Origin of the sequence: Robertmurraya korlensis NBRC 107688 (genome assembly GCF_001591645.1) — a bacterium.
GTDB lineage: Bacteria > Bacillota > Bacilli > Bacillales > Cytobacillaceae > Robertmurraya_A.
On the sequence record NZ_BCVH01000001.1, the window covers coordinates 172,246 to 229,916 of the forward strand.

Annotated in this window: 65 protein-coding genes and 1 riboswitch (2 of these 66 only partly in view); of the genes, 60 read left to right on the top strand and 5 right to left on the bottom strand. The window is 37.5% G+C overall.

Features of this window, described 5'->3' with window-relative positions; all coding sequences use genetic code 11:
• From BKO01S_RS00825 to BKO01S_RS00850, 6 genes are all read left to right on the top strand, one after another.
• On the top strand, window positions 1-652 hold the 3' portion of the coding sequence (locus BKO01S_RS00825; protein WP_066047472.1) for a response regulator transcription factor. It extends 65 nt beyond the left edge of the window; the window shows 652 of its 717 coding nt (coding positions 66-717); its start codon lies off the left edge, out of view; it ends in the stop codon at window positions 650-652.
• Window positions 649-2,418: an ATP-binding protein gene (locus tag BKO01S_RS00830; RefSeq protein WP_066047475.1), complete on the top strand. Its 1,770-nt coding sequence runs from the start codon at window positions 649-651 to the stop codon at window positions 2,416-2,418. The genes BKO01S_RS00825 and BKO01S_RS00830 overlap by 4 nt, the downstream gene beginning before the upstream one ends.
• A 181-nt stretch (window positions 2,419-2,599) precedes the next feature.
• Window positions 2,600-3,127: an RNA polymerase sigma factor SigX gene (gene sigX, locus BKO01S_RS00835; RefSeq protein ID WP_066047478.1), complete on the top strand. Its 528-nt coding sequence runs from the start codon at window positions 2,600-2,602 to the stop codon at window positions 3,125-3,127.
• Entirely contained in the window at window positions 3,124-4,317 is a 1,194-nt protein-coding gene (locus BKO01S_RS00840) for an RsiX family anti-sigma factor (protein ID WP_066047481.1), read from the top strand. The genes sigX and BKO01S_RS00840 overlap by 4 nt, the downstream gene beginning before the upstream one ends.
• Before the next feature lie 233 nt (window positions 4,318-4,550).
• Complete coding sequence (locus BKO01S_RS00845; protein ID WP_066047484.1) at window positions 4,551-5,495, top strand: peptidoglycan DD-metalloendopeptidase family protein; 945 nt, start codon at window positions 4,551-4,553, stop codon at window positions 5,493-5,495.
• Window positions 5,496-5,567: 72 nt separating this feature from the next.
• On the top strand, window positions 5,568-6,380 hold the full coding sequence (locus tag BKO01S_RS00850) for a histidinol-phosphatase HisJ family protein (protein WP_066047487.1): 813 nt from the start codon (window positions 5,568-5,570) through the stop codon (window positions 6,378-6,380).
• 32 nt (window positions 6,381-6,412) lie between these two features.
• Here the strand turns inward: BKO01S_RS00850 and serA are convergent, their stop codons facing one another.
• A complete protein-coding gene (gene serA, locus BKO01S_RS00855; protein ID WP_066047490.1) occupies window positions 6,413-7,987 on the bottom strand; it encodes a phosphoglycerate dehydrogenase in 1,575 nt (524 codons plus the stop codon).
• 173 nt (window positions 7,988-8,160) lie between these two features.
• Window positions 8,161-9,096, bottom strand: a complete 936-nt coding sequence (locus tag BKO01S_RS00860) for a manganese-dependent inorganic pyrophosphatase (protein WP_066047493.1) — start codon at window positions 9,094-9,096, stop codon at window positions 8,161-8,163.
• A gap of 156 nt (window positions 9,097-9,252) precedes the next feature.
• Window positions 9,253-9,387: riboswitch (FMN riboswitch) on the top strand.
• A 163-nt stretch (window positions 9,388-9,550) separates the two neighbouring features.
• On the opposite strand from BKO01S_RS00860, the gene BKO01S_RS00865 reads away from it, so the two are divergent.
• A complete protein-coding gene (locus BKO01S_RS00865; protein WP_066047496.1) occupies window positions 9,551-10,135 on the top strand; it encodes an ECF transporter S component in 585 nt (194 codons plus the stop codon).
• 48 nt (window positions 10,136-10,183) lie between these two features.
• Here BKO01S_RS00865 and BKO01S_RS00870 read toward each other — a convergent pair whose 3' ends face one another.
• A complete protein-coding gene (locus BKO01S_RS00870; protein ID WP_066047499.1) occupies window positions 10,184-10,432 on the bottom strand; it encodes a ferredoxin in 249 nt (82 codons plus the stop codon).
• A 246-nt stretch (window positions 10,433-10,678) separates the two neighbouring features.
• Between BKO01S_RS00870 and BKO01S_RS00875 the strand changes: the two genes are divergently transcribed.
• The 12 genes from BKO01S_RS00875 (at window position 10,679) to BKO01S_RS00930 (ending at window position 21,285) form a co-directional block, all read left to right on the top strand.
• Window positions 10,679-11,728: a YpbB family protein gene (locus BKO01S_RS00875; protein WP_066047503.1), complete on the top strand. Its 1,050-nt coding sequence runs from the start codon at window positions 10,679-10,681 to the stop codon at window positions 11,726-11,728.
• Window positions 11,725-13,227, top strand: coding sequence for a RecQ family ATP-dependent DNA helicase (locus BKO01S_RS00880; RefSeq protein ID WP_066047506.1), 1,503 nt, complete (start codon window positions 11,725-11,727; stop codon window positions 13,225-13,227). The genes BKO01S_RS00875 and BKO01S_RS00880 overlap by 4 nt, the downstream gene beginning before the upstream one ends.
• Entirely contained in the window at window positions 13,217-13,798 is a 582-nt protein-coding gene (locus BKO01S_RS00885) for a CPBP family intramembrane glutamic endopeptidase (RefSeq protein WP_066047509.1), read from the top strand. The genes BKO01S_RS00880 and BKO01S_RS00885 overlap by 11 nt, the downstream gene beginning before the upstream one ends.
• A 5-nt stretch (window positions 13,799-13,803) precedes the next feature.
• The gene (locus BKO01S_RS00890) at window positions 13,804-14,499 is read left to right on the top strand and encodes a LysM peptidoglycan-binding domain-containing protein (RefSeq protein ID WP_084361948.1); all 696 of its coding nucleotides are present in this window, start codon (window positions 13,804-13,806) and stop codon (window positions 14,497-14,499) included.
• A 94-nt stretch (window positions 14,500-14,593) separates the two neighbouring features.
• Window positions 14,594-15,052 carry a YpbF family protein gene (locus BKO01S_RS00895; protein ID WP_066047514.1) on the top strand — a complete coding sequence of 153 codons (459 nt, stop codon included), beginning with the start codon at window positions 14,594-14,596 and terminating at the stop codon, window positions 15,050-15,052.
• 87 nt (window positions 15,053-15,139) lie between these two features.
• The gene (locus BKO01S_RS00900) at window positions 15,140-15,772 is read left to right on the top strand and encodes a CBS domain-containing protein (protein ID WP_066047517.1); all 633 of its coding nucleotides are present in this window, start codon (window positions 15,140-15,142) and stop codon (window positions 15,770-15,772) included.
• Window positions 15,773-15,834: 62 nt separating this feature from the next.
• Window positions 15,835-16,227: a hypothetical protein gene (locus BKO01S_RS00905; protein ID WP_066047520.1), complete on the top strand. Its 393-nt coding sequence runs from the start codon at window positions 15,835-15,837 to the stop codon at window positions 16,225-16,227.
• 17 nt (window positions 16,228-16,244) lie between these two features.
• The gene (locus BKO01S_RS00910) at window positions 16,245-17,027 is read left to right on the top strand and encodes a metallophosphoesterase (protein WP_066047523.1); all 783 of its coding nucleotides are present in this window, start codon (window positions 16,245-16,247) and stop codon (window positions 17,025-17,027) included.
• An 85-nt stretch (window positions 17,028-17,112) separates the two neighbouring features.
• On the top strand, window positions 17,113-18,021 hold the full coding sequence (locus BKO01S_RS00915; protein WP_157077291.1) for a MerR family transcriptional regulator: 909 nt from the start codon (window positions 17,113-17,115) through the stop codon (window positions 18,019-18,021).
• A gap of 84 nt (window positions 18,022-18,105) precedes the next feature.
• The gene (locus tag BKO01S_RS00920) at window positions 18,106-18,687 is read left to right on the top strand and encodes a genetic competence negative regulator (RefSeq protein WP_066047528.1); all 582 of its coding nucleotides are present in this window, start codon (window positions 18,106-18,108) and stop codon (window positions 18,685-18,687) included.
• A gap of 275 nt (window positions 18,688-18,962) precedes the next feature.
• Window positions 18,963-20,240 carry a Glu/Leu/Phe/Val family dehydrogenase gene (locus tag BKO01S_RS00925; RefSeq protein WP_066047531.1) on the top strand — a complete coding sequence of 426 codons (1,278 nt, stop codon included), beginning with the start codon at window positions 18,963-18,965 and terminating at the stop codon, window positions 20,238-20,240.
• Between the two features lie 76 nt (window positions 20,241-20,316).
• Complete coding sequence (locus BKO01S_RS00930) at window positions 20,317-21,285, top strand: YpdA family putative bacillithiol disulfide reductase (RefSeq protein ID WP_066047534.1); 969 nt, start codon at window positions 20,317-20,319, stop codon at window positions 21,283-21,285.
• Window positions 21,286-21,315: 30 nt separating this feature from the next.
• On the opposite strand, the gene BKO01S_RS00935 is transcribed toward BKO01S_RS00930, so the two are convergent.
• A complete protein-coding gene (locus BKO01S_RS00935; protein ID WP_066047538.1) occupies window positions 21,316-22,284 on the bottom strand; it encodes an asparaginase in 969 nt (322 codons plus the stop codon).
• A gap of 141 nt (window positions 22,285-22,425) precedes the next feature.
• On the opposite strand from BKO01S_RS00935, the gene prsW reads away from it, so the two are divergent.
• The 9 genes from prsW to fni all read left to right on the top strand — a co-directional run bounded on the left by prsW (window position 22,426) and on the right by fni (window position 30,395).
• The gene (prsW, locus tag BKO01S_RS00940) at window positions 22,426-23,118 is read left to right on the top strand and encodes a glutamic-type intramembrane protease PrsW (RefSeq protein ID WP_066047541.1); all 693 of its coding nucleotides are present in this window, start codon (window positions 22,426-22,428) and stop codon (window positions 23,116-23,118) included.
• Between the two features lie 130 nt (window positions 23,119-23,248).
• A complete protein-coding gene (gene sleB, locus BKO01S_RS00945; protein ID WP_066047543.1) occupies window positions 23,249-24,259 on the top strand; it encodes a spore cortex-lytic enzyme in 1,011 nt (336 codons plus the stop codon).
• A gap of 13 nt (window positions 24,260-24,272) precedes the next feature.
• A complete protein-coding gene (ypeB, locus tag BKO01S_RS00950; protein WP_066047545.1) occupies window positions 24,273-25,625 on the top strand; it encodes a germination protein YpeB in 1,353 nt (450 codons plus the stop codon).
• A gap of 103 nt (window positions 25,626-25,728) precedes the next feature.
• Window positions 25,729-26,391, top strand: a complete 663-nt coding sequence (locus BKO01S_RS00955; RefSeq protein WP_066047548.1) for a flagellar brake protein — start codon at window positions 25,729-25,731, stop codon at window positions 26,389-26,391.
• A 55-nt stretch (window positions 26,392-26,446) separates the two neighbouring features.
• The gene (locus tag BKO01S_RS00960; RefSeq protein WP_232311134.1) at window positions 26,447-26,629 is read left to right on the top strand and encodes a YpfB family protein; all 183 of its coding nucleotides are present in this window, start codon (window positions 26,447-26,449) and stop codon (window positions 26,627-26,629) included.
• 149 nt (window positions 26,630-26,778) lie between these two features.
• Complete coding sequence (gene cmk / locus BKO01S_RS00965; protein WP_066047550.1) at window positions 26,779-27,456, top strand: (d)CMP kinase; 678 nt, start codon at window positions 26,779-26,781, stop codon at window positions 27,454-27,456.
• Window positions 27,453-28,034 carry a lysophospholipid acyltransferase family protein gene (locus BKO01S_RS00970; protein ID WP_066047552.1) on the top strand — a complete coding sequence of 194 codons (582 nt, stop codon included), beginning with the start codon at window positions 27,453-27,455 and terminating at the stop codon, window positions 28,032-28,034. The genes cmk and BKO01S_RS00970 overlap by 4 nt, the downstream gene beginning before the upstream one ends.
• A gap of 162 nt (window positions 28,035-28,196) precedes the next feature.
• A complete protein-coding gene (gene rpsA / locus BKO01S_RS00975; RefSeq protein ID WP_066047554.1) occupies window positions 28,197-29,333 on the top strand; it encodes a 30S ribosomal protein S1 in 1,137 nt (378 codons plus the stop codon).
• A gap of 12 nt (window positions 29,334-29,345) precedes the next feature.
• The gene (fni, locus tag BKO01S_RS00980; protein WP_066047556.1) at window positions 29,346-30,395 is read left to right on the top strand and encodes a type 2 isopentenyl-diphosphate Delta-isomerase; all 1,050 of its coding nucleotides are present in this window, start codon (window positions 29,346-29,348) and stop codon (window positions 30,393-30,395) included.
• A 29-nt stretch (window positions 30,396-30,424) separates the two neighbouring features.
• Here the strand turns inward: fni and BKO01S_RS23745 are convergent, their stop codons facing one another.
• Window positions 30,425-30,568 carry a YpzI family protein gene (locus BKO01S_RS23745; RefSeq protein ID WP_084361897.1) on the bottom strand — a complete coding sequence of 48 codons (144 nt, stop codon included), beginning with the start codon at window positions 30,566-30,568 and terminating at the stop codon, window positions 30,425-30,427.
• A gap of 105 nt (window positions 30,569-30,673) precedes the next feature.
• Here BKO01S_RS23745 and BKO01S_RS00985 point away from each other — a divergent pair, with 105 nt between their 5' ends.
• From BKO01S_RS00985 to BKO01S_RS01140, 32 genes are all read left to right on the top strand, one after another.
• Window positions 30,674-31,282 carry a YphA family membrane protein gene (locus BKO01S_RS00985; protein ID WP_066047557.1) on the top strand — a complete coding sequence of 203 codons (609 nt, stop codon included), beginning with the start codon at window positions 30,674-30,676 and terminating at the stop codon, window positions 31,280-31,282.
• The gene (locus BKO01S_RS00990) at window positions 31,279-32,166 is read left to right on the top strand and encodes a YIEGIA family protein (RefSeq protein WP_066047559.1); all 888 of its coding nucleotides are present in this window, start codon (window positions 31,279-31,281) and stop codon (window positions 32,164-32,166) included. Before BKO01S_RS00985 ends, BKO01S_RS00990 begins: the two co-directional genes overlap by 4 nt.
• 2 nt (window positions 32,167-32,168) lie before the next feature.
• A complete protein-coding gene (locus BKO01S_RS00995; protein ID WP_066047561.1) occupies window positions 32,169-32,354 on the top strand; it encodes a capping complex subunit for YIEGIA in 186 nt (61 codons plus the stop codon).
• A 224-nt stretch (window positions 32,355-32,578) separates the two neighbouring features.
• Window positions 32,579-33,889 (top strand): ribosome biogenesis GTPase Der, encoded by a 1,311-nt coding sequence (der, locus tag BKO01S_RS01000; protein WP_066047563.1) that lies wholly within the window; start codon window positions 32,579-32,581, stop codon window positions 33,887-33,889.
• A gap of 18 nt (window positions 33,890-33,907) precedes the next feature.
• Window positions 33,908-34,960 (top strand): NAD(P)H-dependent glycerol-3-phosphate dehydrogenase, encoded by a 1,053-nt coding sequence (locus tag BKO01S_RS01005; protein ID WP_066047565.1) that lies wholly within the window; start codon window positions 33,908-33,910, stop codon window positions 34,958-34,960.
• A 228-nt stretch (window positions 34,961-35,188) separates the two neighbouring features.
• Window positions 35,189-35,389 (top strand): DUF2768 domain-containing protein, encoded by a 201-nt coding sequence (locus BKO01S_RS01010; RefSeq protein WP_066047567.1) that lies wholly within the window; start codon window positions 35,189-35,191, stop codon window positions 35,387-35,389.
• A gap of 38 nt (window positions 35,390-35,427) precedes the next feature.
• Window positions 35,428-36,135, top strand: coding sequence for a YphF family lipoprotein (locus tag BKO01S_RS01015; protein WP_066047570.1), 708 nt, complete (start codon window positions 35,428-35,430; stop codon window positions 36,133-36,135).
• 191 nt (window positions 36,136-36,326) lie between these two features.
• A complete protein-coding gene (spoIVA, locus tag BKO01S_RS01020) occupies window positions 36,327-37,805 on the top strand; it encodes a stage IV sporulation protein A (RefSeq protein WP_066047573.1) in 1,479 nt (492 codons plus the stop codon).
• Window positions 37,806-38,397: 592 nt separating this feature from the next.
• Window positions 38,398-38,670: a non-specific DNA-binding protein Hbs gene (hbs, locus tag BKO01S_RS01025; protein WP_066047575.1), complete on the top strand. Its 273-nt coding sequence runs from the start codon at window positions 38,398-38,400 to the stop codon at window positions 38,668-38,670.
• A 204-nt stretch (window positions 38,671-38,874) separates the two neighbouring features.
• Entirely contained in the window at window positions 38,875-39,441 is a 567-nt protein-coding gene (gene folE / locus BKO01S_RS01030) for a GTP cyclohydrolase I FolE (protein WP_066047577.1), read from the top strand.
• Between the two features lie 62 nt (window positions 39,442-39,503).
• Window positions 39,504-39,743 (top strand): trp RNA-binding attenuation protein MtrB, encoded by a 240-nt coding sequence (mtrB, locus tag BKO01S_RS01035; protein ID WP_066047579.1) that lies wholly within the window; start codon window positions 39,504-39,506, stop codon window positions 39,741-39,743.
• A 142-nt stretch (window positions 39,744-39,885) separates the two neighbouring features.
• Window positions 39,886-40,713, top strand: a complete 828-nt coding sequence (locus BKO01S_RS01040) for a heptaprenyl diphosphate synthase component 1 (RefSeq protein ID WP_232311135.1) — start codon at window positions 39,886-39,888, stop codon at window positions 40,711-40,713.
• A gap of 5 nt (window positions 40,714-40,718) precedes the next feature.
• Entirely contained in the window at window positions 40,719-41,420 is a 702-nt protein-coding gene (locus BKO01S_RS01045; protein ID WP_066047581.1) for a demethylmenaquinone methyltransferase, read from the top strand.
• A 39-nt stretch (window positions 41,421-41,459) separates the two neighbouring features.
• Complete coding sequence (hepT, locus tag BKO01S_RS01050; RefSeq protein ID WP_066047584.1) at window positions 41,460-42,422, top strand: heptaprenyl diphosphate synthase component II; 963 nt, start codon at window positions 41,460-41,462, stop codon at window positions 42,420-42,422.
• A gap of 92 nt (window positions 42,423-42,514) precedes the next feature.
• Window positions 42,515-42,961: a nucleoside-diphosphate kinase gene (ndk, locus tag BKO01S_RS01055; protein ID WP_066047587.1), complete on the top strand. Its 447-nt coding sequence runs from the start codon at window positions 42,515-42,517 to the stop codon at window positions 42,959-42,961.
• Between the two features lie 169 nt (window positions 42,962-43,130).
• A complete protein-coding gene (locus tag BKO01S_RS01060) occupies window positions 43,131-43,904 on the top strand; it encodes a CheR family methyltransferase (RefSeq protein ID WP_066047588.1) in 774 nt (257 codons plus the stop codon).
• A gap of 114 nt (window positions 43,905-44,018) precedes the next feature.
• Window positions 44,019-45,182: a chorismate synthase gene (aroC, locus tag BKO01S_RS01065; protein WP_066047590.1), complete on the top strand. Its 1,164-nt coding sequence runs from the start codon at window positions 44,019-44,021 to the stop codon at window positions 45,180-45,182.
• Complete coding sequence (aroB, locus tag BKO01S_RS01070; RefSeq protein ID WP_066047592.1) at window positions 45,182-46,267, top strand: 3-dehydroquinate synthase; 1,086 nt, start codon at window positions 45,182-45,184, stop codon at window positions 46,265-46,267. The genes aroC and aroB overlap by 1 nt, the downstream gene beginning before the upstream one ends.
• Window positions 46,267-46,629 (top strand): chorismate mutase, encoded by a 363-nt coding sequence (gene aroH / locus BKO01S_RS01075; protein WP_066047595.1) that lies wholly within the window; start codon window positions 46,267-46,269, stop codon window positions 46,627-46,629. The genes aroB and aroH overlap by 1 nt, the downstream gene beginning before the upstream one ends.
• 30 nt (window positions 46,630-46,659) lie before the next feature.
• Complete coding sequence (gene hisC / locus BKO01S_RS01080; protein ID WP_066049458.1) at window positions 46,660-47,754, top strand: histidinol-phosphate transaminase; 1,095 nt, start codon at window positions 46,660-46,662, stop codon at window positions 47,752-47,754.
• Window positions 47,755-47,775: 21 nt separating this feature from the next.
• Window positions 47,776-48,882 (top strand): prephenate dehydrogenase, encoded by a 1,107-nt coding sequence (locus BKO01S_RS01085; protein ID WP_066047598.1) that lies wholly within the window; start codon window positions 47,776-47,778, stop codon window positions 48,880-48,882.
• Window positions 48,883-48,985: 103 nt separating this feature from the next.
• Window positions 48,986-50,272, top strand: coding sequence for a 3-phosphoshikimate 1-carboxyvinyltransferase (gene aroA / locus BKO01S_RS01090; protein WP_066047599.1), 1,287 nt, complete (start codon window positions 48,986-48,988; stop codon window positions 50,270-50,272).
• Window positions 50,273-50,384: 112 nt separating this feature from the next.
• Window positions 50,385-51,287, top strand: coding sequence for a hypothetical protein (locus BKO01S_RS01095; protein WP_066047600.1), 903 nt, complete (start codon window positions 50,385-50,387; stop codon window positions 51,285-51,287).
• A gap of 23 nt (window positions 51,288-51,310) precedes the next feature.
• The gene (locus tag BKO01S_RS01100; RefSeq protein WP_066047602.1) at window positions 51,311-52,573 is read left to right on the top strand and encodes a tetratricopeptide repeat protein; all 1,263 of its coding nucleotides are present in this window, start codon (window positions 51,311-51,313) and stop codon (window positions 52,571-52,573) included.
• A 56-nt stretch (window positions 52,574-52,629) separates the two neighbouring features.
• A complete protein-coding gene (locus BKO01S_RS01105) occupies window positions 52,630-53,178 on the top strand; it encodes a ReoY family proteolytic degradation factor (RefSeq protein WP_066047603.1) in 549 nt (182 codons plus the stop codon).
• Between the two features lie 92 nt (window positions 53,179-53,270).
• A complete protein-coding gene (locus tag BKO01S_RS01110; RefSeq protein ID WP_066047604.1) occupies window positions 53,271-53,735 on the top strand; it encodes a YpiF family protein in 465 nt (154 codons plus the stop codon).
• 150 nt (window positions 53,736-53,885) lie between these two features.
• The gene (locus BKO01S_RS01115; protein WP_066047606.1) at window positions 53,886-54,392 is read left to right on the top strand and encodes a QcrA and Rieske domain-containing protein; all 507 of its coding nucleotides are present in this window, start codon (window positions 53,886-53,888) and stop codon (window positions 54,390-54,392) included.
• Window positions 54,393-54,395: 3 nt separating this feature from the next.
• Entirely contained in the window at window positions 54,396-55,070 is a 675-nt protein-coding gene (gene qcrB, locus BKO01S_RS01120; protein ID WP_066047607.1) for a menaquinol-cytochrome c reductase cytochrome b subunit, read from the top strand.
• Window positions 55,071-55,127: 57 nt separating this feature from the next.
• The gene (locus BKO01S_RS01125; RefSeq protein ID WP_066047609.1) at window positions 55,128-55,895 is read left to right on the top strand and encodes a menaquinol-cytochrome c reductase cytochrome b/c subunit; all 768 of its coding nucleotides are present in this window, start codon (window positions 55,128-55,130) and stop codon (window positions 55,893-55,895) included.
• Between the two features lie 82 nt (window positions 55,896-55,977).
• Window positions 55,978-56,574 carry a lipoprotein heptaprenylglyceryl N-acetyltransferase LhaT gene (gene lhaT / locus BKO01S_RS01130; protein WP_066047610.1) on the top strand — a complete coding sequence of 199 codons (597 nt, stop codon included), beginning with the start codon at window positions 55,978-55,980 and terminating at the stop codon, window positions 56,572-56,574.
• A gap of 79 nt (window positions 56,575-56,653) precedes the next feature.
• Window positions 56,654-57,448, top strand: a complete 795-nt coding sequence (gene ypjB / locus BKO01S_RS01135; protein ID WP_066047612.1) for a sporulation protein YpjB — start codon at window positions 56,654-56,656, stop codon at window positions 57,446-57,448.
• A 60-nt stretch (window positions 57,449-57,508) separates the two neighbouring features.
• On the top strand, window positions 57,509-57,671 hold the 5' portion of the coding sequence (locus BKO01S_RS01140; RefSeq protein WP_066047613.1) for a zinc metallopeptidase. It continues 518 nt past the right edge of the window; 163 of the gene's 681 nt are visible here — the first part of the coding sequence; it begins with the start codon at window positions 57,509-57,511; its stop codon lies off the right edge, out of view.

Sequence of the window (57,671 nt, forward strand, 5' to 3'; positions counted from 1 at the left end):
GTACTTAGAGCGTGAAAATTATATTATTGATGAAGCTGAAGACGGGAATGAGGCATTGCTGAAAGCTACAAGCAATGACTATGATGTCATTCTTCTTGACTTAATGATGCCAGGTAAGGATGGAATTGAAGTTTGTCGAGAACTTCGTGAAAAGAAGGCAACTCCGGTTATTATGCTTACGGCTAAAGGTGAGGAAGTGAATCGTGTCCAAGGATTTGAAGTGGGTACAGATGACTATATTGTGAAACCGTTTAGCCCAAGAGAAGTGGTATTACGTGTGAAAGCATTACTGCGTCGTTCCTCTAGCACGAGCTATCTGCATACAGAAACAACGGCAAAAGATGTGATTGTTTTTCCTCATTTAACCATTGATAATGATGCACACCGTGTTTTAGCAGATGGAAAAGAAGTGAGCCTTACACCAAAAGAGTATGAGTTATTATATTTCTTAGCTAAATCTCCAGATAAGGTGTTTGATCGTGAACAACTACTTAAAGAGGTTTGGCATTACGAGTTTTTTGGAGACTTACGAACTGTTGATACCCATGTAAAACGTTTGCGAGAAAAATTAAATAAAGTATCTGAGCAAGCGGCGAGAATGATCGTAACTGTATGGGGTGTTGGTTATAAGTTCGAAGTAGTCAGTGAATAATGTTTTGGCGTAGTGTTGTAGGGAAACTATGGTTCACTATTCTCCTGCTAGTATCATTTGTACTATTTCTTTTAACTGTATTGTTACTTGAGTTTTTTGAGAATTATCATATAAAAGAGACAGAGGGAAGTTTAACCAATCTCGCTTCTAATATGGCACATTTTGTAGAGGACCAGGAATTAGAAATCGGATTACAAATTTCATGGGAGCTACTCGATGATGTAACCGGAGCCATGGTTATAAAAAACGAGAATGAATGGTACTATTCTCCAGAAATTCCAGAGTCGTTAGAACTTCCGGTAAGTTTCTTCCTTGAAGACACAGAGTTATCAAAGGTTTTGGAACAGCAAAAAACAGCAAAAAAAATAGTTGAGATTCCTTTATCTAAAGGAGACTCTAGTATATTAATTATTGGAGTACCGATTGCAAATCTAGCTGGTGAAACCGGTGCAGTATATATTTTTCAATCTTTACAGGCTGTTCAAGAAACAACGGAATCAACAACGAAGTTTATCCTCTTAGCTGCTGGGATTGCCATAATATTAACTACTATCTTTGCTTTCTTCTTATTAACTCGTATCACAGCACCACTTCGAAAAATGAGGGAGGCTGTTGTTGAGGCAGCAAGAGGAAAGTTCGATACGAAGGTTCCTATTCTCACTAGGGATGAAATAGGAGAGCTAGCAACGGCCTTCAACCAAATGGGAAGACAATTAAAGTTTAATATGAATGCGTTAAGCCAGGAAAAAGAGCAGTTATCGAGTATTCTAAGTAGTATGGCTGATGGAGTAATTACGTTTAATAGAGATGGTACGATTTTAATAACAAACCCTCCCGCTGAACGTTTTTTACAGCATTGGTATTTTACTCTAGAAGGAAAATCGGTTCAGGCTGAAGCGGTTCCGCAGGATGTGATGGAGCTTTTCCAATGGGCAGTAGACATGGAGCAGGAACAAGTAGGAGAATTCTCCATTCAAGGTCGTCATTGGGTAGTTATAGTGAGTCCTCTCTATAATAATACCTTCATACGTGGGGCAGTTGCCGTCGTACGTGATATGACTGAAGAGAGACAGCTCGATAAGCTTAGGAAAGATTTTATTGCGAATGTATCCCATGAGCTCCGAACTCCTATTTCCATGCTTCAAGGGTATAGTGAGGCCATTGTGGATGATATTGCTGAAACGACTGAAGAAAAGAAAGAAATGGCAAGAGTTATTTACGATGAATCATTACGAATGGGACGTCTAGTGAATGAGTTATTAGACCTTGCTCGTATGGAGGCAGGACATATTCAGTTGACTAGTGATCATGTTGAAATCGACTCGTATGTTCAAAGAATTATTCGTAAATTCCAAGGACTTGCAAAAGAAAAAGGGATACAGCTACTATATGAGCATGATTTAAAATACTCGACCTATTTTTTTGATCCAGACCGTATTGAACAGGTTTTAACGAATCTTATTGATAATGCGATTCGACATACGCCAGAAAGTGGAATCGTGAAGCTTATAGCAAAAACCGATGATCAAAACTTTCATGTAGAGGTTAGTGATTCTGGTTCTGGAATTTCGGAGGAAGACCTGCCATTTGTGTTTGAACGTTTTTATAAAGCGGACAAAGCGAGAACAAGAGGGAGATCTGGTACCGGATTAGGATTAGCGATTGCAAGGAATATTATTCAGGCCCACAAAGGCGATATTACGGTGCAAAGCAAATTAGATCATGGTACGACATTTAGCTTCCAAATCCCTCGAATGGGCGAATAATTTGCTAAAGAATGCCGAAAATTCTTGATTCACGGGAAACAAGCGCTATTAAATACTTGCATATGTAGGGAAGGATTTAGGTAAATAAATCCTTCCTTTTTAATTAGATTGATAATATATTTAAAGTGTAACTTTTTATACATAAAGAACGACTAATTAGATGAACGGGGAGGGGAACCCGGTGAACTCGATTTTTGACGAGTTATACGAAAAATATCATCAAGATGTTTTTCAATTCTTGTTTTACATGGTGAAGAACCGTGAACAGGCTGAGGATCTTGTTCAAGAAGTTTATATAAGAGTACTTAAAGCGTATAAAAACTTCGAAGGAAAAAGTAGTGAAAAGACTTGGCTTTTCTCGATTGCAAGGAATGTGGCTATCGATTCATTTAGAAAGCAAAAAGGATGGAAGCAAAGGATCATTGAAAAATTTGATTGGTCGACGCAGCAAGTGAAAGATATGCATCCTATTCCGGAAGAGATTGCGATGCAAAGGGAAGAATACCAATATATCTACCAATGCTTGGATCATTGTACAGTCGATCAGCGTATCGTAATTATCATGAGGTTTATTCAAGAGCTTTCAATCGCTGAAACCGCAGAGGCATTAAATTGGACCGAAAGTAAAGTGAAAACAACACAGCACCGTGCATTAAAGGTATTAAAAAAGGAAATGGAACAACTACTAGAAAAGGAGGGGAATCGATGAAAAAGATAAGTGATGAACAACTAGAAGAATGGTTACGTGAAATGCCAAAGCTTAACGATCATCGTGATCCTCATGACATATACGAAAATATTTCAAAAAAGCTAGAACAACGACCACGTAAAACCTGGATTATTCCATCGTTTGCAACTGCAGCAGCTGTATTTTTAGTAGCCATACTCTTCTTTAATGTAGTTGATGGTGGAATCTCCTCCAATCATTCAGCAGATAAGAGCACACAGGAAGAAGCGGCAACAGAACAGAATGCTTCTTTAAAGAAGGAAGAATCTACTGTCGATAACAAAGCGAGGATGGATGTAGGAAACATAGAAAATGCAAATGAAACGAATGATATTACGTTTCAAGCGACCGAAGAACCAATAACTGCGATTTATGCTGAGGACGTAGGAGCAATGGAAGTTTTTACGTTAGCTATACCAGAAAGCCAAGGACAAAATGTCATTCCTGTTAGCTTCCTTGTTGAACCTGTAGACCCATCGGAAAAGCTCGGAAAATTAGAAGAAGTCATGGCTAGCATCGACGAGAAAGAGTGGGGACTAAATGAATATTACCCATTACAGGCCGATTTAGAGATTGATCAGGCAAGTAACTCATTGAAAGTTGATGTTGCTTCTGACCATCCGTATCAATATGGAAGTACTTCACAAGAGATTTTTGAAAAGGTGATTCAACAGCTATTGCATTCTATGGACCTAGATCAAGCGGTATTTACGACGGATGATACAGAAATGGGTATCAACTTAGGCAATGATGTTGTAAATTCAATAACAAAAGCAGAACCTTTAAATCGTACTTTTTATCTTTTTTACTCAAATGAACTACCATTTCTAGTTCCTTATACTGTATCTTACACCACAATTGAAGAAGCCTTTGAAGCAATGAAAACAAATGTGGAAACACATAACCTAAGAGCTCCATTATTAGTTGATCAAATCCAAACAGTCACTATAGATGAAACGAATACCATGGTTACCATTACATTGAACAAAGGGATAAATATAGAGGATACACTTGAAACGATTCGATCTATTGAAGCCATTCTTTTAACAGTGAAGAGCTTTGGCTATGAAAAAGTAAAATTTAATAATACACCGATTGATTATGTAGGAAGATTCTTTTTAAAAGAAGAAATACAGGTACCAATTGCTGCTAATAAAAAATCTATCGAATAAATACTAGAGAAGATCAGCACTAGTTGCTGATCTTTTTTTCTATATTTCATGAATAAATAAAAAGACTTCGTCCAAATAATAACAAATGTGTTTTTATAATCACTCACACTTCTGGTAGTGAGGTATTTAAAAGGAGGCTACTTCCTTAGTTGTACTTTTTAAAAGATAGAGGTCTATTCTTAGACATGCTGTCATAGAGTGAAAAAGGAGAGTACATAACAAGGAGGAAAAAAATGCGAGACTACATAAAACGTTTTTTGATTGCGGGATTAATGGCATTATGTGTCACATTGCTATTTCTTGGAGGAAAACACTCTCAAGCAAGTATAAATATTAGCCAGGAGACCACTGATTGGATTTGGCCGGCTGATGGGATGATCACCGATACATACGGAACAAGAAGAGGAAACCATAAGGGAATTGATATAGCTTCTTCCCTAGGAACACCAATCTACTCAGTTGATGGTGGAGTAGTAACTAAATCTTATTATTCGGGTTCATATGGACATGTTATCTTTGTTAAACATCAAAATAATATAGAAACGGTTTATGCCCATTTAAAAGCAAGATTTGTAAATGCTGGAGATACAGTAACCGCAGGTCAACAACTTGGTGAAATGGGAAGCACTGGTGATTCCTCGGGTGTACACCTACATTTTGAGGTTCATCTCAATGAGTGGACAGTTGATAAAAGAAATGCAGTTAATCCAGTATTAGCATTAGGTGAGGTAAAAGTTGGACAAGAAGTAGCAGCCTTACAAAAAGAGAAAAAAGACTCTAGCGTATTAGAGGCGGTTGCAAAAACAAGACTATATGAAGGACATGGAAAATCCTATAATGAAAATGACGAGCAGGAAAGCGTTGTATTATCTGCGGAAAAAGTAGAATCAACCATTACACATACCGTGCAAACTGGAGAAACTCTATCGTCTATAGCTCAGAAATATAATATAAATCTAAATGCCATTAAGTCTGCAAATCATCTTACAAGCGATACAATAGTTGTTAATCAAACGCTTACCATTGATGAATCATATACAAATAAGTACGTTGTTCAAGAAGGGGATACACTAGAAGAAATTGCTCATAAAACAGGAATGACTGTTGAACAGCTAAAACAGGTCAATCAGCTTCAAAATGATATCATTGTTCCAAGACAAGTATTGCAATTAGAATAATATGAATTGGCATTGCGACAGCCTCTGAATCGGTATATAATAGAAAGAAAATTCTAAAAAGAGGCTGGTTGGATGTTAACAGATTATCATAATCATTTAGAGACAGGGACATTAACGTTAGATTATTTAAAGAAATTTACCGATGAGGCAAAAGCAAAGGGAATTGGCCAATTTGGTATTTCTGAGCATGCCTATCATTTCTATCAAACGGCAGATATTCTTCAAAACCCGTGGGTAAATGAACGTAGATACTACGATATGAAAGATTATGTGAATTTATTTCATGAGGCATGGAATAATGAAATAGATGTAAAAATGTCAATTGAGATGGATTATACGCCTGGAAAACATGCGGAAATGGAAGCTTTTATTAAGAGTTATGACTTTGATTATGTCATCGGTTCGATTCACTGGGTAGATGACTTTGGAATTGATTTAAAGGAGTATATTCATGAATGGGAAAAGCGAGATCTTCATGAAGTATACAGAAATTACTTTCAGCAGGTCGTTACATTAGCAGAGTCAAATCTATTTGATATCGTTGGCCATTTGGATTTAGTGAAAATATTCAAATACATACCAAAGGAAGAAGAGTTTTTACTAGAGCAGTATGATAAGGCTACTACAGCACTAGCGAACTCGAAAACATGTGTAGAAATAAGCACAGCGGGTTTACGGAAGCCTATAGGTGAATTGTATCCTGATAAAAGATTATTACAAATGTGTTTCGATAAAAACGTTCCAATTGTATTGTCCTCTGATGCCCATTTTCCTGAGCATGTAGGGGCTGATTTCGATAAGGCACTGGTTCTTGCAAAAGAAGTAGGATATAAAGAAATTATGACGTTCTCAAAAGGTGAGCGTAAAATACATCCATTAGGATAAGAAAAAGATCGGAGGAAAAACCTCCGATCTTTTTATAGGTTGATTCGATTAATCGACACAATATCATCTAGAGCTGCCAGAGTGGCAATCTGTTGGTCATCTAATGCTTTATCAAAAGAAAGAACCATGATGGCTTCTCCGCCTGCTTGCTTTCTGCCTACTTGCATGGTTGCAATATTTATTTCTTGATCACCGAGAATTTTGCCCACACGTCCAACGACACCAGGACGGTCCATATGCTGGATATAAAGCATATTCCCTTCAGGTAGGAAGTCGATTACAAAGTCATTTAAGTACACAATTCTTGGTCCGTAGTGGTCAATAAATGTACCTCTCACCGTAAACTGATGGTTTTCAGCCTTGGCAGTTACAGTGATGCTGTTAGCATAACCAAAAGTATTAGTAGAGATCTTCTCACCTATGGTAATTCCTCTTTCCTTAGCAGCTAATAACGCATTTACTTCATTGACGTTTACATCAATTCTATTTTTAAAGAATCCTGAGAGGACAGCTTTTGTTAAGTAAGATGTTTCAAGTTCAGTTACTGTGCCAGAGTAGGTAATAGAGATTTCATTTACTCCCTGTTTCATGCATTGTGACAAGATCGTTCCTATTTGCTTAGATAACTGGTGGAAAGGTTTAATCTTTTCAAAAATATCCTTTGACATAGCCGGTAAGTTAATAGAATTTAATACTGGTTTGCCTTCAAAGTACATACGAACTTCTTTTGCAACCTGTGTGGCTACATTTAATTGAGCTTCCTTAGTAGACGCACCTAAGTGTGGTGTTACGATAACATTATCAAATTTAAATAACGGATGTTCTCCAGGTGGTTCTACTTCAAATACATCAATAGCAGCTCCTGCGACATGACCATTTCCAACAAACTTCGCTAACGCTAGTTCATCAATGATTCCTCCACGTGCACAGTTAAGGAAGTATACCCCTTTTTTTGTTTTACTTAATGTGTCTTCGTTAATAAGTCCTTTTGTTTCTGGTGTTAATGGTGTATGAACAGTAATAATATCTGCTTCTGCCAATACTTCCTCTAGACTTCCATGAGAAACTCCGAGCTTAGCTGCTCGCTCTTTTGTTAAGAAAGGGTCATATACTTTTACATTCATCCCGAACACTTTTGCTCTTTTGGCTAACTCAGATCCAATCCGACCCATCCCGACGATTCCGAGAGTCTTTCCATAAAGTTCAGTACCGATAAATGCATTTCGTTTCCACTCAAGGTTTTTGACCGATTGATGGGCTTGAGGGATATTTCTCATTAACGATGCCATCATTGCAAAGGTATGTTCAGCCGTAGAAATGGTATTCCCATCTGGAGCGTTGACGACAATAATTCCTCTTTTTGTAGCTGCATTCACATTGATGTTGTCGACACCAACACCAGCACGTGCGATAATTTTTAATTGTGGCATTTTTTCTAGTAACTCTTCTGTAACAGTTGTGGCACTTCTAACTAATAGTGCATCAATTTTTTCTAAGTCAACCTCTGGATCATTAATTTTTTTCTGAATTAAGGTTCCATCTTTAAAATCTAATAGGGGAGAAAGTCCTTCCTCATTTATTGCATCGGCCACCAAAATTTGAAACATTCAAAACACCTACCCAATTATCAATTTTCTGATTATTTTACAAGGCGAACATTTATCTGTCAATGTACTATAGTGTTAGGAAGTAGAATGTAATCGCTTTAATGATTTAAAGTCACGATTTTGTTATATTTTTTAACAAAAAGCGCAAACTTTCAAAGTTTGCGCTCATCATTTTACATTTTGGAATTAAATAAATCAGTAAGTACTGGAACGATTTGTTTTTTACGTGAAACTACACCTTTTAATACTGCCTTATTATTTTCAAGTGTCACACCGTATGCTTCTTCAACGGCTGAGCTTGCATTTCCTAATGCAAGGGCGGTTGAATCATTTGTTAGAATGTCTGTCACTACAAATAAGAACAGGTCTAGACCTTTTTCTGAAATAATGGTAGATAAAGTTTCTTCAAGTTCAGCTTGTCTAGAGAACACGTCGTTAATATCTACAGCATTTACTTGCGCAATTTCAACCTTACTAGCTCCCATTTGGAACTCTTTTGCATCAAGGGATACAAGCTGTTGAATAGTTTTTTCGCTTAAATCTGCTCCAGCCTTAAGCATGTCCAATCCGTAGCTTTCAGCATTTACACCAGCGATTTCAGCTAGTTCTTTTGCTGCAGCGATATCTTCATTTGTACAAGTTGGTGACTTGAATAATAAGGAATCAGAGATAATCGCAGAAAGCATAAGACCAGCAATTTCTGGACGAATTTGTACATTATTCTCTTTATAAAGCTTGTTTAGGATAGTTGCAGTACATCCAACCGGCTCACAGCGATAGTAGAGAGGGTCACTTGTTTCAAAATTTGCAATACGGTGATGGTCGATTACTTCTAAAACACGGACATGATCAATATCACTTACACTTTGTTGTCTCTCGTTGTGGTCAACAAGGATAACGTGATTCACTTCACCTGCAACTGTTTCAACAAGTCGTGGAGCTTCTGCTTTGAACGTGTCAAGGGCAAATTGGGTTTCTCCGCTTACTTCTCCTAATCGAACGGCTTCCACATCCATACCTAGAGCCTTTTTTAATTCAGCATAAGCGATAGCAGAACAAATTGTGTCAGTATCAGGATTTTTATGACCAAAAATAAGAACTTTTTCCATGATTATCTCCTTTAAAATTAATCTATATCGTATGTACATATACTTTTATAATTTAACACAAATACAAAAGAAGGACAAAAAATAATTCATTCATAATGTAAACTTCTTCACAAGAAATATGATGTAGGCTATAATGGTGAGGAAAATATAATATTGGTCTATCTTCGGGGCAGGGTGTGATTCCCGACCGGCGGTAATGAGTGTTTACTCTTAGCCCGCGAGCCTGGTTTTTGGGCAGGATTTGGTGCGATTCCAAAGCCGACAGTATAGTCTGGATGGGAGAAGATGGAGGTTCTGCCGACGTTCAAAAAATGATAGTTTGAACGTTTATTAAGCGTACCTTCTAAATAATCTCCCTCGAGCGTCTCGCTTGAGGGTTTATTTGTAACGGTGGTACGCTTGCTGAACCTTTCTTCTTTAGGTGAGATGGATCCTAAAAAAAGGAGAGAGGGAAATGAAAGGTTTTAACGTAAGAACACTTGTTTTGATTGGAATGTTAAGTAGTATCTCGTATGTACTAATGCTTCTTAATTTTCCAATTCCACCGTTTCCACAGTTTTTAATGGTGGATTTCAGCGATGTACCAGCTTTAATTGGTGCACTCATTCTAGGACCAGTAGCTGGAATAGTAATTGAACTTCTTAAAAATGTACTTGATTACTTTTTAACAGGTAGTGCAACAGGAGTTCCAGTCGGACATGTTGCAAATTTTGTTGCTGGAATTCTGTTTATTTTGCCAACATACTACATTTATCAAAAGGTTAAATCTTCAAAAGGTATGACATTCGGCTTGGTTATAGGTACGATCTCAATGGCCGTTCTTATGAGTGTTCTTAACTATTACATTATTTTGCCTGCATATACATTCTTTCTAAATACCCCTGCGATGTCAGGAGAAGAAACAAGGCAAATGATTGTTACAGCAATTCTTCCTTTTAACTTAGTTAAGGGTATTTTGATATCAGTCATTTTTATGCTTTTATTTACAAGAATGGGAACATGGATGAACAAACAAAAAGTACAAAGCAGAGCAGCATAGTCACAAAAAAAAGCAACGGCGAAGCCGTTGCTTTTACTTATTTACATACTATTCGAATTTAAGTGCGTCTCCATCAAATGCTTCATCAGCCACTTTAATAGAGTCTGTCGGACAGCCTTCAAACGCATCCATCATATCGTCTAATAGAACGTCTGGAATTTCAACGATACCTTGGTTATCGTCAAGAGTAACGAACGCAATGCCTTCATCATCGTAATCGTAAATATCTGGCGCAGCTGCTCCGCAAGCACCACATGCAATGCAAGTTTCTTTGTCTACAATTGTGTATTTTGCCATGTAAAATACCTCCCAAAAAATTAAACAAGTATATTTTATCATTCCCAAAATGCAATAGGAATGCATCCCTCATATCTTATTGTAAAACTGAATGGTCAACATTTCAATAGAAAAAGTATTGAGAATGCTTATCATATAAGGGTTTAATAATGTTTAGCATTTTTTATTCATTAAATGAGTCTCATTTCATGCTACAATAATAGACATAAAAATACAAAAAAACCTACGTAACGAAGGTGAAGAAAATTGATAAATATTCTTGAACACGTGGTTCTATATTGTTTATCAAAACTGGGAAAAGAACGAAGTAGCTCAAGCGTGTTTCATTTATTAAATGGAAAAAAATCTTCTCAAACCATTCAGGACTCTCATCTTTTTCAAGTAGACTCCTTTTTTAATACGGCGCATTCCTTAACAAGGGAGCAATATGAGGACATTATAACAAAACTAATCAATCATGATTTTATTTATTTAGGAAGCAATCAGCAAATCGTAATTAGTGAAAAAGGACATTTGTTAGTAAAAGAATTGTATTCAACTTATCCATACTTAAAAAGATTGCAAGGAGGAAAGTATCACAATAGTATGCAATTTTGGGAGAGATTATCTTTACTTACACAAGTATGCTCTAACCTAGTAAATAAACAAACAAGATATATACCCGTTCAGAAAAATAAAGATACTCAAAATTGGATTAAGTATCTATTTGCAACATCGGAGGAAAGCAGCAGTAACCTTCCTCATATGCTTCTAACGGAATTATATTCATTATTAGAGACTTCTGAATTGGAGATTGACCCTACCGTATTAGTTGCAAGACTTTCGGGGTTTCAATCCATTGGATTAACGGAAATGCAAACGATCGATCTGCTTGGTCTAGACGAAAATAGCTACCGGTTTCAATTTCAAGCATTGCTTCATTGTTTATTGCGGTCCATTGAGATGAACCCATCAGCATATCCCTTATTAGCTAGGATTGCAGTTACAGATGAGCTTCATCAATTAACAGCTTCTACAAAAAAAACATACGAATTATTAACCAAAGGAAAAGGGATTGTAGAAATCGGTCAAATCAGGAGATTAAAAGAAAGCACTATTCAGGATCATATTGTTGAAATTGCTCTTTTCATTCACACATTTAATATTGACCGTTTTGTTGATCAGCCACTTCAAGAGCAGATTAAAGAGGCGATCCAAAAGGCATCATCAAAGCAGTTGAGAAAAATCCGCGAAATAATAGAGGTTGATTATTTTCAGATACGATTAGTTATTGCAAAATGTGGTGACCTATTATGACCCTTGAGAATAAACTTAAAACACATTTTGGATATGATCATTTCAAAAAAGGACAAAGAGAGATTATTGAAGCATTAACACTAGGGAAAAATGTCCTTGCCATGCTCCCAACTGGGACAGGTAAGTCATTATGTTATCAACTTCCTGCGTATCTTATGGATGGTGTAGTTGTAGTGGTTACCCCATTGCTTTCCTTGATGCAGGACCAAGTTGAGCAGATGATGGCACGTGGTGAAAAACGGGTGGTAGCAATAAATTCTTTTCTAGAGCGTGGGGAGAGAGCTAGTGTCTTTGGACGTCTTCATACGTATAAATTCATTTATATTTCTCCTGAAATGTTGATGAGTGATTTTGTGGTCTCCCATTTAAACAAGCTAACAATCAGTCTATTTGTTGTAGATGAGGCACATTGTATCTCCCAATGGGGGTATGATTTTAGACCTGATTATTTAAAGCTAGGAGACATCCGCGAATCTTTAGGAAGCCCTCAAACAATTGCATTAACAGCAACAGCTGATCAGGAGGTGCGGTCGGATATTGCTCAAACTTTAAAGCTAAATGAGTGGGATGAGTTTGTTTCCTCTGTTGACCGTCCCAACATTAAGATGGTCGTAGACTTTGTTCAGGATGCTAGGGATAAGCTAGATAAGCTGTTAGAGTGGGTATTTTTTTTACAAGGACCTGGAATTATCTATTTTTCAAGTAAAAAATTAGCTGAAGAAGTTGCCATCATGTTACGGGACAGTGGGTTGCCAAGAGCAATGGCCTATCACGGTGGTCTAGACCAAGAAAGTAGAATACTTATTCAACAGCAATTTATTAAGGGGCAGCTTGATGTGATTTGTGCAACCAGTGCTTTTGGTATGGGAATCAATAAAGAAAATGTCCGGTTTGTCATCCATTTTCACATGCCCTTACAGCTAGAATCTTACTTACAGGAAATAGGCAGGGCAGGAAGAGATGGGGAGAATAGTATTTCTATTCTTCTGTATTCCCCCCATGACGAGCAACTGCCATACCAGCTAGCAGAGGGAGAACTTCCTACCCAATATCAAATTAATTGGCTGTTTCAACATTTTGGAGATCGATTACTATATGAATGGGAAGAAATGGAGGAATCCATAAAACATATTGGGGGATTTTCAGATACATCCTGGAGATTAACAAAGGATTTTCTTCGAAGCCTTAATAACAGTATGGATTTAAAGGTAGAGGAAGAAAGATTTCTTCAATATATTGATAATCGAAAAAAGCATAAAAGGAATAAGATAGTGGATATGTTGAATTGGATTCAGTCCAAGGAGTGTAAACGTAAGGGGATTCTTTCCTATTTTGGGGAGGTAAAACAAAATACTGTTGAAGATTGTTGTCATGTGTGTGGGATTGCTTATGATCAATATAATAAGAAAAGTTCAGAAGTAGTAGAGGTTACCCCTTTTCAGTGGAGGGATTATTTGCAGGCATTACTTTCGAAGAGTGGGACTAGTTATGAAAAATAAATATGAAGAATTGATAGACGAATTATCAGATCAAGAATTAGTAAAACACCTATACATTACACAGGTCTTACTAATAGTCCTTTCCATAGGCATTGGATGGTTTTTATTCGATCATATGAAGTCCTTTCTTGACCTATTTCATTGGAAGGACCCTTATATATGGTTGGTAGGGGTTCCGGCAGGATTGTTAATCGTTTGTATTGACGTACTATTTATGAAGTACCTCCCATCCTCTTATTATGACGACGGTGGACTGAATGAGAAATTGTTCTCAAAGAGAAAAGGCTGGGAAATTCTCTTTATTGCTGCAATTGTAGCAGTTAGCGAAGAGATTTTATTTCGAGGAGTCATACAAACTCATTTTGGTCTAATTACATCCAGTGTCATTTTTGCTTTAATCCATTATCGCTATCTATTTAATTGGTTTCTCTTTTTAAATATCACTCTACTCAGTTTCTTTATTGGGGTTATATATGAGTGGACAGGAAATCTCCTAGTAACTATTGTCATGCATTTTATAATTGATGCGTTATTGGGATTTATTATCAAACGTAAAAAGAGAGGAACGTGAAAAATATGAATAAAGAAGAGCCTATTAGAGATCAAGCAGAAAAACTTCGTAAAAGGATGAAGGATGTTGATCGAAAAGTAGATACAATAGAAAATGAAACGATTACTAACTCTAAAGAAAAGCTACCACCTCGGAGTAGGGTTCATAAACAAAAACAAATGAAAAAAAAGACAAAAATAAAGGTAAAGTATCCTCTTATTCGTTTACTAGGAATGTTTTTTATCTTACTTCCCATCGTCATATTTAGTATTTACACGTATAATGAATCACAAAAAACATCAAGTAGCATACCTGTTCAAGAAAATAAGGGAGCAGAAGCGATTTATTATACAGATGAAGAAGAGGGTCTAGAAGAAACTACAGAAACTGATGAAGATGAAACGAACGACGAGAATGTGGAAAATGAGGAGAAGGAAGCGGATAAAATAGATAAATCAACAAATTCAGAGCAAATTAATCCGATCGAGACTCCACAAGAAACCACATCGACTTCGGAAGCAATGACTACTGCGGAGCCAAAAGTACAAGCAGTAGATCAAACAGTTGTTTACCATAAAGTACAGCCAGGTGAAACCGTGTTTAGACTTGCTATGAAGTATTATAAATCACAATCCGGTATTGATATTATTAAGAAAGCAAATTCTTTGTCTTCAAACGAAATAACAGTGGGACAAACATTAACCATTCCGCTGAGTAAATAACTGGGGCTAGGCCATAAATGGCTTAGCTCTTTTTTTGGAATCGACATAAAACAAAGGACAAGTTCATATTTATTTAATAGGGGAGGGTAGAAAAATGGAATCAGATATTTTATTATTGGACGATCGAACGGATCAGGCTACCAAACAGATGTTACAAAAAGTGGTAGATAAAAAAAGAAAATTTGATAAATTAAAGCTTCGTCATTTACTTGTTATGTGGACAACCATTTTTCTATGTTTTATTTATTTTTATTTTCTTTATAAATTAATTTTGGCCCCTTACTCTTATTCCTTTGCAGCCATGTTTTCCGTTTTTGTTGATCATTCAGCAAATCTGTACATCCTTGTTATTGTCGTTGGATTATATGGGTTTATGAATCTTTTGAAAGAAAAGCGAGAGAAAGCTGAAAAGGAATACCATGCACTACGATGCGAGATCATTGATAAGAGTAAGGACCTTTGGAAAAAAGAAGAGGAGTGGAAAAACCGTCACAAAGTATTTGAAATGATGAAGAAAAATTTTGATATAAACCTTTATCATGAAAGTAAATAGTACAAAGTATATTTGACGTAGAGGGTTCTTTGCTCATATTGTCGAATAATCTATCGAAGACATTTACTCTTTCCTGAGGTGATTGACATGTTCGTAAAAAGTATTATGATACCAAAGCACCATTGTCATGTTGTTTCTCATCAAGACTCTTTGATGAATGCGTTAACTAAGCTTGAAGAGGAACAAATTGATGGGTTGCCCGTTTTGGATGGACAGACTTATGTAGGGACGGTTACCAGATACAGCATTTATGAAAATTATTTTAAAAGCCAACAAACAAAGGATGAGTATTTAACCAATACAACCGTTTCGCAAATTGCGACACACCAAGATCGCTTTCTTGAAGGAAACGAAATCTTTGAAAATTTATTGTTAGATTTAAAGGATTACCCTTTGTTGTCTGTAGTTGATGGGAACAGGGAATTTCTAGGGGTTGTAACACGCTCCGACGTTCTAGAGCAATTCGGCTCTGCTTTTGGTGTACATCGCTCAGGCATTAGAATAGCATTCACCTCTGTAGAAACAGAAGGTAGGATTGCGAAACTCGCAAAAATTGCTCATCAATTCCATGAACAAATTATTTCATTAGTCACTTTTGACGAAACGGATAAATTGGTTCGAAGAATTGTCTTGAAAATTGAAAAGAACAATAATGTTGATAAGTTTGTTAAAAAGCTAGAGGATTTTGGTTTTCGTATTCTCAATATATATGAAGATTAATTGGAAGATAAATGTGTAACATATTTGATTCCTCTCATACATTGTTTATGGGAGGGATTTTTGTGTATGTTAAAAAAATAATGAAGCTTTTGTTTGGATATATATGTGGATTATTATTTATTGTATGGATACCTATCCATCTTCCAAATAAGTTATCTGAGATTATTGTTGAGGTAGTGTTGAGCCCGGTTCCTTTTATCGCTTCTATTTTAGCGTTTTTTATCGGGTTTTTATTGAATGCTGATTTAATTAAGAATGGAATTGAAATGATGGCTATAGGTTTATGGAGGGGGAAGTTATTAAAGCTTGAGTGTCTCCTGCTTTTCTGTGTGTTTTTAAGTTTTTATTTCCTTTCGGTTGTCTCCTTTTGGCCAGCCCTTGCATTTTTTTGTTTCTCACTCCTTTATGGTATGATTTCATTAGATTACGAGCTTCTACGTGAGAGTAAACAATAATATTTAGTGGAGGAAATATGGAGTTCTTATTTTATACGTTCGTCATAGTGGCAGTTTGTCTGCTTGTTTTTATGTACAAAGAGGCATATCGGAATAAAGTTCAAACCCATCAGTTAACTTTTTCGGAGTTTCCTCAAAGCTTTGGTGAACTAAAGCTTTTTTTTATATCCGATATTCATAAGCGAAAAATCTCTGATGATATTATTCAGGATACCAAGGCTAAAGGGAAGGTAGATCTAGTAATCATTGGTGGTGACCTTTTAGAAAAAGGCGTCGATTTTCAGAGGGTAAAGCACAATCTTGCACTTTTGAGACAATTGGGACCATTGTATTTTGTTTGGGGCAATAATGATTATGAGGTTGACTATCATGAGCTAGATGCACTACTACTTGATCATGGAGTGAAGATATTAGATAATACAGCAGTTTCTTTTGAATCGGAAACAGGGGAAGTGATGGTCCTGCTTGGAGTTGATGATCTTCAGTTAAAGAGAGATCGTTTGGACTTAGCACTTCAGGATGCAAAGCAGGAGGGTTTTCGTATACTCGTCAGTCATAATCCGAAAATCACGGAAAAAATACAGGTACAAGATCGGATTTCGTTAGTGTTAAGTGGACATACCCATGGAGGTCAAATTAGAATATTTGGTTTTGGGCCGTATGAGTTAGGTGGATACCGTCGATTAAAAAACACCTCTCTTTTCGTGAGTAATGGATACGGAACGACAGCTGTGCCATTAAGGCTAGGAGCAAGAGCCGAAACACATTTCATTTCCATTTCTAATAAAAGTGAAGTGTAAATGGCAGCCTATACAAAGTTTACACAGTTTTTATATGAGCTGTATAATGTGAGTATGTTATGAGTTATACGGAGGACAGACAATGGTGCTTGAAGAAGAAGGAAAATATAACATAAAAGCGGTATCAAAAATGTTAGGAATCCAAGCAGGAACATTACGTGCATGGGAAAGACGATACCAGATGGTAGCTCCAAAGAGGAACGAGTCAGGACACCGTCTTTATACGGAAGAACATGTGAGAATATTAAGATGGCTCCAAGATAAAGTGAGCAAGGGCTTTACGATTAGTCAGGCTGTTACATTGCTAGAAAATAATGAGGTTGAGGAAAAGGAAGGTCTCCTACAGATGCAGTCAGGTGGAGACCAATCCAGTCTTATGGCGGACAAGCTACTCGAATCATTACTTGCTTTTGATGAGAAAAGTGCACATGATATTATTAATCAAGCGTTTAGTTTGTTTACCATCGATAAGGTATTAGTAGATATTTTGGGAACGTTACTTGTCAAAATTGGTGATTTATGGGAGGAATCCAAAATCACAACCGCACATGAACACTTTGCCTCTTCTATTCTTCGATCAAGAATTGGAATTATACTTCATTCTTTTCCGCATAATCCAATGATGCCAAAGGCCATAGCAGTCTGTGGACCGGGGGAGTGGCATGAGCTAGGTTTACTCATCTTCACCTTATTTTTAAGACGGAAAGGTTTTGAAGTAATCTATTTAGGGGCAAGCATAGCTGAAAAAGATATTGATGAGGTTATTAAGATTGTAAAGCCCAAGTTTATCTTCTTTTCCTGTACCATGAAGGAAAATGTTAGTGGAACATTGAAATTAACAGAAAAATTGGTAAAGACCTACGAAGGTATACATATTGGATTAGGTGGGTTTGCTTTTGATGCCATTTCAGTCAAAGAAAAGGATAAATATCAAGAACACATTATAGGAGCCTCTCGAACCGATTGGGAAACCTGGTTGAAAACAAGATTGTAAGAAGGAATATCAATTAGACAATTCACCTTCCTGCAAGAATTTCATACACTAAACAAACAGTTGTTCACAGCAGGGGGCTTTATAATGCGCTTAGAACGATTAACGTACAATAAAATTAAAATTTTTTTAACTACTGATGATTTATCTGAAAGAGGATTAACAAAAGAGGATATATGGAAAGATTCTTTAAAATGGCATCAACTGTTCCATGAGATGCTTGAAGAAGCAAGTGAACAGTTTGATGTAGATATACAAGGAACCGTTGCGGTAGAAATCTTTACGATGCATACACAGGGTATGGTCATGATCGTAACAATGGATGAGCAAGAGGAAGAAGATAGCTCGTTATTGGATTCCTTTTATGATTTACAGGTAAGTGTGAAGGAAAAGCAGGATTTAATTTATGAATTTAACAATTTTGAGTATGTAATTCAAGTGGCTCATCAGTTAAAGGTACTTGGCTTTACTGGGGGAAGCTTATATGTAATGGATGATACGTACTATTTTTGTATAGAGAGTGTAGAGGATTGTAACGCAATGTTAGTGGCAGTTGTGTTATCCGAATACTCAAACCCAACTCTTGAGAGCATTCATCGCATAAAAGAGTATGGAAAAACAGTGATTGATCAAGAAGCGGTTGAGACGATTGTCCATTACTTTAAGTAATGGAATGTCTCTGCCGTTTTTTTTCTAAAAGAATATCTTGAGACGAAAAACAGACAATAGTAAATAGTATTTAAATAGAAGGTGAAACACCCCATTGTAGGCGACTAAGGAATAGAGTGAAATACAGAAAATTCCCTAAACAGCAACGGTGGTAGCGTTTTCAAAAAATAACGTAAAAATGTCAAAAAATTTTCATTTATTATTGCATAAATTACCTAAAAGTGTATACTATGTCATGAATGGGACAACATTGTTAGTGATTTTAGGAGGGTAAAATAGTGGCCGAAAAAGGGACTACAAACATAAACCAAGAAGATAAGCTTGATGTGCTAAAATCAACTCAAACCGTTATTCACAGTGCATTAGAAAAGCTTGGCTACCCTGAAGAAGTATATGAACTTTTAAAAGAACCAATGAGAATGTTAACAGTAAAGATCCCCGTAAGGATGGACGATGGGTCAGTAAAGATATTTACTGGGTATCGCGCACAACATAATGATGCTGTTGGACCTACAAAGGGAGGCATTCGTTTCCATCCTGGCGTAACAGAAAAAGAGGTTAAAGCCCTTTCCATTTGGATGAGCTTAAAATGTGGCATTGTTGACTTACCATATGGAGGAGGAAAAGGGGGAATTGTTTGTGACCCTCGTGATATGTCATTTCGTGAACTCGAGCGTCTAAGTCGTGGATATGTTCGGGCAATTAGTCAAATTGTGGGACCGACAAAAGATATTCCTGCACCCGATGTTTTTACTAATTCACAAATTATGGCTTGGATGATGGATGAGTATAGTCGAATAGATGAATTTAATTCTCCCGGATTTATTACCGGAAAACCGCTCGTATTAGGTGGATCACATGGTAGAGAATCTGCAACGGCAAAAGGCGTAACCATATGTATTAGAGAAGCTGCAGCGAAGAAGGGCATCAATATAGAAGGAGCGCGTGTGGTTGTTCAAGGATTTGGCAACGCAGGTAGCTATCTATCAAAGTTTATGCATGATGCAGGTGCAAAAGTAGTGGGTATTTCTGATGCTTATGGAGCTTTACATGATCCAAATGGGTTGGATATTGACTATTTATTAGATAGACGTGATAGCTTTGGAACAGTGACAAAGTTATTTAACAATACCATTTCAAATAAAGAATTGCTTGAATTAGAGTGTGACATCCTTGTCCCTGCGGCAATTGAAAATCAAATTACAGAAGAAAATGCGCATAATATTCATGCGAAGATAGTGGTTGAAGCAGCAAATGGTCCAACGACTCTTGAAGCTACAAAGATCTTAACAGACCGTGGCATTCTCCTTGTTCCAGATGTGCTTGCATCTGCGGGGGGAGTAACCGTTTCTTATTTTGAGTGGGTGCAAAATAATCAAGGATATTACTGGACGGAAGAAGAAGTGGAAGAGAAATTAGAGAAAGTTATGTGTAAATCGTTTAATAACATATATGATACTGCTCAAACAAGACGCGTTGATATGCGTTTAGCAGCCTATATGGTTGGTGTTAGAAAAATGGCCGAAGCATCCAGATTCAGAGGTTGGATTTAATGATTAATATTTGAAAAGAAGTAAAAAAATCTCTATCATAAAATGATGGAGATTTTTTTGTTTAGGAGAGAGAGCGATGCAAAGAGAAGATGCAATTATAATTGGTGGAGGACCATGTGGCTTAGCAGCCGCAATCGCATTGAAAAAAATAGGGAAGAATCCTCTTATTATTGAAAAAGGAAATATTGTTAATGCTATTTACCACTACCCTACTCACCAAACATTTTTTAGTACAAGTGAGAAGCTAGAAATTGGAGATGTTCCTTTTCTTACAGAGGAATACAAACCAAAAAGAAATCAAGCATTGGTATATTACCGGGAAGTAGTAAAAAGGAAAGACTTACGGGTACACCCTTTTGAAAAAGTAACGACTATCCAAAAGGAAGAAAATGGGTTTATTGTTGTAACGGATAAAAAGGAGTACTCAGCAAAATATGTAATTGTGGCAACAGGTTATTATGACCATCCAAACATGATGGGAATTCCAGGTGAAGAGCTACCGAAGGTTTCTCATTATTTTAAGGAGGCTCATCCTTATTTTGATCAAGATATTGTTGTTGTTGGAGGTAAAAACTCAAGTGTTGACGCAACAATTGAGCTTGTCAAAGCAGGTGCAAGAGTGACGGTCATCTATCGTGGAAAAGAATATTCACCTTCAGTCAAACCATGGATTCTTCCAGAATTTGATGCACTTATTCGAAACGGTGTCGTAAAAATGGAATTTGAAGCGGAGTTAAAGAAAATTGAATCGGATAAGGTGACATATATCAAAGATGGCAAAGAATATAGTATTAAAAATGACTTTGTTTTTGCTATGACCGGTTATCATCCAGATCACAGCTTTCTTGACCAAATGGGTATCGAAATTGATGAAGATACTGGAAGGCCAAGGTATGATGGGGAAACGATGGAAAGCAATATAAATGGGATCTATATTGCAGGTGTATTGGCTGCTGGAAACAATGCAAATGAAATATTTATTGAAAATGGTCGTTTTCATGGAGAGTTAATATCAAAATCAATCGTTAATAAAGAATGGGAATAGAAATAACCGGGCAAATATTTGCCCGGTTTATTATTGGAAAAATTCATCCAGTTTTTTAATATCTGTCGTCGATTCTAAAGCAATCATTAATTTAATTCTAGCCTTTTGACCGTTCAGACCCTTTGAAAAGATAACCCCCAAATCCTTAAACTGTTTCCCGCCACCTTCATAACTGTATACATCTTCTGCTAGGCCATTGAAGCATCTTGACACAAATACAACAGGTATTTTGTTTTCGAGCAGAAGCTTAATTCCATGGATAGTTGCTGGAGGGAGATTTCCTTGTCCTAGCGCTTCAATGACCACTCCGTCAAAATGTAAATCATTTATCGCATAAAGGAGGGAGGAATCCATTCCTGCATGAGCTTTTATTAGTACGACACGTTTAGATATGTTAACTACATTATACGTTTCTCTTTTCTTTGGTGCGTGGTGAAAAAAAACTCCCCTTTTTGTCACTGTCCCAATGGGTCCATACTGTGGGCTTTGAAAAGTAGATACATTGCTCGTATGAGTTTTTGTTACATTCACGGCTGTATGTATTTCGTCGTTTAAAACAACAAGAACTCCATTTCCAACCGCTTCATCACTGTTTGCTACTTTTAAAGCTGAGAGCAAATTATATAAACCGTCTGAACCAATTTCATTACTTGACCTCATTGCCCCTGTCATCACAATCGGTATGCTTGTCCTAATGGTTAAATCTAAGAAGTATGCTGTTTCCTCTAGGGTATCTGTACCGTGTGTAATAACAACTCCACTAATTTTATTTTCCTTAATATATTCTTCAATCATTTTTTTTAATTGAAGCATTTCTTTTGCCGTTATATGGGGCGAGGGGAGCTGGAAGGGTTCTTCAATTAATAAATTAGCAACTGACAACAGTTCCTTAGTTTTATCAATAATTGGATTTTTTTCACCAGGCTTTACGGTACCGGTGTCCGTATCCTCACTCATTGATATTGTCCCACCTGTGTGGATAACAAGCAGATTTTTCATAATACCCTCCTGTTACATTTATTGTTAGAATCATACCTATACAAAAGCCATTTCGTCTATAAGCAACGTAAAAAATTATAGATTTTCTTTCTATTGAACTCATGGTACGATGGAAGAAACGAATGGAAAAGAGGATAGCGAATGCTAGGAATTCTTTCTGCTGGGATAGCTCCTGGCTTAGCTCTTCTTAGTTATTTCTACTTAAAGGATGAGTACGGGTCAGAACCAATCTCAGTGGTATTACGTACATTTATATATGGAGCACTGCTTGTTTTTCCAATTATGTTTATTCAATATGTGATTGACGTGGAGCATTTGGTATCTTCCGACTTTATAAATGCCTTTTTCACCACAGGATTTTTGGAAGAATTTTTCAAATGGTTTATTCTTTTTTATGCGATTTACCAGCATGTTGACTTTGACGAACCCTATGATGGAATTGTGTATGGCACCTCTGTGGCACTTGGGTTTGCAACTAGTGAAAATATATTGTATTTATTGGCAAATGGGGTTGAGCACGCTGTTGGGCGTGCGCTTTTACCTGTTTCGAGTCATGCGCTTTTTGGTGTGTTAATGGGCTACTATTTAGGGAAAGGGAAATTTACCAAAGAGAGAAAAGGGAAATGGCTTCTATTTTCACTGTTTCTTCCTGTTTTGTTTCATGGTATTTATGACTTTATATTAATGTCCTTTGAATATTGGATTATTTTTATTTTACCGTTTATGATTTTTTTATGGTGGCTTGCTCTCCGAAAGGTGAAAAGTGCGAGATCCTTGAGTGGAATTAAGGCAACTAGTGATGATATACACATTCAAAAACCCCTTCAATTATAAAATTGCAAGGGGTTTTGTTTTGTCTTTCATTCCTGTTTAAGAAGTTTCTAGTAGCTTTTTGCATAAAAAACCAACCTCTACAAAAAATAGGATTAATGTTAATAAGATTTACATCTGGGGGTTGCAAACGATGAACAAAAAAATTTTATTAATGAAAGTTGCTACAATCTTCTTTCTAACACAAGTTATTATCCCCTTTACAGCTAAGGTGGATAAGGTTGATGCCTTCACCAATCAAGTGATTCAGCAAGGGGCAGTAGGTGAAGATGTCATCGAACTTCAATCACGTCTTCAATACATTGGGTATTATAATGGGAAAATTGACGGTGTATTCGGATGGAAGACGTATTGGGCATTAAGAAATTTTCAGTATGAATTTGGTCTTCCAATTGACGGATTGGCAGGACTAAAAACAAGACAAAAACTAGTGGACGTAACAAAGTACAATGAGCAATTTGTAAAAAAACAAATTAATAAAGGGAACAAATTCACTCATTATGGTGGGGTGGATTTAGCAAAGCAAAAGGGGCCAAACCCAAAAGGTAATAACGCAAAGAACAATAATCAAGGAACGACAACACAAAAAAAACCGACGGCCAATACTCAAGCAAAGAAGCCGGCAGCTCAACAACCGAAACAGAATACAGCAGCTAACAAGACGCAAAACAACCAGACGGCAAAAAAACCAGCTGCACCAAATGGAACTGCAAAAAATCAGTCAAGACCGAAAGCGACAGCTGTAACTCCGCCAAAAAAACCTACAGCAGCCAACGTGCCAAGTGGTTTTTCACAAAATGATATTCAGTTAATGGCTAACGCTGTGTACGGGGAAGCAAGAGGAGAACCGTATATTGGTCAAGTAGCTGTAGCGGCAGTTATATTAAACAGGGTACAAAGTGCAACATTTCCAAATACAGTTTCAGGTGTGATATTTGAGCCACGAGCGTTTACTGCCGTTGCGGACGGTCAGATTTGGTTAACTCCAAATGAAAACGCCAAAAAAGCAGTTATGGACGCGATGAACGGTTGGGATCCAACTGGTAATGCGATCTATTACTTTAATCCTGACACCGCGACAAGTGGGTGGATATGGTCAAGACCACAAATTAAGCGCATCGGAAAGCATATATTCTGTAAATAGGGGTGAGGTCGAATTGATTAGAACAATCCTTATAGGTGTTTTGGTGCTTGGGGTAGCAGGAACCGCTTTTTGGGGCTATCAAGAGCATCGTGAGAAAAATGCCGTATTAATTAATGCTGAGAACAACTATCAAAGAGCGTTCCATGATCTTAGTTATCAAGTTGATCTATTAAATAACAAGATAGGCACTACACTAGCGATGAATTCAAGAGAATCATTATCTCCTTCTTTAGCAGAGGTTTGGAAAATCACCTCTGATGCCCATAGTGATGTAGGGCAACTTCCGTTAACTTTGCTACCCTTCAACAAGACGGAGGAATTTCTAGCGAAAATTGGTAATTTTAGTTATCGTACAGCTATTAGAGATTTAGAGAAAGAGCCTCTAACGGATAAAGAATACCAATCATTACAGGAACTTTATAAGCAGTCAGCGGAGATACAAGGTGAGTTACGGAAGGTCCAACATATGGTATTGGAAAATAATTTACGATGGATGGACGTTGAAATGGCCCTAGCTTCATCTGAAGAACCTCTAGATAATACAATCATTGATGGATTTAAGACGGTTGAAAAAACGGTTGAAGGATATGGAGAAGCAAATTTTGGTCCAGCCTTTGTTTCTCTAAGTCAAAAAGAAGACAATGAGTTTAAGTATTTGAAAGGGAAACAAGTGAAAGAAGATGAAGCAGTTCAAATCGCTAAAAAATATGCAGCCTTTGGGAATGATGTGGTTGTAAAGGTTACGGAAAGTGGAAAAGGAGCAACAACCGGTTTCTATAGTATCTCCGTACAAAAGAAGGGTACGAATGAAGAGGCGAACATGGATGTCACGAAAAAAGGTGGGTATCCAATTTGGTTTATCTATTCTCGTGACGTAAAACAGCAAAAAATAAGTCTAAATGATGCAAGTACGAAGGCGGTCCAATTTTTAAAGGATACAGGCTTTGAAAATTTAGATCTTTTTGAAAGCACACAGTACGATAATGTTGGTGTCTTTACGTTCGTTACGAATGAAAATAATGTTAGAGTCTATCCGGATTCTATTAATGTGAAGGTCGCATTGGATAACGGAAATATTTTAGGGTTTTCTGCGGATGATTACTTACGCTCTCACCATGTAAGAGACATTCCGAAACCAACTCTATCGTTGGAGGAAGCACAAAAGAAAATCAATCCAAGTGTTAAGGTGATGGAAAATAGACAGGCTATCATTATTAACGATATGAATGAAGAAGTACTCTGCTACGAATTCATGGGAACACTAGGCGACGATACGTATCGCATTTTCATTAACGCAAGTAGCGGTATCGAGGAGAAAGTTGATAAGCTGGAAAATGCAGAGGAAGTATATGAAGATGTTGTATAAGGAAAAGCTCAGTGCTTTTCCTTTTTTTTAGATTCATATTGCGCGAATGATTATATTCATGTCATAATTTGTGGTGACAAGTTTTGACAGGATGTGTGAACTTATGTTGAAAATAGGTACTGTAGTTATACTCGAATTAAAGTATGGAGATAAATTAGATAAATTCAAGTGTAAGGTTGTAGAACAAAAAGCAAATCAAATCTATATTGATTACCCGATAAATATGGTAACTGAAAAGACAGTCTTTCTTATTGATGGGACACAGTTAAAGGGTTCATTTGTCTCTCAGGATAACAACTCTGTATTTTTATTTGAATCTGAGGTGTTAGGTAGAACAAAGCAAAATATACCCATGCTCATTTTATCGTATCCTGGTGATGAGCACTTAGTTAAAATACAAAGACGCCAATACGTTAGGGTTGAAACTACTTCAGACGTCGCAGTACATCCAATAAATTCGGAATTTAAGCCATTTACTACAGTTACCGATGATATAAGTGCAGGTGGTGCCGCAATACTCATTACTCAAAAACATGGAATCCTAGCTGGTCAAACCATTCAATTATGGATGGTACTCCCTATGCAAAGCGGCGAAATCCATTACTTAAAAGTGAAGAGTAAAGTAGTTAGACTAATTCCTTTAGATGATAGTCGAGTGAAGGCATCCTTACAATTTATTGATATGAGCCTACAGGACCGCCAACTTTTGCTTCGATTTAGCTTTGATCGGCAATTGCTTATGAAAAAGAAGGGTCTAGACTCCTGAATAAAAAAGCCATAAATTCCCTATAATAGTATTGATATTTTTGGGAGGAAGTGAAATGGTGAAGACGTTTGAGCGGATTATTCTAAAAATCATTGTCATTCAGTTTCTTTTCCTTATTGGCACACAGCTTTTCTTCCATCAATTAAGCATCTTTCCTGAGTTGAAAATCATTACAAAATATGAAGGTGTAAACAAAGATAATTTCGCAGACTTTCTTGAAACCTTTAATGGAAAATGAAAAAGCAGGGGCTCCTGCTTTTTTTGTTTTTTACAATATTATTAACTAGCAACGAACAAGTATATGCTAAAATATAAAAGGAATCAGTCATTTACGATTCAAATTGAACAAACTAACAATAACTAAAGTTCTAACAACTAGGAGGACATATGAGTAATATTTCTATCGCGATTGACGGTCCTGCTGCAGCAGGGAAAAGCACCGTTGCCAAAATAATAGCTGAAAAGCTCTCATATATTTATATTGATACGGGTGCAATGTACCGTGCAATTACATACAAAGCATTACAGGCTAATTGTGAGCTTACAAATGAAAATGCCCTTAATGAGATTTTAGCAAACACAAAAATTGATTTGTTACCGGGTGAAAAAGGACAACTTGTTTTCCTTGATGGAAAAGAAGTTACAAATGAGATTCGTTCTGCAGAAGTAACGAATCAAGTGTCAATTGTCGCAAAACACCGTTTAATAAGAGAAGAAATGGTGAAACGACAGCAGCAATTCGGGGCGAATGGTGGAGTAGTTATGGATGGTCGAGATATTGGCACACACGTCCTTCCCCACGCAGAAGTAAAGGTATTTCTACTAGCAAGCGTTCAAGAGAGAGCGGAAAGAAGATATCAAGAAAACCTTGAAAAAGGCTTTCCAGCAGACCTGGAAATGCTAAAAAAAGAGATTGCAGCTAGGGATAAATTAGATTCAGAACGTGAAGTAGCACCTCTTAGAAAAGCAGAGGATGCTATTGAGATAGATACGACTTCCTTATCAATTCACGACGTCGTTGAGAAAATCTTAGCATTAATTGAGGAAAGGATAGGATCATATTGACGATGTATACTTTTGCACGATCGGTTGTAAACATGATTTACAAACCGTTGTATCGTATAGAGACAATTGGCCAAGAAAATATTCCAAAAGAAGGATCTATTTTGCTTTGTTCCAATCATATATCAAATTTTGATCCAATTGTCGTAGGGATAACCACCCCCCGTCCCGTCCACTTTATGGCGAAAGAGGAGCTGTTTCAAGTCCCTTTATTCGGAAAGCTCGTCCCACATTTAAATGCTTTTCCTGTGAAAAGAGGAATGAGCGATCGTGAAGCACTTAGGAAGGGCCTAGCTATTTTAAAAGAAGATAGAGTTCTTGGTTTATTTCCTGAGGGTACTCGCAGTAAAACAGGGGAGCTGGGAGAAGGTTTAGCAGGTGCTGGCTTCTTTGCAACTAGATCACAGGCATTAATCGTCCCTTGTGCAGTTATAGGCCCATATAAAGCATTTAAAAAGCTAAAGGTGGTTTATGGTAAGCCTGTTGATTTTGCAGAATATCGAAAAAACAAGATATCGGCAGATGAGGCTACAAAAATTATAATGGAAGAAATAAGAAAACTAATTATTGCGAACAAATAAGGAAGTATCTCGCTTGACAAAAGAAGCCATTTATAAGAAGTTTAATTAAAGAGATTTTTTTGATTATTCTCTAAGTATGGCCAATGCCATTGTTTCAATTGTGATGAAATACATCACTTTTTATAAAAATGGGAGTAGTCAATGGATTAAGGAGGAGTACATATGTCTGAAGAAATGAATCAAGTGGAAGTTATGGATTTTCAAGTAGGTGACAAAGTAAGCGGACAAGTAACAAAGGTGGAGGAAAAGCAGGTTATTATCTCGATTTCAAACAGCAAGCTTGATGGGATTATTCCAATTAGTGAATTATCAAGTCTCCATATCGAAAAAGCTAGCGATGCAGTTAATGAAGGAGACCAGCTTGATTTAGAAGTGCTAAAGGTAGAAGAAGATGCATTGATCCTTTCTAAGCGTAAAGTAGATGCTGAAAATGCTTGGCAAGAGCTTGAGCAGAAGTACGAATCTGGTGAAGTCTTTGATGCTGAAATTAAAGATGTTGTAAAAGGCGGACTTGTAGTTGACCTAGGAGTAAGAGGTTTTGTACCGGCTTCACTTGTGGAAGCACACTTCGTTGAAGATTTCTCTGATTATAAGGGCAAAACAATGTCATTTAAAATTGTAGAATTGGATAAGGATAAAAATCGACTAATCCTTTCTCATCGTGCGGTTATTGAGCTTGAAAAGGGGAGACAAAAGAAAAATATCTTAGATTCATTATCCGCAGGTCAGGTCCTAACAGGTACAGTACAAAGAATTACTGATTTTGGTGCATTTGTAGACATTGGCGGAATTGATGGATTGGTGCATATTTCTCAGCTGTCTCATGAGCATGTTGCTAAGCCAACTGATGTTGTTCAAGAGGGACAACAGGTTCAAGTAAAAGTGCTTAGTGTGGATCGTGATAATGAGCGAATTTCTCTTTCCATAAAAGAAACTTTGCCTGGACCATGGGCTCAAATTGCTGAAAAAGCTGCTAAAGGCTCAATTTTAGAAGGGGTAGTAAAACGCCTAGTTTCTTATGGAGCTTTTGTTGAAGTGTTCCCAGGAGTAGAAGGGTTAGTTCATATTTCACAAATCTCACATAAGCATATTGCTACACCTCATGAGGTACTTAAGGAAAATGAAACGGTGAAGGTAAAGGTTCTTGATGTGAATGAACAAGAGCAAAGACTTTCATTAAGTTTGAAAGAACTAGCCGAAAAGGAAGAAGAAGTAAGTGATTACGAACTTCCGGAAGAATCAAAAGGCTTCCAATTAGGTGAAATGATTGGAGATCAACTGAAGAATTTAAAGAGATAATGGTGATGATGATTGACTAGATCAAAACGTAAATGGGACCATATACAATTTGCCCTTTCTACAGGGCAATCACGGGATACGGGTTTTGATGATATTACGTTTATTCACCAAAGCTTACCAGACCGCTCGACTGAGCAAGTAAGCCTTGATACAATGATTGGCGAACTTTCTTTAAGTTCGCCTCTTTTTATCAATGCCATGACTGGTGGCGGTGGAGAACGAACAGAACATATAAATAAACAACTCGCCATTGTTGCAAAGGAAACGAAAGTTGCAATGGCTGTAGGTTCACAAATGTCATCTATAAAAAACCCAAGTGAGATAAACACATACAAAGTTGTTAGAAGAGAAAACCCGGATGGATTAATTTTTGCCAATTTAGGTAGTGAGGCAACAGTGGAGCAGGCGCTTCAAGCGGTTGACATGCTAGAAGCCAATGCGCTACAAATCCATTTGAACACGATACAAGAACTAACCATGCCTGAGGGTGATCGAGATTTTACTAATGCCCTTTTACGGATTGAAGAAATGGTAAAAAAAATACCTGTTCCTGTTATTGTGAAAGAGGTGGGCTTTGGCGTAAGTCGTGAAACGGCAAAGAAGCTTACTCAAGTGGGGGTTTCTATTGTCGATGTTGGTGGGTTTGGTGGTACAAATTTCGCCAAAATTGAAAATGAACGACGAAACCGACTGCTGGCATTTTTTAATTCATGGGGAATCCCAACAGCAGTTTCGATTGCAGAAGTAAAATCTGCCTTTCCTGAGCTAACTGTATTAGGTTCAGGAGGAATTCAGTCTAGCTTAGATATTGTTAAAGCGTTATCTCTAGGTGCATCAGCTGCAGGATTAGCTGGGTATTTATTGAAAATTGTTTTATCTGAAGGAATCGAAGCTACTATTAAAGAAATAGAAGAAATGAAGTTAGAAATTGGGGTTATGATGACAGCCCTTGGAGCAAGAAATATGGAAGAACTTCAGATGGCGCCTTTGTTAATAGAAGGAAAAAGCCATCATTGGCTAAATGAGCGAGGAATCAACACAAAATTCTATAGTAACAGATAAAGCTCCCTTGGATAGGGGAGCTTTTTTCGTTAATATCTCTTATTATTATTCAGTTCTCTAGCCTCTTCAGGGCTGGATAATTTGGTTGCTCCTTTTTTCTCCAACTCTTGATCTCGATCGGACTCAACACGTCCACTTTCTTTTAATTTGCTTTGTTGACGATCCTTACCCATGCTCCCACCTCCTCCTAATTAAGATGAATCATTTTTGAAAGTTTATGCATCTTACGGTTAAAGTACATACTGGAAAGCCATAATGGAGATGATAGGAGGTGTGACATGGAAGGAATCATTTTTTATTGGACATTTTGGGCTTTATGGATTTGTACGACCTTTTTTATGAGTAAATCGAATCCGAAACGAGTGAAATACACTGTAATCATATTATTATCCATTATTTTGTCATCTCAATACATACACATACTCGGTCTTAAAATGTCCCTTGTTTCCATCTTTTTTTTGATCCTTTCTTATTATGAGGTTGGGAAAATGCAAGGGAAATCACGAGTGTACTTTCTAATAACATCGTTTATTCTTATGCTTGCCTATGGCAGTTTTCAATTATTTGAGCTTTTTGATCCAGTTTGGTTAATCCTGGATAGAAATTGGATGTTTGCTGTCGTCCTAACGTACATGATCATCATGATGCATAATGATGGGTTTAAACGAATGATTACCCTTATCTTTGGGAGCATTCAAGGAGAAATTGTCTATGCACTCGTGTTGGATAGATATTCTATAGAAATTCCAGTGGGATCACTCCAATTTTTAGATGTTATTTCTATATCAGTTTGTCTTATTTTGGCTTGGAGTGGTTTTGAAAAGATAACTAGCCTATTTGAAGGACATGTCCATCAACTTGAAAAGGGGAGAGGAAGACAATCGTGAGCGAGTATACTTATCCAATATTTTTTGGCGTAATTGTTGGAACAGCAACAAGAATTTATATGCTACGAACGGACTATCGACAGTATCCCACTTACCTACACGGTAAAATCATCCATGTGGCATTAGGATTTATTGCTGCAGGGCTCGGTACTGTTGCCATACCCTCAATTCTTGAGGAAGAATTCACTGCTATTACCTTTTTAACTTTAGCTGCTTCACAATTTAGAGATGTAAGGAATATGGAGAGAAACACATTAAATGAACTAGATAACTATGAATTGGTCCCACGAGGCAAAACATATATTGAGGGGATTGCGATTGCCTTTGAAAGTAGAAATTATTTAGTGATATTCACTTCCTTTTTATGTACTCTAGGATATCTCCTATTTAATATTTGGGGTGGGCTAATAGCAGCGGTTATTGCTATTTTTATTTCTACAAAGCTAATGTCTGGAGGTAGGCTTGGTGATATTGTAGAAGTAGAGTATTTTGAACCGCGCTTTGATGGACCAGGGTTGTATGTGGATAATATTTATATTATGAACATCGGACTAGCTGAGAGACAAAAAGAAGTTCTAAGGTATGGAATGGGGTTTATCCTTAAACCGAAAAATTTTGATTCAAGAGCAACTATTGCAAATCTTGGACAGCGCCAGGCCATCCTACACGACGTATCCAACGCTCTCGGTGTGTATAGGGACTCAGGTACACCAGCGCTCGTTCCCTTGGCAAAAAGGGATTTGGATGATGGACGAGTGGGGGTATTTATTCTTCCACAAGAGAATGATATCGAGAAGGCGATAAAAATAATTAAAAAAGTACCAACTTTAGAAAATGCCATCCGAATGCCAAAAGAGAGAGAGAAAAAACTAGAGGAGAGATAAAGATGGATATTGAAAAATTTATCTTAGCAGCAATTACTACCAATCCGAAAAAAGTACCATGTGGTGTGGCCGTTTTTCATTGTGATAATAAAGAAGAGATGGAAAAAATCACGACGAATTTAGAGGCTATTTTGGATGGAATTGCCCATTCCCTTACGGATGAATTATACGTTATTGTCAAACATTAAATGGTGTTCCTCTGATTTTGTTTGCTAGTACAAGACCACTTTGATAATATAATAAAGTTAGGCCCTTCATTTAGAAGGGTTTATTTACTACATGCTATTTTAGGCTATAGTAAAATGAGATGTTTTAAAATTCAACTGTTCTTGCACGGATACATACCCTTTGCTTATAGATTGTCTGAATGATTGTTGATATCTCTTTTATTATTTTTGAAAGGATGAAAAAAATGGTAAAACCTGTAATTGCGATTGTAGGTCGTCCGAATGTTGGAAAGTCTACAATCTTTAACAGAATAGTTGGTGAACGAATTTCGATTGTTGAAGATATACCTGGTGTTACACGAGATCGGATTTATAGTTCGGCTGAGTGGCTAAGTCATGATTTCAATATTATCGATACTGGTGGAATTGACCTTGGTGACGAACCATTTCTAGAACAAATTCGTCAACAAGCAGAAATTGCGATAAATGAAGCAGACGTAATTGTCTTCTTAACAAACGGTAGAGAGGGCGTTACCTCTGCAGATGAAGAAGTTGCAAAAATACTTTATCGCGCAAAAAAACCAGTTGTTCTTGCTGTAAATAAAATTGATAACCCAGAAATGAGAGATCTTATTTATGATTTTTATGCCTTAGGTTTTGGTGAACCTTTCCCAATCTCAGGCTCACATGGCCTCGGTCTTGGTGATTTATTAGACGCAGCAGCTAAGCATTTCCCTAGTAAGGATGAGCAAGATTATGATGACGACGTTATTAAGTTTTCACTAATTGGTCGACCAAATGTAGGGAAATCATCACTTGTCAATGCAATGCTTGGAGAAGAGCGAGTAATCGTAAGTGATATCGCTGGTACTACAAGAGATGCGATAGACTCCATGGTAACCGTTAATGGAGAACGCTATGTCATTATTGATACAGCAGGTATGAGAAAAAGAGGGAAAGTGTACGAAACGACAGAAAAGTATAGTGTGCTACGTGCGTTACGTGCGATTGAACGTTCTGACGTTGTCTTGGTCGTCATTAACGCAGAAGAAGGAATCATCGAACATGATAAAAAGATCGCCGGGTATGCTCATGAAGCAGGACGAGCTATCGTGATTGTCGTGAACAAATGGGATGCCGTTGAAAAAGATGAAAAGACGATGAAAGAATTCGAGGAAAAGATTCGTGCTCATTTCTTATTTCTAGACTATGCACCTATTGTGTTTCTTTCAGCTAAGACAAAAAAGAGAATCCATACATTGATTCCAATGATCGATAAAGCAAGTGAAAACCATTCAATGCGTGTGGATACAAGCGTGTTAAACGATATTATTATGGACGCTGTCGCAATGAACCCTACACCAACAGACAATGGAAAGCGTCTGAAAATTTATTATACCACTCAAGTTGCTGTGAAGCCGCCTACCTTTGTTGTATTTGTAAATGATCCTGAGCTCATGCACTTTTCATACCAGCGTTTTATTGAAAATCGTATTAGAGAGGCTTTCGGGTTTGAAGGGACTCCTATCAAAATCTTTTCTAGAGAAAGAAAATAAGTAAAAGGTTGTGATATTATGCAAATCCAAAAAGAAAGAATTGCAGTAATTGGAGCGGGAAGTTGGGGAACGGCCCTATCGATTGTTTTAGCTGACAACGAACATGAGGTACGATTATGGGGGCATAATCGTGACCAAATGGATGAGTTAAATACAACGCATACAAACAAAAAGTATTTACCGGAGATTATCCTTCCTGATACTATTGTTGGTTATCACTCTCTTGAAGAGGTATTAAAAGGGGTAAAGACCATTATTTTGGCTGTTCCAACTAAGGCTATTCGTGAAGTATTAAATAACATGATTCCATTCACTGAACATCAGCAAACGATTGTTCATGTGAGTAAAGGAATAGAACCAGACACACTTATGCGTATTTCAGAAATGATTGAAGACGAAATGCCAAACCATCTATTACAGGATGTGGTTGTATTATCTGGCCCTAGTCATGCTGAAGAGGTTAGTCTTCGCCAACCAACTACGGTTACTGTCTCATCAAAGAGCATGGAAGCAGCAGAACGTGTACAGGATCTATTTATTAACCAAAATTTCCGCGTTTACACAAATCCTGATATTATCGGGGTAGAGGTGGGAGGCGCATTAAAGAATATTATTGCGTTAGCTGCTGGTATTACCGATGGGTTAGGTTATGGTGATAATGCAAAGGCAGCCTTAATCACTAGAGGGCTTGCTGAAATTGCTCGTCTAGGTACGAAAATGGGTGCGAGTCCGCTCACATTTTCGGGTTTAACGGGAATTGGTGATCTAATTGTTACTTCTACCAGTGTTCACTCAAGGAACTGGAGAGCTGGGAACTTGCTCGGTAAAGGTCAAAATTTAGATGAAGTTTTGGAAAACATGGGAATGGTAGTAGAAGGTGTTCGCACGACGAAAGCTGCTTATCAATTAGCGGAAAAATACGGAGTAAAGATGCCGATTACAACCGCTTTATACAATGTTCTATTTAACCATGCAAAGCCGAAGGATGAAGTTGATTTGCTCATGACTCGTGTAAAGACTCATGAGATGGAAGATTTGGCAAATGTACTCGTTGAAAAGGGTTTGGAATAAAAAAAAATTTTCGAAAATGGGCCTTTCAATGATGCGTTTTCTCCATAATTTGCATACAATGCAACGAAGCAAACCTGGTGAAATGAACAGGGAGTATGTATATTTAGTCTAGCGAGCTAAAGTAAAGTGACGCCCCTCCTTTACTTTAGCTTTTTTTCGGCTAAAAAACGGGAGGCGTGAGTTAGGACAATTATGATATAATATTTTACGCAAAGGGAGGGAGTTCAAATGTCACCGTCACTTATGAAAATGTGGATCTCCTTGGCGGGGATGGGCTTTATGTTTATTTCTATTATATTTATTTACTTAAGCCGATTTAGGTTTTCGAACAAAGTGCTAAAAATTGTAACGGCAACTGTTGCCTATTTTTTAATGATTCTGTCTGGAATAATCATTTTTTTTGTCGTACTATCAGGACCAACAAGTTGAGTTTCGCGGAAAATACATAGGTTAAAAGGGTTGAATTTATGAAAAGCCAAGTATTATTGTTATTGTCCATCATTGTGCTGGTGTTGACAGGTTGCATGTATCCTCAGGAAGAGTTAGCTCAAAACCAAACACCTTATGAAGACCAGGTTCAGGTGGTTCAATCTGCGGTTAAGCAATTTCAAGAAGACAATGGTGGCATATTACCTATAAAGACAAAGGATATTGACACAGCTATTTATGAAAAGTATCCCATTGATTTTAACCGAATCAGTCCAAAGTATTTAGCTGAACCGCCAGGAAATGCTTATGAATCCGGAGGTGTTTTTCAATACGTACTAGTAGACGTTGAGGAAAACCCAACGGTGAAGATTTTTGATTTGCGAATAGCTGAAAAAATTAAAGATATTAATCTTTTAATTAGTCTACAAAAATACCCACCATACAAAGAGGAACTTACAAAAGGTGTTTACACAATGGATTTCAAAAAAATAGGATATGAGGATGAACCGTTCGTTGTTAGCCCTTATACCGGTCAAAACCTATCTTTTGTTATTACTGGTAGTGGGGAAGTATTTGTAGACTATAGAAGTGATCTATATCAAGCAATGAAAAATGGAAGTTGTAAGAAAGCAGCAGGAGAGGATATAAGGGATTGTTTATTGAAAGATTCGTTGTTTGTACCTGCCTTTTCACTACCATATACAATAGATGAAAAAACGAAAGAACCTATCTTTTTAGCTAAATAGTCATAACCCCCTTCCTATGGAAATACAATATAGGAGAGGGGTTTTTTTTATATTTGTATGGACTATAACAGTTAGGCAAAAAAAATTATAAAAAACTGTCATAACGTTGTAGGACAACGTCATACACATATATTGTCTATACATTAGGGTTATTTTATCCCACTATCTCATTGATTTCAGGAGGGGATCACTTGGAAAAGGTAGATATTTTTAAAGATATTGCCGAAAGAACTGGCGGCGATATATATTTAGGAGTCGTAGGAGCAGTTAGAACAGGAAAATCAACCTTTATTAAAAAGTTTATGGAGTTAGTTGTAATTCCAAACATGGCAAACGAGTCGGATCGAGCTCGCACCCAAGATGAATTGCCTCAAAGTGCTGCTGGAAAGACGATTATGACAACTGAACCAAAATTTGTTCCAAATCAGGCCGCAACCTTACATGTTGACGAAGGGTTGGATGTGAATATTCGCTTAGTTGACTGTGTTGGTTACACGGTCCCAGGCGCAAAGGGCTATGAGGATGAGAATGGACCAAGAATGATTAATACGCCTTGGTATGAGGAGCCTATCCCATTCCACGAAGCTGCTGAAATTGGAACACGGAAGGTTATTCAAGAGCATTCCACGATTGGTGTCGTAATTACGACGGATGGTACCATTGGAGAAATTCCACGCTCTGCATACTTAGAAGCTGAGGAAAGAGTAATCAATGAATTAAAAGAGGTTGGCAAACCGTTTATCATGGTTATTAACAGCGTACAACCTCACCATCCGAATACAGAAAAATTACGTACAGAGCTTTCTGAGAAATATGATATTCCAGTGCTGGCTATGAGTGTCGAAGGGATGCGCGAAGGTGACGTAATGAATGTTATGCGTGAAGCACTTTACGAATTCCCTGTGCTTGAAGTGAATGTAAACCTACCTAGCTGGGTCATGGTGCTTAGAGAGGATCACTGGCTAAGAGAAAGCTATCAAGAAGCTGTGAAAGACACTGTTAAGGATATTAAGAGATTAAGAGATGTCGATCGAGTTGTTAGCCAATTCAGTGATTATGAATTCATTGATCGTGCTGGGCTTGCTGGAATTGAAATGGGTCAAGGTGTAGCTGAAATTGATCTTTATGCTCCAGACGATCTATATGATGACATTCTAAAAGAAATTGTTGGTGTGGAAATTCGTGGAAAAGATCATTTATTAGAGCTGATGCAGGATTTTGCTTATGCAAAGCAAGAATATGACCAGATCTCTGATGCTCTTAAAATGGTTAAACAAACAGGATATGGTATTGCTGCACCATCGCTTGCTGATATGAGCTTAGATGAGCCTGAAATTATTCGCCAAGGTCCACGCTTTGGTGTACGCTTAAAAGCAGTTGCTCCATCCATCCATATGATTAAAGTGGATGTAGAATCCGAATTTGCTCCAATCATCGGTACTGAGAAGCAGAGTGAGGAATTGGTTCGATACTTAATGCAGGATTTTGAGGACGATCCACTTTCTATTTGGAACTCAGACATTTTTGGAAGAAGCCTGAGTTCAATCGTCCGCGAAGGAATTCAAGCAAAATTATCGTTAATGCCTGAAAATGCAAGATATAAATTAAAAGAAACACTAGAAAGAATCATTAACGAAGGTTCTGGTGGATTAATTGCAATAATCTTATAATGGAAGGACTCCTCATTAGGAGTCTTTTTTTTGTTTGATTGGACTATCCGAATCACGCCCTCATTCGGACACACCGAAGCGATTTTTTTGCTCAGAAGTCCGAATCGCTGCATTATTTGGACAATTCGGATATTTTATTTGCTTGAGTCTGTATCACTGTCTCATTCCGATAACCAGAAGCTTTATCCTACCTCTCCCTGACCAATCTAGAAATTGTTAGGCCGAGGACTCATTTATCGCCGACATATAGGAATTGTCTGGAGCAAAAATCAAAGAATTTAACGTGTTGGTCAATTTAATATGACAAAATTCATCAAAACTCCCGAAATTATACCATAAATTAGCGAAAATTCTTGATAACCCCAATTTATTATGATAATCTTTTAACAGAATTACTACGATATGCCGTCAAAGCCTTATAAATAAAGGTTTTTCTTAAAAAAAACGTTGAAAAATTAGTTTTCATGATTTAATATAAGGCATGTCAGAGAAAACAGCTTCAAAACGTATAGAATCGAGTAAATTTGTTTACTAATGAAGATATGAACGTTTTCACTAACTGAATATACCATTTTGGGAGGAGGTGAAAGGCATGAACAAGACAGAACTAATTAACGCAGTTGCTGAAGCGAGTGAACTTTCTAAAAAGGACGCTACTAAAGCAGTTGACGCAGTTTTCGATTCAATTCTTGAAGCACTTAAAAACGGTGATAAAGTACAATTAATCGGATTTGGGAACTTCGAAGTTCGTGAGCGTGCAGCTCGTAAAGGACGTAACCCACAAACTGGCGAAGAGATCGAAATCTCTGCTAGCAAGGTTCCTGCTTTCAAACCAGGAAAAGCACTTAAAGATGCAGTAAAGTAATTACATAAATCGATATATGTTTATGTTACAGAAAAGGATCTCGTTTATACGTGATCCTTTTTCTATTTTTTCAGCTTTTTTGTGGCACATTAAAAGAACCTTCTACTTTGCTAGAAAGAAATTGATTGTGCTAATATGTATAAGTATAGTTGGCATGATATGAAAAATAACAGAGGGAACTCATAGCAGTAGGAGGAATTTAGAATGTCAGAAGTTAATCGTACCCAAATTGAGGAAGCGGTGCGTCTTATATTAGAAGCCGTAGGTGAAGATCCAAATCGTGAAGGTGTATTAGATACCCCGAAACGAGTAGCGAAAATGTATGAGGAAGTTTTTGCTGGTTTGAATCAAGACCCTAGAGAATATTTTGAAACGATATTTAGTGAGGATCATGAGGAAATTGTTCTTGTAAAAGATATCCCGTTTTATTCCATGTGCGAACATCATCTTGTTCCTTTTTATGGTGTTGCCCATGTTGCATATATACCAAGGAACGGTCGTGTGACTGGCTTGAGTAAGCTTGCTCGTGCAGTTGAAGCGGTTGCTAAGCGACCTCAGTTGCAAGAAAGAATCACTTCAACGGTTGTTGATGCCATCATGGAGAAACTAGAACCTTATGGTGCAATGGTGGTTGTTGAAGCAGAGCATATGTGTATGACGATGCGTGGAGTGAAAAAACCTGGTGCTAAAACCGTCACACAAGCAGTTAGAGGTACACTTGCGGAAGATGCAACGGCAAGAGCTGAAGTACTATCCCTAATTAAATATTAAAGAATACTTGAGGGGGCTGATCGTGATTAGCCCTTTCAATTAAAATAAAGGGAGCGACAAAAATGGATCAGAAAAATTCATTAACTAGTGATTATATCGTTATTAAAGCAATAGAAGATGGTGTCAACGTAATCGGATTAACAAGAGGGACGGATACAAAATTTCATCACTCTGAGAAATTGGATAAAGGCGAAGTAATGATTGCTCAATTCACGGAACATACATCAGCCATTAAAATTAGAGGCAATGCAAAAATTATTACGTCTTACGGAGAAGTTGAGAGCGAAACAAAAGGGAAATAAATGCGAATCATGTTCATTTGTTTAGCTTTTGTGTTATAATTGTCTCTGCCTTTAATGAGTGTCAAATCGTACATACGCATAATCCCTCATGCAAATTTATGAGGTTCATCACAATACATATACAGAATTTGGGGATACAAGGGTGATAATTGTGGGAGACTTTCAAAGAAAAATAGCCGATGTGAAGGAAAGAATAGAGGAAAGGCTCCTTCACCCCTATATGTTCCAATATATTAATACACCAGTCCTAGACGAGGATAAGCTTTTGTTGCTTATTTCGATCTTGGATCAATGTAAACTATCTAATAAAGAATTGGAAAATTACTCAATAACCACTATGCTGCTTCAAGTAGCACTTGATACCCATGAACTGGTAACTAATACTAGTGTGAACAATGAGGTGTTAAAGCGTCGTCAATTAACGGTATTAGCTGGTGTTTATTATAGTGGATTATATTATAAACTGCTCGCGGAGTGTAGTGACGTACAAGCTATTCGAATGCTAGCAAAAGCAATAAAAACAATCAATGATAAAAAAATAATTGTTTATCAAAAAGATATTTCAGAAATTGATATACTGATGAACAATGTGAAAGTAATTGAATCATCTCTCATTAATCAATTCTCCGATTATTTTCAATTAGATGGTTGGCCTGCCATTGTTGAAAATTTTTTATTAATAAAGCGCCTTAGTAAAGAGAAAGAAAATTTTATACAAACTAAATCATCAATTGTATTTGACGCTCTTCAAACGCTTGTTTTTCCAAAGCATAGTGGTTCACTTAAAGAGCTGTCTCTAGAGCAACAAAACTATTTGATATTAATTTGTGACCGATATATAGAGTTTTCTAAACAATTGTTAGAAAAAGCGAAAAAAGGGCTTCCTCGAATAAATGAGCTGTTAGATTCTCGAATCACATCCATTATTAACTTAAAACCGATGGCAAAAACATTTGTGGAAGAAGGGTAATAATCATGCAACAGTCGAAAGAAGAACGGGTTCATAACGTTTTCGAAAAAATCTCTGATAACTACGATAAAATGAATTCGGTTATCAGCTTTAAACTCCATACAAAATGGAGAGAAGATACGATGAAAAAAATGAATGTACAAAAAGGGAAAAAGGCACTTGATGTTTGTTGCGGAACGGCTGATTGGACCATTGCGCTAGCGGAAGCTGTAGGATCTACTGGAGAAGTAGTTGGACTAGACTTTAGTCAAAACATGCTCAATGTGGGTAAACAAAAGGTTACTGAGGCCAAACTCGATCAAATAACCCTTATCCATGGGAATGCCATGGAACTTCCGTTTCCTGACCATTCATTCGACTATGTGACAATTGGATTTGGGCTAAGAAACGTACCTGATTATCTCCAAGTTTTAAAAGAGATGAATCGTGTATTAAAGCCTGGCGGAATTGCCGTATGTTTAGAAACATCGCAACCGACATTAGTAGGCTATCGTCAGCTATACTATTTCTATTTTCGATTTATTATGCCATTGTTTGGAAGGGTGTTTGCAAAAAGCTATAGTGAATATTCATGGTTACAAGAATCAGCTAGAGATTTTCCAGGTATAAAGGAACTCGCTCGATTATTTAAACAAGCTGGGTTTAAGGACGTCACTTATAAGCCTTACAGTGGTGGGGCAGCAGCTGTTCATATTGGTCAAAAATAAAATAATTTTCATGTACGGGTTAGGCTAGGTGATTCACGAATGAAGCTGAAAATGATGTATTCGTTTTTAAATGCAGATATTAACATAATTGAGAAAACTCTAGAAGATACGGTGGAGGCTGAGTCACCTCTTCTTCGTCAAGCATCTCTACACTTGTTGCAGGCAGGGGGGAAGAGAATTCGCCCTGTTTTTGTTTTGCTTTCAGGAAAGTTTGGCGATTATGATATACATATGATGAAGAACGTGGCCGTCGCGCTAGAACTTATTCATATGGCATCCCTTGTTCATGATGATGTCATTGACGACGCAGAACTAAGACGGGGACAGCCAACCATTAAGGCAAAATGGGATAATCGGATTGCAATGTATACGGGTGACTATATCTTTGCCAGATCGCTAGAATTAATGACAAATATAAAAAACCCATTAGCACACCAAATTCTCTCTGAAACAATTGTTGAGTTATGTGTTGGTGAAATTGAGCAAATTAAGTATAAATATGACTATGAACAAACGCTTCGTGATTATCTGCTTCGAATTAAACGAAAAACAGCTTTATTGATTGCAGCCAGCTGCCAATTGGGAGCTGTCGCAGCAAACGTAGACGAGGAGATCCATAAGAAGCTTTATCAGTTTGGATATTATGTTGGCATGAGCTTTCAAATAACAGATGATGTATTAGATTTTACAGGTACGGAAGAGCAATTAGGAAAGCCAGCTGGTGGTGACTTATTACAAGGAAATATTACGTTGCCAGTGTTATTTGCGATGAAGGATGAAGCTTTACGTAAGAAAATTACTGCTGTGCATGAACACACATCATCAATGGAAATTGAAGAGATTATCCTTGCAATTAAAAGGTCTAGTGCAATCAACCGGTCTCTTGCTATTAGTGATCGTTATTTGCAAAAAGCAATTGATGTCCTAAATGAGTTGCCGAATAACCGTGCCAGAAAGACGTTTAGAGATATAGCAGTGTATATAGGTAAGCGAAAATTTTAAATGTTGCGAAATCAGTTATAACTATGATACGATTTTTGTGGATTGACTATTGGCAATTCATTACATATGCGAATCAAAGAGGAGTGTAACTGATGGAGAAAACATTTTTGATGGTTAAACCAGATGGGGTCCAACGTAATTTGATTGGTGAAATAGTTGGACGTTTCGAGAAGAAGGGGTTTCAGTTAGTTGGAGCAAAGTTAATGCTGGTTTCTGATGAGTTAGCCAAACAGCATTATGGGGAACATAAGGAACGCCCTTTCTTCGGTGAGCTTGTAGATTTTATCAATTCAGGTCCTGTTTTTGCTATGGTTTGGGAAGGTGAAAATGTAATTGCTGCTGCACGTCAAATGATGGGAGCAACAAATCCAAAGGACTCTCAGCCTGGAACGATCCGTGGAGACTTTGCGGTAACTGTTGGGAAAAATATCATACACGGCTCAGATTCTCCTGAAAGTGCTGAAAGAGAAATCGCATTATTCTTTAAAGACGAGGAGCTTCTTACTTATAATAAGCTTTTAAACAATTGGTCATATTAATAGTAAAAGAGACTTGTTATTTTACAAGTCTCTTTTTTGTAACCGCATTCAGTTTATTGGAGTAAAAAATACCCAAGTCTTTTTTCTTATAAAATTTCTCCTTTTTTACTGATTTTCGCTATAATAAAACAAACAGAGAAGAAAGTTCTAGTTCAGGGGAGAAAATATAATGGGAAATGATTATGAACAATTTACAATAAGTATTAAGAAAAAAACAGGGATTGACTTGTCCTTATATAAAGAAGCCCAAATGAAAAGACGGTTGATTTCTCTCTATGAGAAAAAGGGGTATCGCTCTTTTCAAGACTTTTACACAGCAATTAGTCAGGACAAGCTGTTGTTAAACGAGTTTCTTGATCGTATGACCATTAATGTGTCAGAATTTTACCGAAATGGGAAACGGTGGGAAGTATTAGAAACGAAGATACTACCTAAACTACTAGAAAAGAATAAGCGTCTGAAAGTATGGAGTGCTGCCTGTTCTACAGGTGAGGAGCCATATACGATAGCGATGATTCTTTCAAACTTTATGCCACTATCGCAAATTCAAGTGTTAGCTACTGATATCGACGATCATGTAATTGAAAGAGCCAAGGTTGGGATGTATCCAGAACGTTCTTTAAATGAAGTGCCTCCAGAAATGAAAAAGAAATTTTTCACACAGGATGGAAGCTTTTTTAAGATTTCTGACGACATCAAAAAGACGGTAACATTCAAGAAACAGAATTTACTTGCTGATTCCTTTGGTGGACCCTTTGACTTGATTGTTTGTAGAAATGTTTTAATTTATTTTACTGAAGAAGCCAAAGATGTCTTATACTATAAATTCAGTGAGGCATTAAGACAGGATGGCATTTTCTTTGTCGGTAGTACAGAGCAAATCTTTAATCCATCTATATATAGTCTTGAAACGGAAGACACTTTCTTTTATCGTAAAAAATAGAAAGCCATGGATTTGGCTTTTTTTTTGTAAATTCACAAATTTCTGCTATGTTTATTAAAGGACATATGTTATATTGGGAAATAATCCTTTAATGAGTTGAAGGGGGAAAGAGAAATGAGATATTTAACAGCAGGAGAGTCACACGGTCCACAATTAACAACAATTATTGAAGGTTTACCAGCAGGAATGCCGCTTCTTGCAGAGGACATTGACAAAGAATTAGCTAGAAGGCAAAAAGGGCATGGTCGCGGTAGAAGAATGCAAATTGAAAAGGATACTGTACATATTACAAGCGGTGTCAGACATGGAGCAACTCTTGCATCACCGGTAGCGCTCGTTGTACAAAACGACGATTGGAAGCATTGGACAAAGATTATGGGTGCAGAACCAACAGATGATGAAGAAGTGAAGCGTGTAATCACTCGTCCGCGTCCAGGACATGCTGATTTAAATGGCGCACTTAAGTATGGGCATAGAGATATGCGAAATGTACTTGAACGATCCTCAGCTAGAGAAACAACAGTAAGAGTAGCAGCTGGAGCAGTTGCAAAAAAACTATTGTCTTGCTTAGGAATCAAAGTTGCCTCGCATGTGGTTGAAATTGGTGGGATTAAATCAGAGGTAAAGGCATACGACTCCATCGAGAGTTTGGCTGAGATCACTGAGAATTCACCGGTACGATGTCTCGATCCAGTTGCTGAAAAGAAAATGATGCAGGCGATCGATGATGCAAAAGCTAATGGTGATTCCATTGGTGGAATTGTGGAAGTTGTTGTTGAGGGAATGCCTCCGGGTGTTGGTAGCTACGTTCATTATGACAGAAAGCTCGATTCGAAGCTTGCGGCTGCTATTGTAAGTATTAATGCCTTTAAGGGTGTGGAGTTTGGAATCGGATTTGAAGCTGCTAGAAAGCCGGGTAGCGAGGTTCATGACGAGATTGAGTGGAGTGAGGGAGAAGGTTTCCATCGAAGCACAAATCGTCTAGGGGGTCTTGAAGGTGGAATGTCTACGGGAATGCCTATCATTATCCGTGGAGTGATGAAGCCTATTCCAACCCTTTATAAGCCATTACAAAGTGTTGATATTGATTCTAAAGAAGCTTTTACTGCTAGTATTGAAAGATCAGATAGCTGTGCAGTACCTGCAGCTGCTGTTGTTGCTGAAAATGCAATTGCATGGGAGCTTGCTGCAGCAATTACTGAACAATTCTACGCAGATCGCTTAGATACATTAATTAAATCAATTGAAGATCAACGAGCATATGCGAGGGAGTTTTAATGGAGACGATTCAAATCCATACCACTTCTAAGGAGTATCCTGTAATTTTGGGGGCTGAGGCAGTAACAGCCATAGCCCCTTTTTTAAAGGAAAATCTTTCGAACGTTACAAAGATCATGATTATAACTGACAGTAATGTTGGTGATAAGTATTTATATAAAGTGAAAGAACAATTAAGTGAATTCGAAGTTGTCTCACATATTGTTCCTAATGGTGAAAAAGCAAAAACTTTTGATGTCTTTTATGAATGTTTAACAGTTGCTTTACAGGAGAAACTCGACCGTAAATCATTGTTTATCGCACTTGGTGGTGGAGCGATTGGTGATTTATGTGGGTTTGTTGCTGCTTCTTTTATGAGAGGCGTTCCGTTTATTCAGTTGCCAACTACCATTTTGGCACACGATAGTGCAGTTGGTGGTAAGGTTGCTATCAATCATCCACTGGGTAAAAACATGATTGGGGCATTCTATCAACCTGAAGCTGTTATATACGATATAGATTTTCTACAAAGCCTTCCTGCGATGGAACGTCGTTCAGGTTTTGCAGAAGTGATGAAGCATGCACTAATTGATGATGTTCAATTTTATAAATGGTTGTTAGAAGATGTAACAGACCTTCAAACCATTACGACGGAGCAATTACAGGATTGTTTGTCAAAGGGAATAAAGGTAAAAGAATCTGTTGTGTCAAAGGATGAAAAAGAGCTTGGTATACGAGCATTTCTTAATTTTGGACATACACTTGGTCATGCTATCGAAGCGGAAGCTGGTTATGGATCCACTACACATGGCGAAGCGGTTGTAATTGGAATGGTATTTGCCTTACGGCTGAGTAAAAAACTATTACATTTGCCATTTGATCTTCAGGAGTTTGTTGATTGGTTACATACTCTTGGTTACTCAACAAGAGTCCCAGCTTCACTAAGTGAAGGCAAGCTGATTGACCGAATGAAGCAAGATAAGAAAACCATTGGGCAAGTTATACAATTTGTTCTATTAGAGGAAGTTGGGAAACCAGCCCTTTATAAAATTGACGAACATGTCCTTTTAGAAGAACTTAGACAATATATGAAGGAGGAGAGTTGATGATTAGAGGAGTTAGAGGTGCTATTTCTATCCAAGAAAATAAAGAGGAAGAAATTATAGCATCCACCAAGAGATTACTCGAAGAAATGATTCAAGCTAATTGTATCTCTCCAGAGTCAGTTGCATCCGTATTTATTTCTGTCACAGATGATGTTACGGCTACATTTCCCGCTAAAGCTATGCGTCTATTAGAAGGTTGGACATTTGTGCCTGTGATGTGTATGAAGGAAATCTCTGTTCCAACTGGGATTAAATTATGTATCAGGGTTATGATGCATGTAAATACAGAGGCAGCACAAGCTGACATTGAGCATATTTATTTGGAGGAAGCAGTTCGTTTACGACCAGACTTAAAGAAATAGGACTCTATTATACGTAAGAGGTGATGGATGATGAGATGGAAAGATCAAATAAAGTCATTAACCCCTTATCAGCCGGGGAAATCAAAAGATGAAGTTAAGAGGCAATATGGGTTGGATGAAATCATTAAACTAGCTTCTAATGAGAATCCTTTTGGTTGTTCAAAAAAAGTGAGTGAAGTGTTATCTAAAGAGGCAGGCTACTTTGCTCTATATCCAGATGGTTATGCCACAAACTTACGCAATGTATTAGCTGCACATGTAGGGGTAACTAAAGAACAATTAATATTTGGTAACGGTTCAGATGAATTGATTTTAGTTATTGCTCGTGCTCTTCTTCAACCGGGTTATAATACCGTAATGGCTACCCCAACTTTCCCACAGTATAAGCACAATGCCATTATTGAGGGTGCAGAAATTCGTGAGATTCCATTAGTAGATGGTCATCATGACCTTGATCAGATGCTTGAGGCTATTGATGAGAAGACAAATGTTGTTTGGGTGTGCAGTCCGAATAATCCAACAGGTACATATGTTCCGAAAGAAAAGTTGGAAAGTTTTCTTGCTAGAGTTCCAAAAGAAACGCTCGTTGTACTAGACGAAGCTTACTATGAGTATGTGGTAGCGGAGGATTACTATAATTCTGTGGAACTGGTTAAGCAGTATTCAAATTTGATTGTTCTTAGAACATTCTCAAAAATTTATGGGTTAGCAAGCTTACGCGTGGGATATGGATTTAGTTCCAAAGAAATTATTCAAGCGCTTGAGCCAGTGAGAGAGCCATTTAATGTGAATAGCTTTGCGCAATTAGCGGCTATTGAAGCATTAGGTGACCAAGAGTATGTGGAAAGCTGTCGTACGTTAAACCATCAAGGACTAGAACAGTTCTACAAGTTTTGTGAGGAGCACAATCTTTCTTATATGCCTTCTCAAGGGAATTTTATCTTAATAGATTTTAAGACTGATGGGAATGAAGTATTCCAGTTCTTATTAGAGAGAGGTTATATCGTTCGATCAGGAAATGCTCTTGGATTTCCGACATCAGTAAGAGTAACTGTTGGATCGAAGGAACAAAATGAGGGCATTATCGAAAAAATGTCAGAATACATGAAAGTGAAAGCACATTAAGTAACTTTAGGCGGTGATTTCTTGAACGGGCGTGTGCTAGTCATTGGACTAGGGCTAATTGGGGGGTCATTAGCTCTTTGCATTAAGAAAAGACACCCAGAAGCAACGATTATTGGCCTTGATATCAACTTGGAGCAATGCCGTCTAGGAAAAATGCTTGGCGTAATAGACGAAATTTGTGTCAATCTTGAAGAAGAAGCTGTGAAAGCAGATTTAATTCTTATATCAACGCCTGTTATAGAGACAGAAAAAATGATCGAGAAGCTGTGTGAGCTTCCGCTTAAGGAAAATGTGATCATAAGTGATGCGGGGAGTACAAAAGAAGCAATCGTTTTAAAGGCGCGCTGCTTAAAAGAAAAAAACATCACGTTTATTGGTGGGCATCCGATGGCTGGATCACACAAAAGTGGAGTCGCAGCAGCCAAGGAAATACTTTTTGAAAATGCCTTTTACTTATTTACACCCGAGCCACATATTTCACAAAATAAGGTAGAGGTACTAAAGGGTTGGCTTGAAGGAACCAGGGCGAAATTTATCACTATTTCACCTGAAGAACATGATTACTTAACGGGTGTCATTAGCCATTTTCCACATGTTATTGCGGCCTCTCTCGTACATCAAGCTGAACAAACAAGTCGAGACCATCAGCTTATCACAAGGTTGGCTGCTGGTGGATTTAGAGATATTACTAGAATTGCCTCTAGTAGTCCAACTATGTGGAAGGATATTTCCCTTCATAACAGGAAAGTACTTCTCTCTTTGTTAGATCGTTGGAAGGATGAAATGGATAAATTCTCGAAAATATTATCAGATAACAATGAAGAACAGTTATTTGAGTATTTTGCTGAAGCCAAAAACTTTCGGGATGATCTACCCGCTAAGGAAAAGGGGGCCATTCCTGCCTTTTATGATTTATTTGTTGATGTTCCAGATTACCCTGGTGTAATTTCGGAGATTACAGGATATTTAGCAAAGGAGCGTATTTCAATTACGAATATACGCATTTTAGAAACTAGAGAAGATATAAACGGTGTACTTGTCATCAGTTTTCAAACGGAAGCCGATATGGCTAAGGCAGAGGAATGTATACAACGTTATACAAATTACGGTACCTCTACTGGTCTATAGGTTTGGTTAAAAGATAAGAAGTATTATTTATTGAACTTTGAACAGTGTCTAGCTCCAGCGCCATCAGGGTGCTTACGCTTTTCTATTTGAAAGGAAGGTTACAATGACAACAGTGTTAACGTCACAAGTAAAGAGACTTGTAGGGGAAATCTCCATACCAGGAGATAAGTCTATTTCCCATCGTTCCGTTATGTTTGGGGCCATTTCTCATGGAACGACAACGGTGTCCAATTTTTTAACGGGTGAAGACTGTCTTAGTACGATCGCTTGTTTTCGAAAATTAGGTGTAACCATTCACCAGCATGAGGACACTGTTGAAATCGTTGGAAAGGGCTTTGAAGGCCTTATAGAACCTACTGAACGATTGGATGTTGGAAATTCCGGGACAACCATTCGACTAATGCTAGGTATTCTATCAGGAAGGCCTTTTTACGCAGCATTGGAAGGTGATTCATCGATTGCAAAACGTCCTATGACAAGAGTGACCAATCCACTTCGTCAAATGGGTGCCCGTATTGACGGAAGAGAAGACGGGAAGTTCACTCCCCTGTCTATTAGAGGTGGGAATTTAGAAGGATTTACTTACGAGCTTCCGATGGCAAGTGCCCAAGTTAAATCAGCAATCATACTAGCAGGCCTACAATCAAATGGAACGACAACGGTCATTGAGCCGTCGAAAACAAGAGATCATACCGAGAGAATGATTCGTCAATTTGGTGGGGAAGTGTCTGTGGATGGTCTAAAGGTTTCTGTAACTGGTGGACAAACACTACAGGCAACGCATGTTCATGTTCCAGGTGATATCTCTTCAGCTGCCTTCTTTTTAGTAGCTGGTGCGATTGTACCTAATAGTGAAGTGATACTTCGGAACGTGGGTATAAACCCTTCTAGAACAGGTATTATTGATGTAATGCTTCAAATGGGGGCCACCCTTCATATATCGGACGAAGGCAAGGATGCTGCAGAACCAGTAGCAGACTTAACCATTGCAACCTCTAGTCTAAAGGGGATAACGATAGAGGGAGATATGATCCCACGATTAATCGACGAAATTCCTATTATTGCCTTATTAGCTACACAGGCTAGTGGAACAACGGTTATTAAGGATGCAGAGGAGTTAAAGGTCAAGGAAACGAACCGAATTGATACAGTCGTAAATGAATTGAAGAAGTTAGGGGCTTCGATTGAAGCAACGGATGACGGAATGATTATTCACGGTGGAAGCCAACTTCATGGAGGCCAAGTAAATAGTCATGGAGACCATAGAATCGGAATGATGCTTGCCATTGCAAGTTTAATTAGTAGCGGAGAAGTAACTTTAGAAAATGAAGAGGCAATTTCTGTTTCTTACCCTATGTTCTTCTCACACTTAAACAAATTAATTGATTAATAAATGTAGCTGGCACGTATGTTATACGTGCCAGTTTTATATTTCTATAAATATGTATGAATGTCCACTTTCTATCATAGTTTGTCATAAGACCCTAAAAAGAGGTGGTTTTATGGCGTATATTATAGAGAATGTGAACCTTTTGAAAAAGGACAAGCTCGAGAAAATTTCTATTCTTGTGAAAAATGAATGTATTTCCTCGATCACCACTGAGGTGAAAAACTATTCGTATGTAAAAATGAATGCAGGTGGCTATATTACGACAAATCCACATATCGTCTTTGACCCGAAAGTTCCAATCGACACGTCTTTTACAGAAATGAAGGCATATATGACGGAAAGGTTACTAAAAAAGGGATGTACAACCTTTCTTACTCATGTATCAGTGAATCAAGAAAGAAACTTAAAAAATAGCTTGAAGCAGATGAAAATGAAGTTATTAAGCAGTCCGGTTGACTATGTTATCGGCGTAAAAATTCCTTTGTCTGCGCTAACTCCATCCTTTATCAGAGCAGCCAAACGAGAAAAAGTTCCGTCATTGTTTGTTGAGTTCGCTTCATTAGACGAACTGAAAGAGAAGCCTTGGGGTTGGATTCGAGAAGCGATGTTTCCTTATAATAGTCCATTAATTCCGTGTTTCCTTATGAAGGAAGAACGAGAGAAAAAGCGTGCAAGGCAAGTATGGAATGACATCATGAGAAAACATAATATCCCTTGTATTAAAGACGAGCTCATTGATGGAGAACCTCTAACCGTTGATGCCCTTCATAAGATTGGTATCTTGCCAGTTAAGTCTCACTTACACCCAGGTGGTGAAGTTAGTTATAATTTCTATATGAAGTCATCAGAAATCATAAATATTGATGAAAAGAGCCTATTTTTATATCATAGTGATAGACTGCTAGTAACTGTCCATAAGGGTGAAGTGATACGAGCAGGGGATAAGGTATGGTTTCGACCCGGATTTGGAGAACATGTCTTAATAAAGACTCCTAGTTTTTTCGTAGGGGAATAGATTAAAGTTAGAAGGGATACATGATGGATAAAGTAGAAAAGATCCTTTCTCTTTTAGAAAGTGGTCAACATGAAGAAGCAATAAAAAGTTATAAAGATGTTTTATTAAGTGGATCAAATGAGGAGAGATTTGTCCTTGGTGAGGAACTTCTACAGCTTGGTTTTCTTGAGGAAGCAAAAGAACTATTTGAAACATTATTAATTGCGTACCCTGAGGAAGGGGAATTACTTGTCTTATTAGCTGAAGCTTGTATGGAGCTTGGAAATGAGGAGGAGGCAATGCTAGCCCTCGAAAAAATTCATTCTTCCGATCAAAGCTATCCACAGGCCCTTCTTCTTGCGGCGGACTTATATCAAATGCAAGGCTTATTTGAAGTAAGTGAGCAGAAGCTGTTAACAGCCAAAAAAATTCTCCCTGATGAAGTTCTGATTGACTTTGCTTTGGCAGAGCTCTATATGGAACAAGGAAGATTTACAAATGCCATTCAACTGTACGAGGCTGTCCTTAAGAAGGAAAGAGAGCTTGCTGGGACAAGTATTCATCAAAGATTAGCAGAAGCGTATAGTGCAGGTGGTGCGTTTGAAGAGGCATTACCCCATTATGAACAAGCACTAGAGGATAGATTTGAAATAAACACATTGTTCGGTTATGGTTTTACAGCCCTTCATGCAGGGTACTATCAAACGGCGATCGAGAAACTTACAGAATTAAAGAATATGGACCGTGAGTACAATTCCCTTTACTTATATCTAGCGAAGGCATATGAGCATGAAGAAGACCTATCCAAAAGTCTTGAGGTCATTAAAGAAGGGATTCAATTTGATGAGTTTAATAAAGATCTCTTTTTCTACGGTGGGAAAATTGCGTTAAAATTAAATCTTGAGGAAGAAGCGGAGAAACTTATAAGGGAAGCGTTAGCGTTGGACCCGGAGTTTGTTGAAGCTGCACTAACCTTAAATAAACTGTTGTTTCACCAAGAAAAATATGATGATGTCTTGGAAATTATAGATATTATGAATGAGCATGGAGTAGAAGAACCGCAGTTATTGTGGGATGAAGCAAATGCTTTGGCGAATGTTGAAAGATATTCAGAGGCATTAAACAAATATCAACTTGCATATAATTTCTTTAAGAATCAACAAGAATTTTTAACAGACTACGGTTATTTTTTAATTGAAGAAGGAAAAACGCAGGAGGCTGCAGAAATTTTTAGTATACTTCTTCAAATGGATCCAAGTAATGAGGAGTTTGCAGAAATGGTGCAAAGATTTTCTGAAGACGTGTAGGTGAAAAAAACAGGTGTTTAATCGAAATTAGTTGTATGCAGAGGAGGGAAGCAACGATGACGACCCCTGTATCTGTCAACGAGAAAAAAGATTTTATTCGCTGGTTTTTAAATCATTATCAACTAAAAAGACGAGAATGTGTATGGATTTTGAATTACTTAATGAGCCATGATCAATTAATGGAGAAGGTACATTTTGTTGATCAAGCGCAATATTGCCCACGTGGTCTGGTAATGTCAACACATTGCGTTGATGAAGTTCCATTTCGTTTTTACAAGGAAAATGTGATGACAACGGATGCTGAGAAATCCTTCCATGACATTCGCCTGAACCGAGATGAAGAGATTTATATTCAGTTGAATTTTCACGCATCAAACCAAGCACATCAATATGTGATTGTGTTAGAGGATAATCCATTTATGCCTAACAGTCTGCAAATTAATGAAAAGGATCGTATCCTTGCTGAAAGATTTTTAACAACTAGTTTATCAAAATTCCAGCGTGATAAGCTTCTTACGTTGATTGATGATGCACTTGACAGACAGGATCAGGAGGCTTTTCAAGAACTTACAAGAAAGCTAAAATTGCTCGGAAACAGTGAATAAAGAAAGAAGCCTGCTAGTGTATAGCAGGTTTCTTTTTGTTACTAAAAAATGGTATAATCGAGTCGATAGAATAGATAATTGGAGTGGTACTTGTGAAATGGGTTTCTCAGGATATGGACATGTTTTTAGGAGCAAGAGAGTATGTTGATACAGCAGTACTTCCTTTGTTTCCAGTGTCATTTGGAAATGATATCAAGCAATCCGTTGCGATGACGGAATTTATCCAATTGCTTACGATTCCACTAGAAAGACAGTTTAAAGGTAGAATGATTATGCTTCCAGGACATAGTTACCTTAAAAATAAGAGCAAAGACAAGCTCTTAGAAGAAGCAATTGTTTGGGAGCAAGAGCTTTTTGACAACGGGTTTAAGCATGTGTTCTTTGTGACTTCTGATAGTGTTTGGAAAACACTCGAAGATGAACTAAAGGGAGATCTAATTTGGTTGCCATCTATCCCGTTAGCAGCCATGGATGAGGGTGCTAGAAACAGTATTTTAGAGGATCAAGTAAAACAACTTTTGCAATTATTTATGCAAAAATGGCAAGATGATGTATAAAAAGAGATTTTAGTCACACAGTTGACATCGTTTGGTCAAAGTATTATATTGACCTCGCTTACATCTTGATATATCATGATTATGTCCTAGTTTTATAATGTGTTGAATTATGTCCGTTGGACTCAACTTCATAATAGAGGGGGGAAAAGTATGAGCAAACATCGTGTTTCTAGACGTCAATTCTTAAACTACACTCTTACTGGTGTAGGCGGTTTCATGGCTGCGGGAATGCTTATGCCAATGGTTCGCTTTGCTGTAGATCCAGTATTGAAAGCGAATGCAAGTGGGGATTTTATTCCTACACCGCAAAAAATCAGTGAAATTACTGAGGAACCAACTCGAGTTGACTTCTCATTTGAGCAACAAGATGCTTGGTACACTTCAGAAGTAACAAATACGGCATGGGTATACAAGGATGAAAATGGGGAAATCGTCGCTTTATCACCCGTGTGTAAGCATTTAGGCTGTGTAGTTGACTGGAACACTGACAAAGCAAATCAAAATCGTTTTTATTGCCCTTGTCATGGTGGACTGTATGAAAAGGACGGAACGAACGTACCTGGTACACCACCAATTGCAAAATTAGATGTATATCCTACACAAGAAAAAGACGGCTTCCTACTTTTAGGAAAAGCCAAGCCAAGAGAGGAGGCGTAATACATGTTAAACAAAATTTATGATTGGGTAGATGAACGTTTAGATATTACGCCTTTGTGGCGCGACATCGCTGACCATGAAGTACCAGAGCATGTTAACCCTGCTCATCACTTCTCAGCGTTCGTGTACTGTTTTGGTGGATTAACGTTCTTTGTTACTGTTATTCAAATTTTATCTGGTATGTTCCTTACTATGTATTATGTGCCAGATATTAAAAATGCTTGGGAATCTGTCTATTACCTTCAAAATGAAGTTGCTTTTGGACAAATTGTTCGCGGCATGCATCACTGGGGTGCAAGTCTTGTTATCGTTATGATGTTCTTACATACATTACGAGTGTTTTTCCAAGGTGCTTATAAGAAGCCTCGTGAATTAAACTGGGTTGTCGGAGTATTGATTTTCTTCGTTATGCTTGGTTTAGGATTTACTGGTTATTTATTACCATGGGATATGAAAGCTTTATTTGCTACTCAGGTTGGGATAAAAATCGCAGAGTCAACACCACTTATCGGGGAACAAGTAAAAATCTTGCTTGCTGGACACTCTGATATTGTTGGTGCTCAAACATTAACTCGTTTCTTTGCGATTCATGTATTCTTCTTACCTGGTGCTCTATTAGGATTAATGGGAGCTCACTTCCTAATGATTCGTAAGCAAGGTATTTCTGGACCATTGTAATATCTAAATATGTAATCTACTGAAAAGAGATTGATAAAAAAGGAGGGGGATTGTTGTATGCATCGTGGAAAAGGTATGAAGTTCGTAGGTGACTCTCGTGTACCTGCAGAACGCAAACCGAATATTCCGAAAGACTACTCGGAGTTTCCTGGCAAAACGGAAGCATTCTGGCCTAACTTCCTTCTCAAAGAATGGATGGTAGGGGCAGTTTTCCTTATTGGGTATTTATGTTTAACTGTTGCTCATCCATCTCCTCTAGAGAAAATGGCTGATCCAACAGATACGGCATATATTCCACTGCCAGACTGGTATTTCTTGTTCTTATACCAATTGTTAAAGTATAGCTATGCATCAGGACCATACAATGCTATAGGAGCATTTATCATTCCTGGTCTAGCATTTGGTGGATTATTGTTAGCACCTTTTATAGACCGTGGACCTGAACGTCGTCCTTCAAAACGTCCGTTAGCAACTGGCTTTATGTTACTAGCACTTGCAGCGATCACATTCCTAACTTGGGAATCAGTTGCAACACATGACTGGGAGGCTGCAAAAGCTCAAGGTCAAATTGTGGCTGAGGTTGAGTTTGATCAAGAGTCTGATGGTTATAAGTTACTAGATCAAAATGGTTGCTTAGCATGTCATGGTGGCGATCTCCAAGGGGGAGGGCCAAACCCAGCACTAGTTGGTAATGAATTAACGGCTGAAGAAGTTAAGGATATTGCTAAAAATGGTAGAGGTTCCATGCCTGCTGGAATGTTTAAAGGCACCGATGAAGAGTTAGAGGTTCTTGCTGAGTTTGTTTCTTCTCTTAAAAGTGAATAATAGTTGAAAGCTGGCATAGTATATGCCAGCTTTTTTCAAAGTGTGCCTAGCATGCAATCTTAGGTAAGGGGAGGTGTGATGGATGAAGTGGATTTATTATTTTTTAACAAACCGAATGATTCTTTGGCTCTTACTCATAGTCAATGTTCTTGGAACAATCTATGCTTATTATTGGTATCGGTATCAGTTAGCAGAAACACCACCAATCTTTTTAATGTTTGTTCCAGATAGCCCAACAGCATGTCTATTTTTTGTGTTTGTTTTAGTCGCTTTTTTACTAGGGAAGAACTGGCCCTTATTTGAAGCATTAGCTATGGTAACCTTGTTTAAGTATGGATTATGGGCAGTTGTAATGAACTATCTTGTTTTAGTTGTTTCTGGAGAATTAGACATAATTGGGTATATGCTCATGCTATCTCACGGTGCTATGGCCATACAGGGACTATTATATGCACCATTTTATCGATTTAAGGCTTGGCATTTAGTTGTAACCGGTATTTGGACATTGCATAACGATGTGATTGATTATGTATTTAAAATGCTTCCTAGGTATCATATGCTGGATAATTATATTCCTCAAATCGGTTATTTTACATTTTGGCTTAGTATTGTATCATTAACACTTGCTTACTGGTTTGTAGTAAGAGTAAAAAGTAAGAAAATGGAACTTGCATTTTGATATTAGCTATCGGATAATTTCTGGTCTAACCTTGTCCTCCCATACATAACATTTAATAGTATAAAGAGGGGGGACAAGTATGAAGGCAAGAGTTGTTATATTTATTTGTATTTTGACTCTACTATTTCCTATAACGATACATGCAGATGAAACGTCACCTATCGATAAGCTTAATTCAATCTCAGATGAAGCCTTACAAATGGTGAGGTCATCCCGTTATGATGATGCACATAAGCTACTTTTGTATTTCTCGGAAGAATTCATCAGCATGGATCAAAGACCATTTTCTATGGATGAATTACGAATTGTAACGGTCGCACATAATGAAGCGTTGGAGGCAACCTCTAATGATTCAATGGAACATTCAGAGATCGTTCATAAAGTAACAAAATTCCGTTTAGTTATGGACGCGATTAATACAGGCCATCAGCCACTCTGGACAGAAATGGAAGGACAAGTGCTAATGGTTTTTGGTGGAGTAAAAGAAGCGGTGAAAAGCGGGCATACTGAGAGGTTTCATGAGCAATTAAACTCATTTTTATCTTTATATCAAATGATATACCCAAGCTTAAAACTGGATATACGATCAGAAAAAGTTCAAAGACTTGATACAAAAATCAACTATATTGATCATTATCGACCTAGAGTACTATCTGAGGAAAGCAGTATGAAGGATTTAGATTCAATAGAAAATGATTTAAAGAGTATTTTTGAAGGAATGACTGAGGATGAAGCCGATCCATCACTATGGTGGGTGATTTTCACAACCGGAAGTATCATTGTCGCAACCTTATCTTATGTAGGATTTAGAAAGTACGCTGGTGAAAAAAGCCAAAAGCGAAAGCAAAATCGCTCAAGAGAGCTAAAAGATTGACATCAATAACTCTCAAATATAAAATTGGGGTAACAACTTGTTTTGAATTGGAGGAACATAATGACAACCCTTATATACTTTGCTTTGATTATTTTGGTTCCCCTTTGGGCTCAATTTAAAGTCAAGAGAGCTTATGCCAAATATTCTAAAGTAGCATCTTCCTCCCATATGCGTGGAGCAGAGGTAGCTCGTAAAATTCTAGATTCAAATGGCTTATACCACG

What these genes read in the sequence shown, in the direction of transcription:
- BKO01S_RS00840 (WP_066047481.1), top strand. Translation starts at nt 3,124, where the DNA reads ATGAAAAAGATAAGTGATGAACAACTAGAAGAATGGTTACGTGAAATG.
- BKO01S_RS00845 (WP_066047484.1), top strand. Translation starts at nt 4,551, where the DNA reads ATGCGAGACTACATAAAACGTTTTTTGATTGCGGGATTAATGGCATTA.
- BKO01S_RS00850 (WP_066047487.1), top strand. Translation starts at nt 5,568, where the DNA reads ATGTTAACAGATTATCATAATCATTTAGAGACAGGGACATTAACGTTA.
- serA (WP_066047490.1), bottom strand. Translation starts at nt 7,987, where the DNA reads ATGTTTCAAATTTTGGTGGCCGATGCAATAAATGAGGAAGGACTTTCT.
- BKO01S_RS00860 (WP_066047493.1), bottom strand. Translation starts at nt 9,096, where the DNA reads ATGGAAAAAGTTCTTATTTTTGGTCATAAAAATCCTGATACTGACACA.
- BKO01S_RS00865 (WP_066047496.1), top strand. Translation starts at nt 9,551, where the DNA reads ATGAAAGGTTTTAACGTAAGAACACTTGTTTTGATTGGAATGTTAAGT.
- BKO01S_RS00870 (WP_066047499.1), bottom strand. Translation starts at nt 10,432, where the DNA reads ATGGCAAAATACACAATTGTAGACAAAGAAACTTGCATTGCATGTGGT.
- BKO01S_RS00880 (WP_066047506.1), top strand. Translation starts at nt 11,725, where the DNA reads ATGACCCTTGAGAATAAACTTAAAACACATTTTGGATATGATCATTTC.
- BKO01S_RS00885 (WP_066047509.1), top strand. Translation starts at nt 13,217, where the DNA reads ATGAAAAATAAATATGAAGAATTGATAGACGAATTATCAGATCAAGAA.
- BKO01S_RS00890 (WP_084361948.1), top strand. Translation starts at nt 13,804, where the DNA reads ATGAATAAAGAAGAGCCTATTAGAGATCAAGCAGAAAAACTTCGTAAA.
- BKO01S_RS00895 (WP_066047514.1), top strand. Translation starts at nt 14,594, where the DNA reads ATGGAATCAGATATTTTATTATTGGACGATCGAACGGATCAGGCTACC.
- BKO01S_RS00900 (WP_066047517.1), top strand. Translation starts at nt 15,140, where the DNA reads ATGTTCGTAAAAAGTATTATGATACCAAAGCACCATTGTCATGTTGTT.
- BKO01S_RS00910 (WP_066047523.1), top strand. Translation starts at nt 16,245, where the DNA reads ATGGAGTTCTTATTTTATACGTTCGTCATAGTGGCAGTTTGTCTGCTT.
- BKO01S_RS00920 (WP_066047528.1), top strand. Translation starts at nt 18,106, where the DNA reads ATGCGCTTAGAACGATTAACGTACAATAAAATTAAAATTTTTTTAACT.
- BKO01S_RS00930 (WP_066047534.1), top strand. Translation starts at nt 20,317, where the DNA reads ATGCAAAGAGAAGATGCAATTATAATTGGTGGAGGACCATGTGGCTTA.
- BKO01S_RS00935 (WP_066047538.1), bottom strand. Translation starts at nt 22,284, where the DNA reads ATGAAAAATCTGCTTGTTATCCACACAGGTGGGACAATATCAATGAGT.
- prsW (WP_066047541.1), top strand. Translation starts at nt 22,426, where the DNA reads ATGCTAGGAATTCTTTCTGCTGGGATAGCTCCTGGCTTAGCTCTTCTT.
- sleB (WP_066047543.1), top strand. Translation starts at nt 23,249, where the DNA reads ATGAACAAAAAAATTTTATTAATGAAAGTTGCTACAATCTTCTTTCTA.
- BKO01S_RS00955 (WP_066047548.1), top strand. Translation starts at nt 25,729, where the DNA reads ATGTTGAAAATAGGTACTGTAGTTATACTCGAATTAAAGTATGGAGAT.
- BKO01S_RS00960 (WP_232311134.1), top strand. Translation starts at nt 26,447, where the DNA reads ATGGTGAAGACGTTTGAGCGGATTATTCTAAAAATCATTGTCATTCAG.
- cmk (WP_066047550.1), top strand. Translation starts at nt 26,779, where the DNA reads ATGAGTAATATTTCTATCGCGATTGACGGTCCTGCTGCAGCAGGGAAA.
- rpsA (WP_066047554.1), top strand. Translation starts at nt 28,197, where the DNA reads ATGTCTGAAGAAATGAATCAAGTGGAAGTTATGGATTTTCAAGTAGGT.
- BKO01S_RS23745 (WP_084361897.1), bottom strand. Translation starts at nt 30,568, where the DNA reads ATGGGTAAGGATCGTCAACAAAGCAAATTAAAAGAAAGTGGACGTGTT.
- BKO01S_RS00985 (WP_066047557.1), top strand. Translation starts at nt 30,674, where the DNA reads ATGGAAGGAATCATTTTTTATTGGACATTTTGGGCTTTATGGATTTGT.
- BKO01S_RS00995 (WP_066047561.1), top strand. Translation starts at nt 32,169, where the DNA reads ATGGATATTGAAAAATTTATCTTAGCAGCAATTACTACCAATCCGAAA.
- der (WP_066047563.1), top strand. Translation starts at nt 32,579, where the DNA reads ATGGTAAAACCTGTAATTGCGATTGTAGGTCGTCCGAATGTTGGAAAG.
- BKO01S_RS01005 (WP_066047565.1), top strand. Translation starts at nt 33,908, where the DNA reads ATGCAAATCCAAAAAGAAAGAATTGCAGTAATTGGAGCGGGAAGTTGG.
- BKO01S_RS01010 (WP_066047567.1), top strand. Translation starts at nt 35,189, where the DNA reads ATGTCACCGTCACTTATGAAAATGTGGATCTCCTTGGCGGGGATGGGC.
- BKO01S_RS01015 (WP_066047570.1), top strand. Translation starts at nt 35,428, where the DNA reads ATGAAAAGCCAAGTATTATTGTTATTGTCCATCATTGTGCTGGTGTTG.
- hbs (WP_066047575.1), top strand. Translation starts at nt 38,398, where the DNA reads ATGAACAAGACAGAACTAATTAACGCAGTTGCTGAAGCGAGTGAACTT.
- folE (WP_066047577.1), top strand. Translation starts at nt 38,875, where the DNA reads ATGTCAGAAGTTAATCGTACCCAAATTGAGGAAGCGGTGCGTCTTATA.
- mtrB (WP_066047579.1), top strand. Translation starts at nt 39,504, where the DNA reads ATGGATCAGAAAAATTCATTAACTAGTGATTATATCGTTATTAAAGCA.
- BKO01S_RS01045 (WP_066047581.1), top strand. Translation starts at nt 40,719, where the DNA reads ATGCAACAGTCGAAAGAAGAACGGGTTCATAACGTTTTCGAAAAAATC.
- hepT (WP_066047584.1), top strand. Translation starts at nt 41,460, where the DNA reads ATGAAGCTGAAAATGATGTATTCGTTTTTAAATGCAGATATTAACATA.
- ndk (WP_066047587.1), top strand. Translation starts at nt 42,515, where the DNA reads ATGGAGAAAACATTTTTGATGGTTAAACCAGATGGGGTCCAACGTAAT.
- BKO01S_RS01060 (WP_066047588.1), top strand. Translation starts at nt 43,131, where the DNA reads ATGGGAAATGATTATGAACAATTTACAATAAGTATTAAGAAAAAAACA.
- aroC (WP_066047590.1), top strand. Translation starts at nt 44,019, where the DNA reads ATGAGATATTTAACAGCAGGAGAGTCACACGGTCCACAATTAACAACA.
- aroB (WP_066047592.1), top strand. Translation starts at nt 45,182, where the DNA reads ATGGAGACGATTCAAATCCATACCACTTCTAAGGAGTATCCTGTAATT.
- aroH (WP_066047595.1), top strand. Translation starts at nt 46,267, where the DNA reads ATGATTAGAGGAGTTAGAGGTGCTATTTCTATCCAAGAAAATAAAGAG.
- hisC (WP_066049458.1), top strand. Translation starts at nt 46,660, where the DNA reads ATGAGATGGAAAGATCAAATAAAGTCATTAACCCCTTATCAGCCGGGG.
- aroA (WP_066047599.1), top strand. Translation starts at nt 48,986, where the DNA reads ATGACAACAGTGTTAACGTCACAAGTAAAGAGACTTGTAGGGGAAATC.
- BKO01S_RS01095 (WP_066047600.1), top strand. Translation starts at nt 50,385, where the DNA reads ATGGCGTATATTATAGAGAATGTGAACCTTTTGAAAAAGGACAAGCTC.
- BKO01S_RS01100 (WP_066047602.1), top strand. Translation starts at nt 51,311, where the DNA reads ATGGATAAAGTAGAAAAGATCCTTTCTCTTTTAGAAAGTGGTCAACAT.
- BKO01S_RS01105 (WP_066047603.1), top strand. Translation starts at nt 52,630, where the DNA reads ATGACGACCCCTGTATCTGTCAACGAGAAAAAAGATTTTATTCGCTGG.
- BKO01S_RS01115 (WP_066047606.1), top strand. Translation starts at nt 53,886, where the DNA reads ATGAGCAAACATCGTGTTTCTAGACGTCAATTCTTAAACTACACTCTT.
- qcrB (WP_066047607.1), top strand. Translation starts at nt 54,396, where the DNA reads ATGTTAAACAAAATTTATGATTGGGTAGATGAACGTTTAGATATTACG.
- BKO01S_RS01125 (WP_066047609.1), top strand. Translation starts at nt 55,128, where the DNA reads ATGCATCGTGGAAAAGGTATGAAGTTCGTAGGTGACTCTCGTGTACCT.
- lhaT (WP_066047610.1), top strand. Translation starts at nt 55,978, where the DNA reads ATGAAGTGGATTTATTATTTTTTAACAAACCGAATGATTCTTTGGCTC.
- ypjB (WP_066047612.1), top strand. Translation starts at nt 56,654, where the DNA reads ATGAAGGCAAGAGTTGTTATATTTATTTGTATTTTGACTCTACTATTT.